The organism is Cupriavidus sp. F041 (genome assembly GCF_057814235.1).
Window position 1 is genome coordinate 3286888 of record NZ_JBVASY010000001.1, and the last position, 56574, is coordinate 3343461.

The following is a 56574-nucleotide window of genomic DNA, read 5'->3' on the forward strand; positions in this document are numbered from 1 at the left end:
CCGTCACCCGTACGGTTGCGGAGAAGCTCTCCATCAGCCTTGGCCAGCAGGTCCTGGTGGACAACCGGCCCGGCGCCACCGGCAATATCGGCGCGGGCATGGGCGCAAAGGCGGCGCCGGATGGCTATACGCTGCTGGTGGCAAGCGCGCCGATGACGATCAACCCGAGCCTCTACAGCAACCTGCCCTTCGACACGAGCAAGGATTTTGCACCGCTCAGCCTGCTGGCCAGTTCACCCTATGTGCTGGTGGTGAATCCGGCGGTGGCGAAATCGGTGACGGAACTGGTGGCCCGCGCCAGATCGGAGCCGGGGCGGATGAGCTATGCATCGCCAGGGCCGGGGACCCAACAGCACCTGATCGGAGAGTCATTCAAGGAAGCCGCCCACATCAACGTCATCCACGCCCCTTACAAGGGGGGGCCGCAGGCGCTGACCGACATGGTCGGCGGCCATATCCAGATGATGTTTCACGGCCTTCCCGCGGTGCTGCCGTTCATGAAATCCGGCCAGCTCAGAGCCATCGCAGTCGCCAGCAAGCAGCGCCTGGCCTTGCTGCCGGATGTGCCGACCATGGCGGAAGCGGGGTTTCCCGGTATCGAGGCGAGCGAATGGTATGGCCTGGTGGCGCCTGCCGGGACGCCGAAGGAGATCGTGGTTCGTCTCAGCACGGAGATCGGGAAAGCCCTGAACATGACAAGTGTCCGCGATCAGTTGATCGGCAGAGGCTATGAACCGGCCAGCAACACCCCCGAGCAGTTCAGCACGTTCATCGCAGCGGAGCAGAAGAAGTGGGCCATCGTGGTCAAGCAATCTGGGGTGCGTCTGGATTAGCGGATACCTGCGCGGATGCGCAGAGCCATTGTCTTCAGGGTTGCTACCTCATGGAAACTACATACAGGGAATCCATATGAGATTCGTACCGCGTCTCGCGCAGCGTGCTCTGTGTGCCATCACGCTAGCGGCAAGCCTGTCCCCTGCCTGGGCGCAGGACGGCTTTCCCAGCCGCCCGATCCGGATGATCGTACCCTGGCCGGCCGGAGGCAGTGTCGATGTCGCCACGCGGATTGTTGCGGAGAAACTGACACTCAGCCTCGGGCAGCAGGTCATAGTCGACAACCGGCCCGGGGCAGGCGGGAATATTGGCGCGGCAGCCGGCGCCAAGGCCGCGCCCGATGGCTATACGCTGCTGGTGGCGACCACCCCGATGCTCATCAACCAGAGCCTCTACGGCGGCCTGCCTTTTGACACGGTCAAGAGCTTCGCGCCGGTGAGCTTGCTGGTCACGCTGAACTATGTGCTGGTGGTGAACCCGGCCGTGGCCAACTCGGCCAAGGAGTTGGTCGTGCAAGCCAAGGCCCGCCCGGGGCAGCTCAGCTACGCGTCGTCCGGGCCTGGAACCCAGTTGCACCTGCTCGGCGAAGCATTCAGGCAGAAGGCCGGCATCGATATCGTGCACGTGCCGTACAAGGGTGCGCCGCCGGCGCTGACGGACATGATCGGCGGCCATATCCAGATGATGTTCCCTGGCCTCCCGGTGGTTCAGCCACTGCTCAAGTCCGGGCAACTCAAGGCCCTCGCGGTGGTCGGCAAGCGGCGCCTGGCGCTGCTGCCGGACGTGCCAACCATGGCGGAAGCGGGATTTCCGGGCGTCGATTCGACCGAATGGTATGGCGTGGTCGCGCCAGCGGGGACGCCCAAGGACATCGTGGCACGGCTCAATGGCGAGATCGTGAAAGCCCTGAATATGCCGGATGTGCATGCGTTCCTCGCCAACAAGGGTTTTGAACCCGCTGGCGGCACGGCCGAGCAGTTCTCCGCGCTGATCGGGGCGGAGCAGGCGAGTTGGGCAAGCATGGTCAGGCAACTGAATCTTCGACTCTGAGATTGCCATCCGCTCAGCAACGACTACCGACGGCGAGCCATGTACACGCTGATCCACCGCCGCAAGGCAGGAGACACCAATGCCCTCTGATCCAACCGCGATGGGAGCCACATCCCGATGCGCCACGCCTAACGCGACGGCACCCAAGCCGCTATCCAAGGTTTCGGCCGTTTCGGCCATTACCATTGGTGGCGCCCTGGAGTTGTATGACTCGGGTGTCTACAACTTTTTCGCGCTACTGATCGTTCCCCTGTATTTTCCCGTCGGCAATCCGCTCGGCCAGTTGCTGTTGTCCTTCGGCACGTTCGGGGCCGGCTACCTGATGCGGCCACTGGGCGGACTGGTGATCGGTGCGTATGCCGACCGCGTCGGCCGCAAGCCGGCGGTGGTGCTCTCGATGTGGCTGATGGCCTTCAGCGCGCTGATTCTGGTGCTGACGCCACCCTATGCCCAGCTTGGCGTGCTTGCCCCCGTGCTGATGATTCTCGCCCGCCTGATCCAGGGCTTCGCCATTGGCGGCGAGATGGGCTCCGCCAGCGCGATGCTGCTCGAGTATGCGGATGAGCGCTCGCGCGGCTTCTACACTAGCTGGCAGGCGTCCAGCCAGGGTGTTGCCGCTGTGTTCGCTGCCTTGGTCGCACTGGTGCTGAGTAATACGCTGCCGCCTTCCGCGCTCGAGTCCTGGGGGTGGCGCGTCGCCTTCCTGATTGGCATTCTGGTGATTCCGATTGGTCAGATCATCCGGCGCCGTCTGGAGGAGACGCTGGTGCCGGAGCCGAAGAAGGCGTCGAAGAAGGGCGCCGGCCGCCAGTTGCTGAGGGCGCATTGGCGCGAATTGCTGGCGAGCGTACTGCTGATGATCGGCCTCGCGGCCTCGGTCCACGTCATCGCCTTCTACCTGGCCAACTACGCCACCTTCCAGTTGCACATCTCGCGTGGCGATGCCATCTGGGCAGGCTTCGTCGCCTCGCTGGTGCTGGCGGTGTTCGCACCGCTGTCCGGCTGGCTCTGCGATCGCGTCGGGCGCCGGAAAGTCGTGTGGTGGTCCCGGGTGGCGCTGCTCGTCATGATCTATCCGGCCTTCGCGCTCCTTAACAGCATTCCATCCCTGACATGCCTGCTGATCGTGGTTGGGCTACTGGCCGTACCGATGGCGATGACGTCTCCTGCCACGATGGTGCTGGTCAGCGAGGTGCTGCCGCAGCGGCTGCGCGCAACCGGCATGTCGGTGACCTATTACGTGGCGATCGCGCTGTTCGGCGGCTTCGCGCAGTTGTTCTCGACCATGCTGATGCAGGTCACGGGCAACCCCAATGCGCCAGCTCTCTATGTCATTGGCTGCGGGGTTGTCTCGCTGATCGGACTCGCCATGGTGCCTGAGACGCTGGGGCGGCGTTTGTCATGAAGACGCCAGATTGAGTCGATAGCGGGCGCCGGGACCGTGATCGCCACGAATATTTCGTCGGTCCCGATTACCGCACCCGGTGCCGCGCTGTCCGATGTACGCGCTGGATCGGCATGCATTTCTCAGAGCCGGCAGAGGTGTCCACCGACTTATGTATGCAAGCGCACTGGCGCAGCCTTCTGGAGAACGACATCATCGTCGATCGCTTCATTGAATGAACCGACACGACGCCGTCCGCTATGAAGCCCGCGCTATTGTCTTTTTTGATGGTTCCCCAGCGTAGAACTGCCGATTTATGCGGGTACCGTCGACCCTGACGCAATCGATATCTGCAAGCGGGACAAACCGGCAAGTTCACCCATGACCCCGGTTTCATGTCGACGGCTTCGTGCAATTCGAAGATCACCCGGATCGGCCAGCCATACATCTATCCGCGGAACGACCTGTGCTGCTCGGGCAACTTCATGCAGATGATGTTCTCCACACTGCGCGCCCAGCACAAGGCGAACCCGATGCACGAGCGCGCTCGATGCGATCCGATCCTGGTGCCGCGGCACCTGCTACCGAGCCCCAAAAAAAATGCCGCCGAAGCGGCACAAAGAGCATGGGTGGGGCTGGATGCACGCGAGCGTCCCGGCGGGGCTGCCCGCATCACTGCGCAAACAAGGCCTTGTCACATACCGTTGAGCTATCGTTAGAACTTGTGGCGAATACCTACGGCGACACCGAGCATGTTGCTTTGGCCGCTGGCAAGCGCGTAGCTGTTGCCAAGGGAAAGGCTGTTGGCGTAGCCGATCATCGCGGAATCCAGTCCCAGGCCCGCGTTCTTTGCGTATGCCGTGGTCAGGTAGACATCAGTTCGCTTGGAGAGCGTGTAGTCGGCGATGAAAGCGACTTGCCACGGGTTCGGGATCGACGTGCTGTTAAGGAAGCTCTTGACGTGGTCGTAGTCGTATTCGAGCGTCAGGCTAAGCGCCGGCGTCACCTGGTAGTTGGCGCCGATCCAGTAGAAGTCGTCGCGCTCGATCAGGCTGCCATTCTGGTTCTTGTTCTGACCCCAGCGGTAGCCGCCCATGATCTTTGCCGCGCCGAACGCATAGCTTCCCGCGATTGTCGCCTTCTTGAAGCTGCCGCTGCCGAGGGCAGCCGCAGTCGCCGGGTTTGAAATGGTCGGGTTGAACTGGTCGTAGGCAACGGCCACACCGACAGGGCCGGAAATGTAGGTCAGAGCCGCGCCATAGGCGGTGTCGCGGCGGAACTGGCCCGGCACTTCGCCGTTACCGCCGAGGAGCGGGCCGTTGGCTACCGTCGTCGGCAACGCCAGGCCGGTACCGAAGGACCAGTGCGCCAGTGCGGACACCGGACCGAACTGGCCGGAGTACTTGACGGTGTTGTCCTCGCGGAAGTTCGCGCCGGTCAGCATCACGATCGGTTCATACTGTGTGGCAAAGGCTGCCGGCACGAAGTTCGCGATGCCCTCGAACATCGAGGTGTACTGACGGCCGAAGGTCACCTGGCCAAACTGCGCACTCTGCAGGCCTACGTATGCCTGGCGACCAAACAGGCGGCCGCTTTGCTGCGATGTACCGGTATCCAGGTTAAAGCCGCTTTCCAGAACGAAAACGGACTTCAGGCCACTGCCGAGATCTTCCGCGCCGCGCAAGCCCCAACGCGAGCCCGACAGGCCGCCGGAGTTCATGCGGTAAACATCGTTGGACGGTCCCGCATTGAACTTGTTGGCTGCGGTGGGAACAACGCCGACGTGGTTGGCGTACTCAACGTTCATATCCGCCACGCCATACAGCGTCACGCTGCCCTGTGCGTGTGCGCTGCCGGCGCAGATTGCGCCCGAAGCAATAAGTGCAAGATTAAGCTTGCTCAGTTTCCTAGATGATTTCACTACCTGTCCTCCTCATATCCATTTTTACGTCTGTTACTGACGCCGTCATCATGCAAAGAATTGGAAGCCGTGCGCCCCCCAATGGCAGGGGGGCGGGATTCTCCGGATAGCACGAGATTTTCTGCACATGGGTGCAAATGGACGCCGGGGGTTCGGTAGCGGGTCAGGGCTTATCAAAGGGAAGCAAAGGAAGCTGAAGGTGACGGGAAAGGCGGCCCGCGCGATGCGTATTGGTAACGCAGGGCTGGTGGGGTCAGGGAGTTTCCGGATCGAAGTCGCCTGCCCCGCACTGCCGCTGACAGCACGAGGTCGATATCCGTTTGGCGGCAAATCGCCGCTTTGTCAGGAACTGACCGGGAAGCGGGTAGGGAGGGTGTGACAGTGAAGTACGCGATCCTCGCGGCGGCAGGCCGCATGCCTGGCCACATGAACGTGCTACTGGCCGAGGCGAGGTGGCTTACGACCAGGTCTTCGATATGGAAGACATCAACGGCGAGTTCAGCCAGGCGTCGCGGTGCTTCCTGCCATGACCTGAGGGGGCGTTGGACTTTCAAGCCGTCCGCTGCTTATCCTGGCCAATCAGTTCGGTCATTTCGGAGAGTTCCTGAATGAGCGACTCGGCGCGGGACCATTCGCCATAGCCGGCGGCGGGGTTTAGGTGGCCGACGTTGCCGAGGTCGACCAGGCGGCTGCCCCAGGCGCTGGCCAGCGCGGCGACTTCCTCGAAACGGGCAAGCGGATCGTTGCGGCTGGCCGCGACGATGCTTGGGAAGCGCAAGGCCGCGCGCGGTGCGGGTGTCCAGCCGTTCAGGCGCAGCGCATCTTCGTCCGGATAGCCTTCAGGCAACGGATGATCGAAATCGGGCGGCGCGGCCAGCAGCGCGCCGCGCACGGCGCGCGCGGAACGGCGCGCCCAGTGCACCGTAATCATGACGCCGGCGCTGTGGGCCACCAGCAAGGCCGGCTCACGCAGGCTCGCCAGCGTGCGTTCCAGCGCAGCGACGCGCACGGCGCAGTCAAGCTTGTCGTGCTCCAGCGGGGGCACGATGCTGACCTGGCGCCCGTCGGCGCGCAACTTGTCGGCCAGCAAGGTTTGCCAGTGATCCGCGACATGTTCGCGCAGGCCGGGGACGATGACGATCGGGGGTAATTCAGTGTGATGCATCTTGTTGTTTACTCGGCTGGTGAAAGAAGAGTCAGGCGCCGGTGCGCTCTGCCTCATTGCGCGCCTCGGCAAGCCGCAGGTCGCGCAGGTAGCGCGGCCTGGCGATGAAGAACACGGCCGCTGCGACCAGGGAGATCAGCGGAACCATCTGCAGGGCCCCGAGCAATCCGATCCTGTCGGCCAGCAGGCCCGTCAGGTAAGGCGCCGGCGCGGCGCCAAGGATGTTGTTGGCCAGCGTCAGCATCGCCAGCGCGGTGGCATGGGTCGAGGGGCGGGAGAGATTGACCACCATGGCGCCGGCGGGGCCCCAGGTACCCATTGCCACCAGCATGCCGAAACCGATCAGCAGCAACTGCGCGGTACCCGGCGGCAGCCGGAAGCCCGCCAGCAACAGCACGCACGACACGAGACAGAAGAGGATCGCGAGCGTCAGCTTGCGGGCCGGCGCGTTGCGGCTTACCCGGTCCGTCAGCATCCCGCACAAGGTCATGCCGACGCCGCCGACGATCAGCAGCGCCGCGGCGAGCAGCGCAGCCTTGTCGGGCGGCATGCCGTAGTACCGGTTCAGGTAGCTCGGCATCCAGGCCATGATCGCGTAGGCGATGAAAAGCTGCAGGCCGCTGCCGACATAGGCGCAGACCAGGGACGGTGCCCAGAAGAGCCCGCGCAGCAGCGCCGGCAAGGGGATGCGGGCTCGGGCTGGCGCCGCGCCGCCGTGGGTGGCGCGTGCCCCTGCCGTGCGCCGCGCCAGCCTGGCTTCGGTCACGGTGACGCAATAGATCAGCACCACGATCAGTCCGAATACCGCCATGGCCATGAAAGCCGCGCGCCAGCCGAAGCGGGCCGCCACGACACCGCCCAGCCCCATGCCCAGCACCGCGCCGAACATGCCGCCGGAGGTGAAGGCACCGGTCAGGGTGGCACGCAGGGAAGGCGGGAAGATGCTCAGGATCACGGCCAGCCCGACGCTGCCATAGGCCGCCTCGCCAATGCCGACGAAGAAGCGGGCCGCCAGCATATGCCCGTAGCTGGCGGAGAGCGCGCACGCCAGCGTGCCGCAGCTCCAGAGCAGCGCCATCAGGGCCAGGCTCTTGACGCGGCCCCAGCGATCGGCGACGAGCGAGAACGGCACCGTGAACAGACCGACCATCAGCGCGACGATGCCGCTGAGCGAGCCGAGCTTGGCGTCGGACAGGCCCCACTCAAGCCGCAGTTGGGGAAAGACGGCGTTCAGCACCTGCCGCGACATATAGTCGGAAAGCAGGAGCGCAAAAATGAGGGCGAATACCAGCCACGCGTAGGCATGCGAGCGTGCCGGCTTGGCGGTGAGATCCGTGTCCGCGCGAGCGGTCCCGGAGAGGGACTGTCCCATGAAAGTCTCCTGCGGTCTGGTGCCGCTGTTGCGCCGCGAATTCGGCGCGGATAATGCGATCTATGGCGAGCGGACGGGCATCGTGGCCCGTCCGCTTGCCCGGGGCTGGCGTCAGGCTGCGCGCAAGGGCAGGTTTGCCTGCCGCGGCTTGCGGTTGGGCGCCATGCCATGCATTGCCAGGGTTTCCTCGGCATCCTTGTACTGCACGCCGATCTTGTAGATCTTGCGCGCTTCCTTGCCGCTGGCCACTTCACGGCCGAGTTCGCGGGCGACGCGCACGCACTGCTCGATCTGCTGCACCGAGGTCATGCGGTTGCCGTGCTGGTCGATGATGGTGTCCTCGATGCCGCAGCGGGGGTGCAGGCCCATCGACATGGCCATCATGTTGAAGGGCAGGACGTTCTTCAACAACGATTCGGCGGTCAGCGTGCAGCCATCCGGCGCGCGATGGATGAAGTTGAAGAAATTGAACGGATTCGGACCATCGAAGCCGCCGCCGATGCCGATCCAGGTCAGGTTCAGCGGTCCCGTGTACACGCCCTTGCGCACCAGGCGATCGAGCGTTTCCAGCGCATGGATGCCGGTCAGCTGGAAATGCGGCTGGATGCCGGAGGCCTGCAGGCGCTTCAGGTGCTCCTCGACCCAGGCGGGGCCGGCGGGCACGGTCATTTCGCTGTAGGCAGCCTGGAAAGCCGGGTTGGCCAGCGAGGTGCCTTCCAGGTATTCCGGGTAGAGCAGCTCCATGATGTTCATCTGCGTCGTATTGATGGCTACCGTCACCTGGTCCGGCTTGGGGTCCAGGTCGGCCAGCATGTGCCGGGTATCGTCCGACAGCCACTTGGCGGCCTGGCCGTCGTCTTCCGGGGCAAACGAGATCGAGCCGCCGACCTGGATGATCATGTCGGGCACCGCGGCGCGCACGCCGGCGATCAGTTCGTTGAACTTGGACAAGCGCTTGGAGCCCTTGCCATCGAGTTCACGCACGTGGAGGTGCAGCACCGTGGCACCGGCGTTGTAGCAGTCAACCGCCTTTTGCACCTGTTCATCCATCGTCACCGGAATGTCTTCGGGGAAATCCGCCGGCATCCACTCGGGGCCGTAAGGCGCCACGGTGATGACCACTTTGTCCTGGTTCTCGGGGTGCAGGGAATCGTCGAGGAATTGCATGTTTAGTCCTTATCTGGTTGGGGTCAATTGCGTCAGCAGCTCTGCAAAGCTGGCGTCGGAGCGTATCCCGACGTGGTGAGTGACTGCCGGGGTCAGCGCTGAATGCACATCCTTCCAATCGCCCTCGGTCAAGTGGCGGCGCGCCGCCGGGAGCACAACGCCTTCTTCGCGGCCCCTGTATTCCCATACCAGGCGGGCATACTGCTCGACGGCCTGGGCTAGTGCCGCAAAGGCGGAGTCGCTGCCGTCGGCTTGCTCCACTTGCGTGGCAAGGTCATCCAGCAGGCTCTGTAGACGCAAGTGCTGGCGGGACAACTCGTCCAGTTCCGCGCGCATGGCCTCGCTGCGCCGGCCCAGGCGGCGGAATAACGTGACCTCCTTGCGCTGCAGCAGCGGATGGACCACCAGGCGAACGTACTCGATGGCCGCCAGCAGCGGAGCCGAGGGAATTGGCGCGCCCGGCGGGGGCGGCGTTTCGACGAGGCGCAGCCAGGCATGCAGCAGCGCGGTCAGGCGCTTGTACTCGTTGTGCAGCAGATCGATTGTCGCAATGGGCGCGGGTACGCAGTTGGCCCCGATTGACAGCACCGGAATGCGGGCATGCACCAGCATGTGGCGGGCAGTGGAGGACAGCTCCGCGAGTTGCCCCGTGCCATGGGCGAGGACAATCGCGTCGCAGCCCGCCTGGTCCGCCGCGGCCAGTAACGCGCGCTCTGGCTGCTCGGCAACGATGCTGGCCACCGTGCTTGTTAAGCCTTGCGCACGCGCTGCCGCGTCGGCCCGGACGAGCGCCTCGCGGGCCAGCGACTGGCCATGTGTGCCCGCCGCCTGCGCGTACCGGAAGCTGATGCGCGCGCCGTGGCTGCGGGCCAGTGCGATGGCTTGCGCCGTTGCATTGGCGCCGTGATCGCTAGGATCGACAGGAACAAACAGATGGCGGAACATGTTTCGAGGCCGGTTTCGGGTCAGAGCGAGATGGATGCATTGGCGGGCACCTGGGCCTGCCGGCGCATGGCGTGCATAGCCGTGCATAACCTTGTGGTCGCTGCAGGCCCGGGATTGGCGCCCGGCGTCATCGCGATTGCGTAGTTGGTTGCCGGCATTGCATCACTTTCGTAGTTGTACTGCATGGATTGGATAGTAGGAGCGTACCGGTGGGAGGCTCCCCCCAGCGGCGGGGGGGAACGGCACAGGGATATCCCTGGGAGCGGCCTTCGACGCGCCTGGCCTGTCTATAATCGCCGGCACTGGGCATCCGCCACATCCCATCTGGCTCTTCTGCCCATCCACTCGAACGGCATAGCCTGCCGGGCTTATTCGATGACAAATTCCACCAGTGGCACTGGCGTCACAGCATCGGCGTTCCTGCTCAAGACCAGTCCACCGCGCGGACCGCGCCACCTCCTTGCGCGCCGACGCCTGCGCTCGGACTGCGAGCACTTTGTCGACAGGCCCGTGACGATCGCGCAAGCGCCTGCCGGCTTCGGCAAGACATCCCTGCTGATCCAGTGGCACCGCGAGTACATCATGCGCGGCAGCGCGGTTGCCTGGGTGTCGCTGGACGAGCACGACGATCCGGGGCGCTTGTTGCTGGGGCTCACGAGCGCGATTCGCTCAGGCTGCGGGCGGCCAGCATTCGGCAGACGGCTGCCGGACGGGGAAGGATCGTCCCGCGGGCCGCTGGAAGGCTTCACCGCGTGGCTGGCGGAGATTGCCCACGTTGCGCTCGATATCGTCCTGATACTCGATGAAGCCGAGCGGCTGCCGGAGTCCAGCCGCGATGCGTTGATCTACCTGCTCAACAACCTGCCACCCAACCTGCGCATCGTGGTGGCGGCCCGGGGCGGGTTCGACACGGTCATCGAGCGGCTGGGCCCCTATGACCAGTGCGTGAAGGTCGATGCCGGGATGCTGCGCTTCCGCCTGGACGAGACGATCGCGCTGATCGGCAGCCACTTCGACGCCAGTGTCGAAGCCGACGCGTGCGCCAGGTTGCATGACGCGACCGAAGGCTGGCCGCTCGGCCTGCAACTCGCGCTGGCCGCAATCACCCATGCTCCCGATCCCGTTGCCGCTATCGATGCCTTCGCCAACAGCACCGGAGGCATGCGCGAGCACTTCGTTACCGCGCTGCTTGCCCGGCTCTCCGATGCGGATACCGGATTCCTTACGCGTATCTCGATTGTGGAGTTGTTGCATGCCGATCTTTGCCGCGCCGTGACGGGGTTGCAGGATGCGCAGGAGCGCCTGCAGCGTCTTATGCATGACACGCCGATGTTTGTCGTTGCGGACCAGCATGGCGAGTGGTTCCGCCTGCATGCGTTGGCACGCGATGCGCTGCGCGCCCGGCTGACGGACCTCCCGGCGCAGGAACTCGAAGGGATGCATGATCGCGCCATGCACTGGCTTGCCGATCATGGCATGACCGAAGCTGCCGCGCGCCACGCGCTTGCCAGCGGCCAGCGCGAGACCGCCTACGGCCTGGCGCAGCGCTGCCTGCACGAGGCCGCGACCCGCGGTCAATTGTCAGCCGTGCTCGAATGGCTCAAGTGGCTGCCCGAGTCCGAGTTGGACAAGCATCCACGCCTGCGCCTCGCGGTGGCATGGGCGCTGGCGCTGAGCGAGCGTCATCAGCAGGCCGAGGCGCAAGTGCGGAAAATCCTCCACCACGCGACACCGGACGACGCCATGCGCTACGAGATCGATCTGATCCTGAGCGCCGCCGCCTATTACGCGGACGAGCCAGATTGCATGGCCGCCCTGTTCGATCGCTGGGGGGAGGTGCCGCCCGTGAGCGATGCGTGGCTGGTGCAGGCGCATGCCAATCGCCTGGCTGCCCGCGCGTTGATGGCGGGGGAATATGCCAAGGCGCGTCGCTACGAGCAGAACGTACCACTTGGCGAGGCTGGTCTTGCCTACCGCTATGTCGTCCGCTGGCGCGATTACATCATCGGACTGGCGTACATCTTCGAGGGCCAGGTGCTGTCGGCGGAGCGCACGCTGCGGCCGGCGCTGGCCCGCGCCGACGAAGAGCTGGGTCGGCGCCACCCGTTTTCCTGCATGCTTGCCGCACTGCTAGCCACCGCCATTTATGCACGGGACCAGATTGACGAAGCAGCAGCGCTGCTGGCCAACCGGCTCGATATCCTGGAGCGCGGCGGCACGCCAGACACGGTGCTGCTCGCTTACCGCACGGCGGCCCGCATTGCAGCGGCCACGGGTGCTGAACATCGCGCCCTTGACTTGCTCGAGACCATGCATGCGGTTGGCATTGCCCGCAACCTGCCCAGGCTGTGCGTGGCGAGCCTGACCGAGCAGTTGCGGCTGCATAGCGGGCGCTTTCGCTCCGAGACATGCCGGACCCTGCAGCGGCACATTGACGAGATCGTCGAGGGCAATGCCTCGTCCGATTCTCCGATCAAGCAGCGCAGCCTGATCTTGCTCCAGGAGCTGGCACATGCCTATGCCCGCATCGCCGAGCAGGACTGGCGAGCGGCGCAGCAACAACTGGCGCGGGCCGAGGCGGGGGCGGCGGCGATGAAACTCGGGAGCCTGCGCGTTGAGATCATGGCGCTGCGGGCGCTGGCGCAGGACCGCTGCGGCGAGAAGGGGCTAGCCTTGCTGCGCGAAGCCATGAATCTTCTACAGGCGTACGGGATGACGCGCGGCCTGCTCGACGTCAATCCCGCGCTGGCGGACTGGGCGCGCAATAGCGAGATGGAATCGATCGGTGCGCAGCGTCTTGATCCTGCCAGGCCGGCGCGGGAGGCGGTGCCCCTCACTGCCGAGGCCGGCGGAGACAGGCCGCGTGTGGCGCCCAGCATGGTGCTGACACCGAAAGAGCGCAATGTCCTGGAGTTGCTGGCCCGGCATCTCGCCAACAAGGAAATCGCGCTTGCCATGGGCATCGGGCAGGAGACGGTCAAGTGGCATCTGAAGAACCTGTCGGCCAAGCTGGACGCCGGCACCCGCAAGCAGATCGTGCACCGGGCGCAGTTGCTGGGCTTGTTGCGCGACGCATAGCGGAAGTGCCGTCGGTCCCGGCCGGCAGCGTGACGTTACTCAGTTAAGACACAGCCTCCCCCCCGCTGCTGGGGGGAGGCTCTTGTCCGAGACATGTTTGAATCGGTCAGATGCTCAGTCCACCGGTCGAAACCGCAGCCACAGCGCATTCATTCGGCCAGAGCATCACTCCGATGCATTATTTTGTCTCTGAAGGACGACCATGGCCTACTCTCTGACTCGAGCCGACTTGAACGGCATCACTGACGCTGAACTGGCGCGTAGCACCGAAAAGCTCCTGCCGAAGTGGGACGAGATCCCTGAGGAGTTCCGGAACGGCAATCTTTACACCCAGGTCGCGGACGCTCGCCTTTATGATTACCCGCTGCCGGGCGTCTCCATCTCGTTCCTGCCCGGCTTTGAAAACGAAGGCGCCGGCGAGGCCCTGGACCGCTGCATCACTGCGCACCTGAATGCCTTTGCCGTCAAGCACGAACACAAGATGGCCGCCGTGGGCTACATGATTTCCAAGATCTGCAAGGTGACAGTCGTTTAACTGCCAGCAAGACTCCACCGGCCCGTCCTCGTCCTCCGCCGCGAGTGGGGAAGGGACCGGTCTCGACGCGAATCAACCGCACGCCGCCCGGCAACCCGTCCACGCCGGGAGCGATGCTGAGCGGCAGGCATTGCGGCTGATCGCACGCGACATGCCGCTGCTGGAGTTGCCTGGAGTGAAGTATGCCGCGGTGCTGAACGTCATCGCCAACGTATCGGATGACGAAGGCGCGTCGACGCAGGCCTGGAACCGGCCAGGCCTGCGCGTATTCGCCCGCTACGGCGCGCCAGGCGCCAGGAATCCGAGGCTGCTACTGTGTCAGCACCCAGTTAGCCAGGGTTTTCAGTTCCGCTTCGCTTAGTTGCGGGAACCCGGGCATGGGAACGGCGCCCCACTTTCCGCTGCCGCCGGCCCGAATGCTCTGCATCAGTTGCGTGGTCGCATCCGGTTTTCCGGCGTATTTCGCCGCGACATCATGCAGCGCTGGCCCGACCACTTTCTTGTCGACAGCGTGACAGGCGGTGCAGTTGTTCGCACTTAGCAGGCTCCTGGCATCCTGCGGCGCCGTGGATGCCTGCACGGCAGGGTGCGCGCCAGCGGTTCCCTGGCTGTCCTTGCCCCGTTCGGCGCCGTAGGTCTTGACCAGATAGTCGACCATGGCCGGCATATCCTCATCCTTCAGCGGCGCCCCGAATGGCTTCTTCATCTTCTTTACCGTGGCTTCCCAATAGGCGCGTGTAGATGAAGGCGGCTGGGTCTGCACGTATTGCGCTGAGTGGCAGGTCATACAGTTCTGCTGCACTAGGCGGTATCCGGGGAGTTCGCTAGCCTTATAGCTGGCGGTTTCCGCGGGGAGCGTGACTTCCAGTGCAAAGGCAGCGGGAATGCCGCTCAAGACCGCCATCGTGGCGATAAGGCCGGCACGCACCAGCTTATGCGGATTCTTCATTGTGTCCCTCATACGGCGCTGACGCGGGTGGTTTCCACCACGTTGCGCATATAGCCAGCCGGATTCCAGAGTGCATTGAGCGGCTGGCTTTGCCCGATTCGATTGGTGGCGCGTACGCGCAGGTCGTAGCTTCCCTTGCGCGACGGGCGGAAGGCCACGCTCCACTCCCGGAAGGAGTAGCGGCCAAGATCCTTGCCCAGACGCGCCGCGCTCCAGGTCTGCCCGCCATCGGCGGAGAAGGCGACGTCGGAAACACCGTACCCACCGTCGAATGCGATGCCGCGCACGACTGTCTCATGGCCGGCCGAGACCTTGCTGCCGGTCTGCAGGCTGGTGATGAAAGAGCGAACGTTGAAGCGGCCAATCGGCGTCGTGCGCGCGGGCGCCTTGCCCGGTTCGACGCATGCGCAGTCGTTGTCGGGAATGCGATACGCTGTGCTCATCCAGAAGCCATCGAAGACGCCGTCAAGCACCTGGATATTCGAAAGGTGTTTCACCCAGTAGGTGCCATAGTGACCCGGTACCACCAGGCGGAGCGGATAGCCATTGAGCAAGGGCAAGTCCGCCCCGTTCATGCCCCATGCCAGCATCACCTCGCCATCCAGCGCGTGATCGATATGCAGTGCTTTCATGAAGTCCGGACTGCCATCCAGCGGCGGACGGTCCAGTCCATCAAAGCTGACCTGCACGGCACCCGGCTGCACGCCAGCCTTTTCCAGTACTTTCTTCAGCGGAACCCCCATCCATCTGGCATTGCCCATGGCACCGTTTGCCAGTTGCCCGCCATTGACGCGCGGCTCGAGAAAGCCGCGGCTATTCCCGGAGCACTGGTTGACCGCCACCAACTCCACGGGGTCAGCCATGCGTTTCAGGTCCGCCAGCGACAATGCCAGCGGGTTCGCAACCTTGCCGCCCACTTGCAGCCGGTAGCTGTCGGGATCGATGGACGTGGGAATGCCACTCCAGTGGTATCGCACAAAGAATGCGTCGTTCGGCGTGAGGACGCCTTCGTTGAAGACGCTGAATGGTGTCTCGAGCTGCGGGGGGCGGCTGGTAAGGAGGATCAGCGGGCGTTTCTGGGGGAATGCCACCAGTTCACGCGTGCCGTTGTCGAACGGCAAGTCCACGGTGCCTGCGCTCGCGGTCGCCATTGCATCGAACGCGATGCCGCCCAGCGCCGCATGCGCCCCGAGTGCGGCAGCACCGCGCAGGAAGGTGCGCCGCGCGGGCAGCATCTGATCAGGGTTCTTACGGTTCTCCACTATTTCTCCTCTTCGGTTGGTCTTCTTATCGCTTCTTATCCGCCGTCGCTCAGGCCGTGAGCCAGCACAGGGCCGCGCCACCTGTGATCAGGAACACGAACAAAATGCCCGCCAGGATCATCGGCGCGCGTCCGGTCCGGACCAGGTCAATCAAGCGCGTCTGCAGGCCGATCGCAAGCATGGCGGTGGCAAGCAGCCAGTTGTCCAGCGCGATCAGTCCGGGCTTCCAGTCAGGCGGGACCATGCCGGCGGAGTTGATGGCCATCACGGCAACAAAACCAAGGGCAAACCACGGCACCGAGCGCAGGAGACCGGACCAGCCAGCACCGCCCGTATCGAGACCTTGCTTGCGGTCGCTTGCGCGGGTCCACAGTGCCATGATCAGCAGCAGGGGGCCGAGCGCCAGCACGCGTACCATCTTGGCTACGACGGCGGCATCGGCGGTCGCGTCGCTGACCATCTTGCCGGAGGCAATGACCTGTGCTACCTCATGCAAGGTCGCGCCGGTGAAGATGCCGAATGTGCGCTCGCTGATCGCCAGGTGCATGTGGCCCACGGCGAGGTCGAAAAGGTAAGGGTAGAGCACCATGCCCACAGTCCCGAACAGCACGACCGTAGCCACGGCAACGGCAGTCTGGCGATTGTCGGTCTTGACCACTGAAGCCATGGCAATCGCGGCGGCAGCCCCGCAAACAGCGCTCCCCGCGCTGACCACAAGCGCTTCGCGCCGTTCGAGGCCCAGCAGCCTGACGCCGATCCAGGTGCCCAGCAGCAAGGTCGAGACCAGCATGGCCAGGGGAATCAGGACACCTGCGAGGCCCAGCGCAACGATCGCGTCGAACGTCAGGCGCAGGCCATACAGCCCCACACCCAGACGCAGCATGTGATGCCGCGCGACTTGCATGCCCGGCGCCAGCGGCGTGAGCCAGTCGCGCGGCAACGTGTTCCCGGCGAACATGCCTGCGAACATGGCGAGTGTGAGGGCGCTCAGGCCCATCTTGGCGATGGCCGGATGCTCTGAAAGCTGAAGCGCCAGCCAGGCGGTAAATCCCAGAGGCAGAAGCGTAAGCAGGCGATTCCGCCAGTTCAGGGCGGCGGAGACGGGGGGGCTGCTGGCTTGTGCGATTGAAGACATGGGGGAGCTTTTCTATGTTGATATGCGAGCGTAGAGCGATCGGCTAAATCGGAAAAACGCGAAATTTGGATATCCCTTACCGGTTTTGTCGATAGATGGTCAAAACGCGCTTCCCGCCGATGCGCCGCAGCGCCGGTTTCCGCATCGGCACATCTCGTCGCCTGACTGGAGCCGGGGCTTGAATGGGCAGGGCGCGTTCCGGCGACAGTGAGCAATGGCGAAAAAAAGCTCGCATCTGGATTCCCGGATGCGAGCCTGAATGCCAAGAACCCGATGCCCAGTCTAGTCCTCGCAATGTAGGTGATTGCCCCCTGTCGCGGGGGGGGGGCAGCGACGCGATCGCCGGGCTCCCGTGTAACAAATCGCGCATTCGCACACGGCACCGTTCTCCCGCACCGCGTCGGCTTTGAGCGGCTTCAGCCGCGAACCGAGCGCAACATCGCTTCGAACAGCGTGTCCGGCGGATGGGCGCCGGAAAGCGCGTGTGTGCCGTTGAACACAAAGCAGGGGACACCGCTGATGGCATAACCGGCAGGCGGTAGTTGACGTACCGACCCGCGATGCCTGTCAGGGGATGCATCGAGATGCTCGGCCAGCCCTTGTCGGTCCAGTCCGCGGTCCAGTCCCAAGCGTTCCAGGACGGATAAGTCACCGATATCCTCTCCGTCCATGAAATAGGCGCAAAACAGGCGTTCTATCAATGCCGCCACTTGCACTTTGTCGCCATGCCCAGCGGCATAGGCGACCAGATCATGTGCTGCCGCCGTGTTAGGCAGGAGGGCGATCCGCTCGAAGTTGAAATCGACGCCGGCGGCGCTGCCGGCTTGCCGCACCTGGGCACGACGCCTGGCGATCGCGTCAAGACTGCCAAGACGTGCAAGGTAGAAGGCTTGGTAGTCGAAGCCGCCAACCGGTGTGTCCGGCAACAGCTGATGCGAGCGCCACAGCAGCTTCAGACCCACGTCGGGCCGTGCTTCGGCCAGACGGCTCGTGGCAGCCTGCAGATTGCGCTTGCCAATCAGGCACCAGGGACAGACAAAGTCGAAGAAGGCTTCGATCGTCAATGTGTGACGCATGCCATCGGGTTCGGTTTTCGCGGGCGCGGCGCTGAGGTTCATGTCGATAGCGTCTGGCATCTGTTATTCGGGCTTGAAGTCAATCGCCTTCAGTAGCGCGCCCTGGCGGTCGTGGGCAGCGTGAAGCGAGGCGCTTAGCTCAGCCTGGCTCTTGGGGAGCCCTGCATCCAGGCCCAGTTCGGCAATGCGATCCCGCACGGCGGGCGTTTCGAGTACCTTGCGGGTTGCGGCGCGCAGGCGTTCCTGAATCGCTTCCGGCACGTCCGGCGTTGCCCAGAGTCCTATCCACGCTACCTGATTGAGCCCCGGATATCCGAGTTCCGTGAATGTGGGTACTTGCGGCAGCACGGCGAGACGCTTCGGCGAGCTGACGGCGAAGGCATGGAGCTTGCCGGCCTTGATCAGCGGTAGCGACGTTGCGGTGCCGTCGAACATCAGCGGGACATGCCCCCCCATGACATCCTGTAGCGCTGGCGGAGAGCCCTTGTACCCGACATGGCTCATGTCGATACCGGCAAGCCGATTCAGTTGCAGGCCCATGGTGTGCCCAAGCATGCCGCTGCTGTAGGACGCGTAGTTGACGCTGGCCGGGTGGGCCTTGATGTATCGAATCAGTTCGGGAAGGTCCCTGGCGGGCAACTTCGGGTTGCCGACAAGCACCAGGCCGCCACGCGCCAGTTCCGCCAGTGGCTTGATGTCGTTGAAGGGATCAAAGCGGAGCTTTGACAGAAAAGGGATTTCGGAAGCAATGCCGTCCTGGATGACAAGGAGTGTATAGCCGTCATGCGGTGCCGCCAGAACGTCTTGTACCGCGATCGCGCCGAAACCTCCCGGCTTGGAATCAACGATAAAGCTCTGGCCAAGCTGCTTGCTCAGGCCGTCGGCAAGGCTGCGGGCAAGCATATCGGCAGTGCCTCCCGGGGGCGCGGCGGTGACGATACGCACGGGCTTCGCGGGCCATGCCTGGGCAATGGCTTGTTGAGAAGCGAAGCAGAGGGCCATTGCCCCGCCAGCCACTAGCGCGCGACCGTTCCTGGTGAACCAACCAATGCATTTCATGTGAGTCTCCTGGTTATTCTTGCGGCTCCGTGGCGCGGGCGACATGCCACGCTACCAGCGAGCAGTCTCGCCCCGCCGCGAAGGTTTCTACCCCGCACTTTGGTGAAGTGTTCTTGGGCACCTGTCGCCAGTATTCTGATGCTGGCGCGTGCGGCGTCCCCCCCCAGCAGTGGGGGGGAGCCGCAGCGATAGTCCGGCAGAATTCAGGGCAGCAGGCTTACTTCATGCCACCCTCAGACCCAGGCTCCGGCCGGACAAGCTGAAGTAGGCTGCCAGCCTTTGCGCCCGAACAGGCATCCGCCGGCGCAGGTAACGACGATCGCCAGCCTGGCATGTCCCACGCGCGCATCAAACGCGCGGCGGGCGCCGTACTCAGCGAACCATGGGGCGTTGTGCCAACGCACGGTTCGTACGCTGCATGGCCTGGCAAAGATACATACCCACCAAAACTACCAGGAGACCCTCCATGCAAGCCTTTGACCCAGCCTCGAGCCAGATTGCGGCAACCCCGTCGGCCTATGATTACCCGTTGCTTGTCGGACAGTTGCTTCTGAACTCTGTCAGCCTCCATGGCGACCAGGAAATTACCTACTGCGGCGAGCAGCGCTTTACCTTCGGGCAGTTCCGCCAGCGCATCGGACGGCTTGCATCCGCGCTTGCCGCGCAAGGCGTGGCGCATGGGGGCACGGTTGCCGTCATGGATTGGGACAGCCACCGGTATCTTGAGAGCTATTTCGCCATCCCGATGATGGGCGCCCGACTATTTACCGTCAATGTGCGCATCTCGCCCAAGCAGATTGCTTACACGCTGAATGACTCCGGCGCCGAAGTGATCCTGGCACACGCCGACTTCCTTCCGCTGCTGGAGGAAATCCGCTCCGAATTGCGCCATGTCCGCAAGATCATCACGATTGCCGACGGTCAGCCGCTGCCCGGGACCAGCCTGCCGGTCGCAGGAGAATACGAGGCGCTGCTCGGCCAGGCATCGCCCGACTTTGCATTCCAGGACTTTGACGAGAAGACTACGGCGGCCATCTTCTATACGACGGGCACCACCGGCGATCCGAAGGGCGTGAGCTACAGTCACCGTCAGATCGTCCTGCATACGCTCGCGACAGCCACCACTCTGTGCGCGCCGCGAGAGGGCCAGAGACTGCATCGCGAAGACGTCTACATGCCCATCACGCCCATGTTCCATGTGCTGGCGTGGGGCATGCCCTATGTAGCCGTCATGCTCGGTCTCAAGATCGTGCTTCCCGGCAGGTATTTGCCGGAAAACCTGCTACGGCTGCGCAAGACAGAAAACGTAACGTTCTCCCATTGCGTGCCTACCATCCTGCAGATGCTGCTGCAACAGGCTCGCGGGCAGGAGACGGATCTTCGCGGATGGAAGATGATCATCGGTGGCTCCGCGCTGTCGGCATCGCTCTGCAAGGCCGCGGTCACGGAAGGCATCGATGTCTTCGCCGGCTATGGCATGTCGGAGACGGGGCCGATCGTCGCGCTGTCGCAGTTCCCGCCGGGCGTGGATCCTGACGACATCGATGAAAGCGTGCGCCTGCGCTGCATGACCGGCAGGCCGGTTCCCCTGACCGATTTTCGTGTTGTCGATAGCGAGATGCGGGATGTGCCGCGCGACGGCAAGACGCAGGGAGAGATCGTGTTGCGCTCGCCTTACCTGACCCTGGGATACCTTGGCAAGCCCGAGGCCTCGGAGGCCCTCTGGGCGAGGGGCTACCTGCATACCCAGGACGTGGCAGTCATGATGCCGGATGGATACATACAAGTCGTTGATCGTCTCAAGGACGTCATCAAGACAGGTGGCGAGTGGGTGTCTTCCATCGAAGTCGAGCATTTGATCTGCGGGATTCCCGGTGTGCGTGAAAGCGCGGTAATCGGCGTGCCGGACGAAAAATGGGGCGAACGCCCTATGGCCGTGGTGTGCGTCAGCGATGAGGGCCTGACTGTCGAGGATATTCGCCGCCACTTGCAGCATTACGTCGACGCAAAGCGGATCAGCCGATACGCCGTGCCGGATTCGCAGCGAATCGTATTCGTCGCCGAGATCCCGAAGACCAGCGTAGGGAAAATCGATAAGAAGCAACTCCGAAAGAATCTGCTATAGCTGACCAATAGCTGACGAAGGGCGCAGCGGAGTTTTCTTCGATCTGGAAACGCTGAAGAAAATCAAATCATCCCGGGGGAAATAGCCATGCTTTACCAGCTCCATGAATTCCAGCGCTCGATGCTGCACCCGCTTACCGCGTGGGCGCAGGCTACAGCCAAGACCTTCACCAATCCCCTGAGTCCGCTTTCCCTGGTGCCCGGCGCCACGCGCCTGGCCGCCGGCTACGAACTGCTATACCGGCTCGGCAAGGAATACGAGAAGCCGGCTTTCGATATCAGGTCGGTACGCTCCAACGGCAGGGACATCCCGATCGTCGAACAGACCATCATCGAGAAACCCTTCTGCAAACTGGTGCGCTTCAAGCGCTACGCGGACGACCCCGATACCATCAGGCTGCTCAAGGATGAGCCGATCGTACTGGTGTGCGCGCCCTTGTCGGGCCACCATTCCACGCTGCTGCGCGACACGGTGAAAACCTTGCTGCGGGATCACAAGGTCTACGTGACCGACTGGATCGATGCCCGCATGGTGCCGGTCGAGGACGGCAGTTTCGGCCTGGCCGACTACATCCATTACATCCAGGAATTCATCCGCCACATCGGCGCGGAACACCTGCATGTGATCTCGGTGTGCCAGCCTACGGTGCCGGTGCTCGCGGCCATCTCCCTGCTGGCCTCGGACGGCGAGAAGACGCCCAAGACCATGACCATGATGGGCGGCCCGATCGATGCGCGGCGCAGTCCGACCGCGGTGAATTCGCTGGCGACCAACAAGTCGTTCAAGTGGTTCGAGAATAATGTGATTCACACGGTGCCGGCGAATTACCCTGGGCATGGCCGCAAGGTGTATCCGGGCTTTTTGCAGCATGCCGGCTTCGTCGCCATGAACCCCGACCGTCACCTGACTTCGCACTACGACTATTACCTGAACCTGGTCGAAGGCGATGCCGACGACGCGGAAGCCCATGTGCGCTTCTACGACGAATATAACGCGGTGCTGGACATCGATGCCGAGTTCTATCTCGACACCATCCGCGAGGTATTCCAGGAATTTCGCCTCGCCAACGGCACTTGGGAAGTCGACGGCAAGCCGGTGCGGCCGCAGGACATCAAGGGCACTCTGCTGTTGACCATCGAAGGCGAACTGGACGACATCTCGGGCGCCGGCCAGACGGCGGCGGCGCACGAGTTGTGCGCTGGCATCGCGCAAGAGAGCAAGAAGCACATTACCGCCGCCGGGTGCGGCCACTATGGCATCTTCTCTGGCCGCCGCTGGCGCGAGGACATTTACCCGGAAGTCCGGGCCTTCATTCGTAACGCCTAGCGTCCGCCCGGGTGCGGCGCGGGTCAGTCGTCGGGTGCCGCAACCGTAACCATCCCGCCGGAAACGGTTACCGGGTAGCGCTTGACCGCCAGGGCCGCGTTACCCGCCATGTGGCCGGTTGCCAGGTTGAACCGCAGGCCATGCGCCCGGCACTGGACGGTGGTGCCGTCGACTTTGCCCCCCGCCAGCGACGCGCCGGCGTGGGGACAACTGTCGGCCAGTGCGTGGACATGTCCATTGACATGGAACACCGCGACTTCATGCGTGCCAATCCTGAGCAGCCGGCAGCGGCCGTCCGGGATGTCGGTCAAGGCAAGGGTGACTTCGGTCATCTCACGTCCTGGGAAGAGGTTTAGTGGCGCTGGCGCTGGCGCCCGCAGAAGAGCCTTGATGATAGGCGTCTGCCATGGCGGTATCCCCCCCACGACGGGTAGGGGGCAGGGGCCGATCGGCGCCGGATCATGTTTCTTCCCTGGGACGCCTTGCGGCTACCGCTTCGCGTTCAGGCCATTCAGGTGCCTGACCAGCTTGCCCAGCGTGGTGGCCTGGATCAGCAGGCTGAACACCACCACCAGGTAGGTCACGCCGATCAGCATCTCGCGGCCCGGGAACTCCGGCAGCGATAGCGCCAGCGCGATCGAGATGCCGCCGCGCAGGCCGCCCCAGGTCATGATGGTGGCCGAGTGCGGATTGAGCCGGCGGAAGTTCTGCAGCGCCAGCAGTGGGATGGCCACGCTGATGCCGCGCGCCAGCAGCACCACGGGAATCGCCGCCAACCCCAGCCAGACGATATGCAACTGCAGGGACAGCGCGATGATCTCCAGCCCGATCAGGCCGAACAGCACCAGGTTGAGCAACTCGTCGAGCAGGCCCCAGAAGTTGAACAAATGCTCGCGCGTCTTTTCCGACATCGACTTGGTGGCGCTGTGATTGCCGATCACCAGTCCCATGATGACTACCGACAGCGGCGCCGACACGTGTACCACTTCGGCCAGGCTGTAGCCGCCGGTGGCCAGCGCCAGCGTGATCAGGATCTCGACGGGATAGCTGTCGATACCCCGCAGCAGCAGCGATGCCACGTAGCCCACCACGATGCCCAGCGCCACGGCGCCAAGCACTTCGCGCACAAGCGCCACCGCCACATGGGAAGGAGAAAAATCGGTGGCGCCGGTGGCCAGGCCCACCAGCGTCAGGAACGCCACCACCGCGGTGCCGTCGTTGAATAGGGACTCGCCGGCAATCTTGGTTTCCAGGCTTTCCGGCGCGCCCGCGCTCTTGAGCACGCTCAGCACGGCGATCGGGTCGGTGGGAGAAATCAGGGCGCCGAATACCAGGCACCACAGCAGGCTGATCGGGTGGCCGAGCCATTGCGCCACATAGTAGAAGCCGGCACCGACCGCGGCGGTGGAGATCACCACGCCCACGGTGGCCAGCATGATCACGGCCCGGCGCTGACGGCGCATGCGTGAGAGGTCGACGTGGAGGGCGCCGGCAAACAGCAGCAGGCTGAGCAGGCCGTGAAACACGACATCGGAGAAATCGATCTGGGCCACCAGCTTGCGGGCCTGCGCGACCATTTCAGGATGGTTGAAGCCGAGGACGGAGACGCTCAGGCAGGCCACCAGGCCGACGGCGGTGATGCCCAATGTATCGGGCAGCTTGATAAAGCGGTGGTTGATGACGCCAAAAATGGCGATGAGGGTGAAAAGGGCGCCGGTCCCTTGGAACACAGTCATGCGAGGGGGGTCTCCTGCCTTTCAGGCATTGCGAGGTGGATGAGGCCGCGTTCAGATCGTGCCTGGACGCGGCGAAGTGTATTTTATGCCACATGCAAGATACCAGTATTTGGGATATTTCTTCAAATGCGGGTGGAAAGTATGGAAAGGATTGAAGGGATGCTCCTTTCAGGACAGCTTTGCTGCCCACCACGGCGTATGTCCTCCAAAAGGAAAGAGGGTTCAGCCGAAGCGGTACCCTCTTTTCCCCAACCCTCTTCCGCTGGGAGGAGAGGGCGTGAAGCCGCCGTCATCGCAGGCGGCTTTGGCGCATGCAGCCTCCTGCCCGACGCTTCAGGCTACCGCCCTGGTGCCGCCATGGGCCCTGGCCAGCCGGAACTGGCTCACCGCATCGGCAAGCTTGTTGGCTTGCTCATGCAGGAAGCCGGCGGCGGCCGACGCTTGCTCGACCAGCGCCGCATTCTGTTGCGTCGTGTTGTCGAGCTGCCCCACGGCCTGGTTGACCTGCATGATGCCGACGCTTTGTTCGCTGCCGGCGGCCGAGATTTCCCGAAGCACCTGCTCGACCTGTTTCACGCTGGCGACGATGCTGTTCATGGTTTCCCCGGCTTCCTGCACCAGGTCCGCGCCCGAATCCACCTTCGCCACCGACTTGCTGATCAAGGCCTTGATTTCCTTGGCGGCCTGCGCGCTGCGTTGCGCAAGGGTGCGGACTTCGCCGGCCACCACGGCGAACCCGCGCCCTTGTTCACCGGCGCGGGCGGCTTCCACGGCGGCGTTCAGCGCCAGGATGTTAGTCTGGAATGCGATGCCGTCGATGACACCGATGATGTCGTGGATCTTGGCCGATGCCGTGGAAATCTCCTGCATCGTGGTCACTACGCGCGCAACGGCTTCGCCCCCCCGGTTGGCGACCTGCGAGGCCGAGGCGGCCAGTGCGCCGGCGCGCACGGCGGCTTCGGCCGAGTTCTGCACGGTGCCGGTGAGCTGGTCCATGGACGCGGCCGTCTGTTCCAGGCTGGCGGCAGCCTGCTCGGTGCGCGATGAAAGATCGATATTGCCCTGGGAGATTTCCGCGGCCGCGGTCCTGACGGATTCGCTGCTGTCGCGGATATCGATCAGGACGGTAGACAGCTTGTCGGCAAACTGATTGAACGAGCGGGCGATCTGGGCGACTTCGTCTTCTCCGTCAGCGGGCAGCCGCTTGGTCAGGTCGCCGTGCCCGGAGCCGATCTCATCCATCGCTTCGTGCACCTGGGACAGCCGCCGGAACGCCGAGGCAGTCATCACGGAGCCCACACCGGCCGCGAGACAAGCCACAACCACCAGCGTCATGAACATGGCCCGCAGCACACTATGCAGACCGGCCAGGGCCTCGCCCTCATCCATGGCGACAACCAGTTCCCAGTCCGAATTCTTCACCGGCTCCGCATGGAGCAGCTTGGCGGCGCCGGCAATCTTAACCGCGAGTGGCTTCTCGGGATCGGCCAGGTTGCCCAGCGCGTTCGTTGTCAACTCGGCGGACAGGTCGGTGGCCGGCTTGAGGTTGAGCTTCGCATCCGGATGCGCAACGATGCGGCCGTTGTTGTCGGCCAGGAAGGCGAAGCTGGCAGGGGTGGGGTGGATGCCTGTCACGATGGAAGTGACGGCATCCAGGTTCACGTCGGCGGCCACGACGGCCTTCAACTCGCCATTGGCCAACACCGGCAGGGCCAGCGTCACCACGAGTTTCTTCGAGGCAATGTCCTCATAGGGTTGCGTGATCACCAGCTTGCCGGTCTTGACGGCAGCCTGGTACCACGGGCGGCCCGTGGGGTCGTAGCCGGCGGGGATGCCAAGGTCGCGGGAGAATACGGCGCGCTTGTCGGGAAAGCCTGCGTAAGCCACGACAAAGCCGCCGGATTTCTCCAGTTGCGTGACTGCGGACATGGGGTCGCTGGCGAGGCTCTCAGGGGAAACGGCTTCCACCATGGCGGCTCTCGCGGTCAGCCACTCAGTGATGGCCTGGGCGTTGCCTTGGGTGATCGTGGCGAGGTTTTGCCTCAGGGCGCGTTCGTCGCTGTGCTTCGTGACAACGTAGGTTATGCCGGTGGATGCCGACAGGGCGGTGACAACAATGGCGACACAGGTCGCCGTAATGCGTGTACGTAGCGAGAGAAGCATGCGCGGTGGGTAGGGGGCGGTTGTGAAAAAAGGCCTCCGACAATTTTGTTGTCGGCCAGCATGCCCTGGCTAACGGAAGGCTGTTGGAGAACTGTAGGGCTGGAGCGGAAATGTGCGGACATTTTGCTGCGCGACGGAATCCTGAGGGCAGGCGCGTGATGAGTTCGTCGCTATTGCGCGTTGAAAACGCTTCCCCTGCCTGTCTGGTGTCCCGGACATTCAGACGTTGGGAAGCCTTGTTCATTTTTTGCGGTCTACGCCCCGGCCGCGCGCTTCTGATATAAAGCCACGCACAGGAATCCAGGCCTCGGATCACGCCGGCGCGGTGTGGCCGGCATGGATGGCATCGGGAAGGAGTCAGATGGAACTGCGCCAGCTTCAGTATTTTGTCCGGGTGGTGGAACTCGGCAGCATGAGCCGCGCTGCGCTCGATCTCGATATGGTGCAGTCCGCCATGAGCCAGCAGATCAGCCGGCTGGAGAGCGAACTCTCGACCCGGCTGCTGCGCCGGACCACGCGCGGCGTCACGCCCACCGAAGCCGGCCTGGCCTTCTTTCGCGAAGCCCAGCTGGCGCTGCGCCATGCGGAGCAGGCCAAGCGCGCCGCCCACCACGCACGGCTGTCCGGCACGGTCAGCGTCGGCCTGGCACCCACCACCGCGTCGGTGATCGGCGTGCCGCTGATGCGCGCCATGCGCGAGCGCTATCCGGATGTGCGCCTGCATATGGTGGAGAGTCTGTCCGGCCACCTCAGTGCCATGCTCAATGCCCGCCAGCTTGACCTCGCCGTCCTGTTCGATACCCATGTGGCGCGGCGGTGGAGCGTGATGCCGCTGCTGGAAGAAACCCTGTTCCTGATCCGCTCGCGCAAGGTGCTGCCTCCCGGCGTCGATGCCGATGCGCCCGCGCGGCTGCGCATGGCGCAGTTGCAGGACGTGCCGCTGATCATGCCCACCGGCCTGCACGGCCTGCGCAGCACCCTCGATGCGGCCTTCTCCCGCGTGAAGATCGTGCCGCAGGTGGTGCAGGAGGTGGATTCTCTCGCCATGCTGATGGACGCGGTCGACCTTGGCTTCGGTGGCACCCTGCAGCCCTGGGCCGCGGTGGGGCGCTATGCCGATGCCCGGCAGCGCTTCCACCTGGCCGAGATCGCCGATCCCAAGGTGCGGCGCCAGAACGTGCTGTGCAGCCTCTCTGACGATGAGCTGGCGCCCGCCGCGCTGGCCTCGCGCGTGGTGCTGGCCGATTGCGCCCGCGAGCTGGTGCGCTCGGGCGCCTGGCGGGGCGCGCGGCTGCGGGGCCGGAGGGCTGAGACGCGGCGGGGCAGGGCCGGGGTATCACGATTCGTGATGCCCCCATGCGATAAGAGGACTTAGCAGCGCGCCGGCGGGCCGCTACATTGCGGGCATCCCCACCGGAACCCCTATCGTGCTTTCCAATATTCGAATCCGGGAGCAGTCCCCGCCAACTTCCTTCAGTCTTGCCGGAGGCATTCGCCCATGATCGATGTCCTGGTCATTGGCGGTGGCAACGCTGCCCTGTGCGCCGCGCTGATGGCGCGCGAAGCGGGCGCCAGCGTGCTGTTGCTCGAGGCGGCCCCGCGCGAATGGCGCGGCGGCAACTCCCAGCACACCCGCAACCTGCGCTGCATGCACAATGCGCCCCAAGACGTGCTGATCGATGCCTATCCCGAAGAGGAGTACTGGCAGGATCTGCTCAAGGTCACCGGCGGCCTCACCGACGAGCGCCTTGCCCGGCTGGCGATCCGCGCCTCCTCCACCTGCCGCGACTGGATGCGCAGCCACGGCGTGCATTTCCAGCCGCCGCTGTCGGGCGCGCTGCATGTGGCGCGCACCAATGCCTTCTTCATGGGCGGAGGCAAGGCGCTGGTCAATGCGTACTTCCGCAGTGCCGAGGCGCTTGGCGTGCAGGTGCGCTACAACGCGGCGGTGGACGCCATCGAACTGGACGGCGGCCGCTTCGTCGCCGCCCGCATTGGCAGCGAGCGCATCGAGGCGCGCAGCTGCGTGCTGGCCGCCGGCGGCTTCGAGTCCAACCGCGAGTGGCTGCGCGAGGCCTGGGGCCAGAACGCCGACGGCGACTGGCCGGCCGACAACTTCCTGATCCGCGGCACGCGTTTCAATATGGGCGTGCTGCTGAAGCACATGATCGCGGCCGGCGCCGACGCCATCGGCGATCCGTCGCAATCGCACTGCGTGGCCATCGACGCGCGCGCGCCGTTGTACGACGGCGGCATCTGCACCAGGGTGGACTGCGTCTCGCTGGGCGTGATGCTCAACCGTAACGCCGAACGCTTCTACGACGAGGGCGAGGATTTCTGGCCGAAGCGCTACGCCATCTGGGGGCGGCTGGTGGCGCAGCAGCCAGGGCAGATCGGCTATTCGATCATCGACGCCAAGGCCGTGGGCCGTTTCATGCCACCGGTGTTCCCGGGCGCGCGCGCCAATACGCTGCCGGAACTGGCGCGCCAGCTCGGGCTGGACGAGGCCACCTTCGTGCGCACCATCGAGGCGTACAACGCGGCCTGCCGCGTCGGCACCTTCGACCACACGGTGCTGGACGACTGCCACACCGAGGGCATCGCACCGGCCAAGACCCACTGGGCGCGGCCCATCGATACCGCGCCGTTCTTCGGCTATGCGCTGCGTCCCGGCATCACCTTCACCTACCTCGGGCTCAGGGTGAACGAGCACGCCGCCGTGCACTTCGGCGGCAAGCCCAGCGCCAACCTGTTCGTGGCCGGCGAGATGATGGCTGGCAACGTGCTCGGCAAGGGCTATACGGCAGGCGTCGGCATGGCCATCGGCACCGCCTTCGGCCGCATCGCCGGCACCCAGGCCGCAGCAGCCGCTCTCGGGCGGCCCGCTCAGAACGCACTACAGGAAGAGCAGCATGCAACATCTTGAAGCGCTGACGCGCGAAGCGGCGGCGCTGGCCCAGGGCGTGCTGCCGCTCACCGGGGACGAGGCCGAGGTTGGCCGCGTCATGCAGATCTGCAATGCCTGCCGCTATTGCGAAGGCTTCTGCGCCGTGTTTCCGGCCATGACGCGCCGGCTGGAATTCGGCAAGGCCGACATCCATTACCTGTCCAACCTGTGCCACAACTGCGGCGCCTGCTACCACGCGTGCCAGTACGCGCCACCGCACGAGTTCGCGGTCAATGTGCCGCAGGCCATGGCCAGGGTGCGTGCGCAGACGTATTCCGACTACGCCTGGCCCGCCGCCTTCGGTGGCCTGTACCGCCGCGCCGGCCTGGCCACTGCGCTGGCGCTGGCGGCCGGGCTGGCGCTGTTCCTGGTGATGGTGCTGGCGATGCGCGGCAGCCTGCTGCACGCGCCGCTGGCCGGCAACTTCTATGCCATCTTCCCGCACAACCTGCTCGCGGCGATGTTCGGCGTGGTGTTCGCCTTCGCCGTGGCGGCGCTGGGCGTGGGGGTGGCGCGCTTCTGGCGCAAGGTGTCGCCCGGCGAGGTCGAGGGCGAGAAACGCGGTCCGGCCATCGGCGGCGCGGCGCACGACGCGCTGCGGCTGCGCTACCTCGATGGCGGCCACGGGCAGGGCTGCAACAACGCGGACGACGCGTTCACCCTGTGGCGCAGGCGCTTCCACCATTTCACCTTCTATGGCTTCATGCTGTGCTTTGCCGCCACGGCGGTGGCCACGCTGTACCACTACCTGCTGGACCTGCACGCGCCGTATGCGCCGGGCAGCTTGCCGGTGCTGCTCGGCACGGCAGGCGGTATCGGCCTGCTGGTTGGTCCCGCCGGTTTGCTCTGGCTCAACCTGAGGCGCGATCCGCGCACAGGCGACGCGGCCCAGAAGCCGATGGACCGGGGCTTTATCGCGCTGCTGTTTTTCACCAGCCTGACCGGTCTGGCGCTGCTGGCGTGGCGCGATACATCGGCCATGGCGTTGCTGCTGGCAGTGCACCTGGGCGTGGTGATGGCACTGTTCCTGACCCTGCCTTACGGCAAGTTCGCGCACGGCATCTATCGCAGCGCGGCGCTGCTGAAATGGAATATCGAGAAACGCCGGCCGGGCAACCTGTCGCTCGGCTCGGACTGAAATCTGCGGCCGCGCTCCTCGCCCCAGGCAACGTATTGCCCGGCCCGCGGCGCATTGCGTGCCGGCGGCGTTGCCTGCACAGGAAGCAGCAGCGTCGCCGGCCACCCCCATTGCCGCAGCGACTGCCACCTCATTCCTCCCCCCGATACCCGTTCGAATACACGATATACACAGGAGACATCCATGAAGCGAATCCGCACCTTTGGCATCTCGGCGTGCGCGCTGGCAGCGGCCATGCTTGCCCTGCCAGCCGGCGCCCAGGAGTATCCGGCCAGGCCAATCACCCTGGTCGTGCCGCACCCCGCAGGCGGGACATCCGACATCCTTGCCCGCACCGTTGCCGCGGAGATCGGCAAGACCCTCGGGCAGACCGTGCTGGTGGACAACCGGGGCGGGGCCAACGGCACAATTGCCGCCAAGCAGGTTGCGCAGGCCGCGCCAGACGGCTACACCTTGTTGCTGGCCACCGCCAGCACGCACGGCATCAATCCCACGCTGTACCGGAAGATTTCCTATGATGCGGCGAAGGACTTCGCGCCCGTCGCGCTGCTGGCCACCGTGCCGAACGTGCTGGTGGTGGGCAAGCGCGTTCCGGTCCGGAACCTGTCTGAGTTGACCCGCTACATCAGAGCGAAGGCGGGAGGGGCCAATATGGGTTCGGCCGGCGCCGGCACGCCGGGGCATCTGGCGGGCGAGATGTACAAGAATGAGGCGGCGCTGTCATTCCTGCATGTACCGTACAAGGGCGGCGCGCCAGCCATTACGGATCTGGTTGGCGGGCAGATCGATTTCATGTTCACCACGTTGCCGGCCGTGCTGCCGCATATCAAGGCGGGTGCGGTGCGGGCACTGGCCGTGACCTCGCCGGCGCGCAGTGCGGCGCTGCCCGCCGTGCCCACCATGGCGGAATCGGGGCTGCCGGGTTTCCAGGCCGTTTCCTGGCATGGCGTGGTGGCGCCTGCCGGTACCCCGCCGGCGGTGCTGGACAAGTTGAGCAAGGCGATTGCCGCAACGCTGGTTGTGCCAGAGGTAAGGAAGCGGCTGGCGCAGGAGGGCGCCGAAGCCGGCACGCTTAGCCGGGCGGACTTCGGCAAGTTCATCGTCACGCAGATCGGCACCTGGGGCAACGCCGTCAGGTCGTCCGGAGCCGGCGTGGACTGATGCCCGTGTGACCGGCGCCGCGGCCTGGCCGCGGGCCTTCTTGCGCTGACTCCGCTTAGCGCGGCGTGAAGGTGGGCATGGGCGGCCCATCCTCCGTCGGCGTGAACACGAGTTTCACTTCCTGCCCGATACGCACGGTATCCAGGTCGCAATCCACGATGTTGGTCATCATGGTCACGCCCTCTTCCAGCGCCACATAGGCGATGCAGAAGGGCGTGGGACCCGCGCGGCGCGTGACGCTGAACGAATAGATGGTGCCGCGGCCGGAAGCCTGTTTCCATTCGGTCTCGCCCATGCAGAACGGGCACAGCGTGCGCGGGTACCAGTGCGGCTTGCCGCAGGACTTGCAGTGCTTGACCAGCAGGCGGCCCTCACGTGCGGCTTCCCAGAACTCGGTATTGTCCGGCGCGACTTGCGGCGACTTGAGGGGAGTGGCTGTGTAAGGTGTGCTCATCTTGTTACTCCCGTTCCATGATCAAGGTGGCGCTGCCATGGCGCGAGCCGAGATAGCCGCCGGTGCCCTGGGCCAGCGCCAGGTCGCAGTTCCTGACCTGCACGGCCGGGTGCGCTTCGCCGCGCAACTGGCGCACGGCCTCGATCACCTTGGTGATGCCGCCGCGGTTGGCGGGATGGTTGTTGCACAGGCCGCCGCCGTCCGTATTGAAGGGCAGCTTGCCCACGCCGGAAATCAGGTTGCCGTCGGCCACGAACTTGCCGCCTTCGCCCTTCTTGCAGAAGCCCAGGTCTTCCAGCTGCATCAGCACCGTGATGGTGAAGCTGTCGTAGATCGAGGCGTATTTGATATCGGACGGCCGGATGCCGGCTTCTTCAAAGGCGACCGGGCCCGAGATGGCGGCGCCCGACCAGCTCAGGTCGACCATGCCGCAGAGCTGGCCCTTGACGGCCTCGCCGGCGCCGAGGATCTTGACCTTGGGGCGCTTGAGCCTGGCGGCGATTTCCGGACGCGCCACGATGAGCGCGCCGCCGCCGTCGGACACCACGCAGCAGTCGAGCTTGCGGAGCGGATCGGAGATCATTGCCGAGTTCAGCACGTCGTCCACCGTCACCACATCGCGCAGCATGGCGTGGGGATTGTGCTGGGCATGATGCGACGCTGCGACCTTGATCCACGCCAGCTGCTCGCTGGTGGTGCCGTACTGATACATATGGCGCATTGCCACCATCGCGTACAGATTCACCGTAACCGGGTTGAACGGCGCCTCGAACGGCTGGTCGGGCAGGTTGGCGCCCCAGTTGCGCGCCTGCGTGCCGCTCGACCCTTCCGAGCGCGGCCGCCCCGCCAGCGTGATCAGCGCCACATTGCACTTGCCGGCGGCGATGGCCTGCGCGGCGTGCGACACGTGGACGAGGTACGCCGAGCCGCCGGTGTCGGTGGAGTCGACGTGGCGCACCTTCAGGCCGAGGTAGTCGACCATGTTGAGCGCGCCGAGGCCGGGCGCGTCGCCCGCGCAGAAATAGCCGTCCACGTCCTGCAGGCTGAGTCCGGCGTCTTCCAGCGCGCCCTTGGCGCACTCGGCGTGCAGTTGCGCGACGGTCTTGTCCGGTGCCTTGCGGGTCGGGTGCTCGTAGGCCCCGACGATATATGCCTTGCCGTTGATGCTCATGGGTCTCCCTGGTTGTTCGGGGTACTTTGTTGTCCTGCAATCGTCGAATCAATGAATCATGGAATCATCGAATCGGCGAAATGATTAAAACAGATGCTTCGCGTTCTCGCTTGTTGCCGCAAGCTTCGTGCTCAGGGCGCGCGCCCGTACTGTTCGCGCAAGTCACGCTTGAGCACTTTACCAATGGCGTTGCGCGGCAGTTCGTCCGTCAACACCAGTGCGGCAAGCCGCTGCATTTTTTCAAGCCGTCCGTTGACCCAGTCCAGCAGTCCGGCTGTATCGGCCGTGGCGCCCGGCTGCAGCACCACGAAGGCCACTGGCGTTTCGCCCCAGCGTTCCGAGGGCACGCCGACCACGGCCGCGTCGGCGATGTCCGCATGCTCCAGCAGTACCGCCTCGATATCGCTCGGATAGATATTGAAGCCACCGGAGATGACCATGTCCTTCTTGCGGTCCATCAGGACGAGGAAGCCGTCGGCATCGAAGTAGCCGACATCGCCCGTGCGGATGAAGCGCTTGCCGGTGGCATCGAACCACTCGGCCTCAGCGGTCTTCTCCGGATGATTGTGGTAGCCGGACATCATCGCGGGCGAGTGCCCGACGATCTCGCCCGGCGTGCCGGCCGGCGCATCGGCCGGTAACTCCCGGCCATTGTCGTCCAGCAGCCGCATATCGGTATCCGCGGAGGGGCGCCCGACCGTGTGCAACTTGTCCGGATGTTCATGCGCGCGCAGCTCGCACCGCCCGCCGCCCTCGGTCATGCCGTAGTACTCGATCAGCGCGCCGGGCCAGCGTGCCAGCACTTCAGCCTTCAGTGCGGCGGCGAAGGGCGCGCTGGTGCAAAATTTGTAGCGGAACGACGACAAGTCGGTGCGGGCGAAATCCGGATGCGCCAGGATGCGCTGGTACTGCACCGGCACCAGCATGGTGTGGGTGACACGGTGCCTGGCCGCCAGTTCGAGATACTGGCCGGCGTCGAACTTGCGCATCAGCACCACGGTGCCGCCCAGCGACAAGGTGGGAAACAGGCTGACCAGCGTGGTGTTGGAGTACAGCGGGGTAGATAGCAGCGCCACGCTGTCGGGCCCGTAGCCGCCCTGGGTGGCGCGCTGCACGTGCGACGAGCGCATGCCGAAGGGCTGGATGATGCCCTTGGGCACGCCGGTGGTGCCGGACGAGTAGATCAGGTTGAAGGCCCAGTCGGGCTGCACGTCGACGCTCGCCGGGCGCGCGCCCGGGGGTGCCAGCCACTCCGTGAAGGCCAGGCCCGCGCCGCTGTCGTCCAGCGCGATGCAAGGAATCCCGAGTTCGGCTTCCAGCCCTTGCAAGGCGCAGCGCGTGCCGGCGTCGATAAACAGCCGGAGCGCCCCCGAATCCTGCACCATGCCGCGCAGCGTCTCCGGGTTCAGGGCCGGGGACAGCGGCGCCACCGCCACGCCGGCGCGCAGGCTGCCGAGGAAGGCGGCGACGTATTCGATCGAGGTTGCCGCGCAGATGGCCACTGCCCCCTGCGCCGGTACGCCATCGCGCTGCAGCGCGGCGGCGACGTGGTCAGCGAGCCGGTTCAGGCCGGCGAAGTCGATGGTGCGCTGGTCCAGCACCACGGCCGGGTGCCGCGGCCGTAGCGTGGCCTGAGCGTCGACCAGGGCGGCGAGCGGGGTGAAGTCAGTGCTTGTCAGTGACATAGGGCTGCCGTTGTGGCTCTCGGGGTGATCCTGCTTATCGCGTGGCTGGCATGCTGCCTTGTTCTCGTGCCAGGCTGGCGGGCGCAATGCCGGGCGGGCGATGGCTTGCCCGCCGCGCCCGTGGCGCCCGCTGCAGGTACGGAGTGTCGCGCCTTGTGCCGGCTTCGACAATTTGGCTTTTTGGAAGAGGGGCTTGCCGGGAATGGTTGGTGCGGTGCACAAACGGTGCGGAAACGGTGCGCAAGGGGCCGGCGCTGCCTCTCGCATCCCCGCCAAATCACGCTGTTTGCGGCGCTTGCTTAAGCCATCAACCGGTGCCTGATTGTCGTCAAAATGCCCTGGCCACGGGGCGCGCCTTGCGATACAGGATGATGGTGGCCAGCAACCCGCACGCGGCGGCAAAGGACATCCAGTAACCCGGCGCGGCCTTGTCGCCGGTGGCCTCGATCAGGTAGGTCGACACTGCCGGCGTAAACCCGCCGAACACGGCCGTGGCCAGGCTGTAGGCCAGCGAGAAACCCGCCACCCGCACCTCGACCGGCATCACCTCGGTCAGCGCCACCACCATGGCGCCGTTGTACATGCCGAAGAGGCAGGAGAGGCACAGCAGCACCAGCAGCATGCGTTCGAAGCTGGGTGCGCCGGCCAGCCACGATAGCGCGGGATAGGCTGTGGCCAGGGCGATGCCGGAAATCGCCAGCAGGATAGGACGGCGGCCGATGCGGTCGGAGAGCGCGCCGCCAACAGGCAGCCAGATAAAGTTGGAGATGCCCACGCACAGCGTCACCGCCAGGCTGTCGGCGGTGCTGAGCTTGAGCACCGTCTTGCCAAAGGTCGGGGTATAGACGGTGATCAGGTAAAAGGTGGTGGTGGTCATTGCCACCAGCAGCATGCCGGCCAGCACCGTGCGCCAGTTGCGCAGCATGGAATCGAATACCTCGCGCGTGCTGGGATGGTGGCGGCGGGCGCGGAACTCCACGGTTTCCTGCAACGAACGGCGCAGCACGAAAAGGAAAGGCACGATCAGGCAGCCGATAAAGAACGGGATGCGCCAGCCCCAGGTACCCAGTTCCTCGGCGGTCAGCCAGTGGTTCAGGCCAAAGCCGAGCCCGGCCGCCACGATGATGGCGATCTGCTGGCTGGCCGACTGCCAGGCGGTATAGAAGCCCTTGTGGCCCGGCGTTGCCATTTCAGCCAGGTAGACCGAAACCCCGCCCAGTTCGGCGCCCGCGGAGAAGCCCTGCAACAGGCGGCCGGTGAGCACCAGCAGCGGCGCCAGCAGGCCGATGGTGGCATAGCCTGGCACGAGGGCGATCAGGATGGTGCCGCTCGCCATAAGCGACAGCGTCACGATCAGTCCCTTGCGGCGCCCCACCTTGTCGAAATAGGCACCCAGCATGATGGCACCCAGCGGGCGCATCAGGAACCCCGCGCCAAACACGGCGAAGGTCAGCATCAGCGAGGCGAACTCGCTATTGGCCGGAAAGAAAGCGTGAGAGATATAGGTGGCGTAAAAGCCGAACAGGAAGAAATCGAACTGTTCGAGGAAGTTGCCGCTGGTGACGCGCAGCACCGCGCCCAGTCTGGAGGAGTCGAGTGCGGCCGTGCCTGCCATCTCCGCTTGCATCGCCAGTCTCCTTTGGCACGCTGTCCCGGCCATCCGCCGCCAGAGGCGGATGGCCGGCCAGTTGGCCGCGCTTGTGCTGGTCAATATATGCGCTGCAAGCGGCCATTGCCAGCCCGGCGCGTGCCAGCGCCAGTGCTTCGCCACGGCTGGTACGCCCGCTCACGCCCCGCGAAACGCCGCCGGCCGCTTTTCGACGAAGGCGCGGCTGCCTTCGCGCGCATCGAGCGAACCTGCGGCGATCATGAACTGCATGGCTTCCACCGCCAGGCCTTCGTCGATCGGCAGGTTGATGCCTCGCGTGACCGCGCGCAGCGAGGCGGTGACGGCAATCGATGAATGCCGCGCAATCCGGTCGGCTAGCCGCAGGCAGGCGGGCAGCAGGTCAGCGGCATCCACTACCTGATTGACCAGGCCGAACCGCAGCGCGGTGTCCGCGTCGATGGGCTCGCCTGTCAGGATCATTTCATTGGCGCGCTTGCGGCCCACATGGCGCGGCAGGCGCTGGGTGCCGCCGAAGGTGGGCGGGAAGCCCAGCTTGATCTCGGGTTTGGCAAAGGTAGCGTGCCCGGCCGCGATGGCCAGGCTGCAGGCTTCCACGGTCTCGCAGCCGCCGCCGAAAGCCAGGCCGTTGACCGCCGCGATGACCGGCTTGGGGAAGGCTTCGATGCGCCGCGTCATGGCCTGTCCCCGCTGCAGGAAGCTGCGCAGCGCCTGTTCCGGCGAAGCCGCGATGTCCGGCGCGAAGCCTGCAATGTCGGCGCCCGCGCTGAAGGCGCGCGTACCGCTGCCGGTAAGGATGACGCAACGCACGGCGGGGTCGGCCTCAAGAGCATCGAGCCTGTCCATCAGCGCATCGATGAGCGGATAGCTCAGGGCGTTAAGCTTGCCGGGGCGGTTCAGTGTCAACAATGCATGCTGGCCGAGTTGTTCGTATTGCACCAGGTCTTTTGCGTTGGCCATGTCGGTAATATCGGTCATGTTGGCATCCCTTGCTTGTCCTCATTGTCTTGGCTGGATGGATCCGTGCTGGCGCAGGCTATGCGAAATGGTCAGGCCGTTGCGCGAACGGCGATGCGTGCCGGGCGGCCGCGAAAGCTGGAAACAAAGACCACCGCCTCCCGCCCGGCGCAAAAGCATTCGCCGCATGCCAGTATCGTGTCGCGGCCAGCCGCTTCCAGCGCGGCAGACTGCTGCGTGAGCCACACCATGCCCTCCGTGCAGATCAGGTAAGATCCCATTCCGAGCGGGATCCGCAGCGGGTCCGGGCCGAGGATCCAGTTGCCTTGCGTAGTACTCACGATAGCCTCCTGGCGAGCGCGCCAATTTCTGGAGCGGTGCTTGCATTCTTGCCGGGAACCGCCAGGGCCGCCCGGAAGCTTTTTCATCAAGGGTATGCCTGGCCGTCATGTCAATCCTGAGCCGAGCCTCGACCAATGCGTTGCGCGCCATGTCGCTCGAAGCCCTGCGCGGCTTCGAATCCGCGGCGCGCCACCTGAGTTTCACCGCCGCCGCCGAAGAGCTTTGCATCACCCAGTCGGCGGTCAGCAAACAGGTCAAGAGCCTGGAGGACGTGCTTGGCGCGGCGCTGTTCCTGCGCGGCGGCAAGGGCCTGAGCCTGACACCGGAAGGCCGCCAGCTCTTTGAAGCGGCGAGTTTGTCGATCGGCCAGCTAGGCGCCGCCATCGACCGCCTGCTTGCCGTCGACCGCATCTCCATCGCCGTCACCACCACGCCGTCCTTCGCCTCGCTCTGGCTGGTGCCCAAACTGGCGCGATTCCAGGCGGCCGAGCCCGGCATCGACGTTCGCATCGATGCCTCGGAAGCGATGCTTAACCTCGAACGCGAAGGCTTCGACCTCGCCATCCGGCTCAACGCGCATCCCCTTGGCCGGGACGATCCCCGCCCACTGCTGCAAGAGCGCCTGCTGCTGGTGGCCGCGCCGGCCGTGGCGGCACGCATTACCGAGGCGCGGCAGATCCTCGATACGCCTTTGCTGGTGTTCCATGACCCCGGCGCCCGCTTTGACTGGATGTCGTGGACACAGTGGTATCAGCGCCTGGGCCTGATGCGCTCGTCCAAGCAGGCTTGCCTGTATTTTTCGCAGTATGCGCATGTGCTGAATGCCGCCGCCCAGCAGGCGGGGATTGCGATAGGGCGTACGCCGATGGTATTGCCGATGCTCAAGAGCGGGCAGTTGCAGGTGGTCCTGCCCGAGCATGTGGCAGAGGGGCCGACCTACCAGATTGTGGCATCGAGCGTGGTGCGGCCTGGGGTGGACCGGTTTCGGGCCTGGCTTGAGATGGAGTTGGCGGGAGAGGTGATTGGGTGAGGGGGGCGGTCAGCGGCAAAAGTGAGACCGCGCGTTGGCGCGGCCGATTTTCGCAAGCGACGAAGCGCACTGGTTTCCCGCGCGCGACTGGCGTCTTTCGAAAATGGATTGTTGAAGATCGGAAATCTCCGCAAATCCAATTAAGAATATTCCTCCTATAGCCAGAGCTATTTCGCTAGACCTGTCCGAATCGCAGCGCGAATAAATGGCTTCCCCGGGCTTCCTCCCCCAGATTCCTCCAGCTTGGCCGCGAGTTCCGGCGGATGGCGGTTCAAGGCGTCAAGCCAGACTTCAGTGGGGTACAGGACGCCCACTTCGAAGCCGATACCAACGAGGCGTTGGTGATGCGCCTGTGTCTCGCCCCGATCCGGGGCTGCGGGCGCCAGGGGCGTGAAAGGCGATGTCGGTAATGGCGCCGCCATGACACGTAGCTTGATTGACGTCCCCTTCCATCTGCGGGCACGGGAGCGCCACCGGCAAAAAAGAGAATGCACGACGTGATGAGGCAAGCCTGGCTAAGCGGGAATTGGCCGAGGGTTGCCGCCAGCGCTGCGTTCGATGACGTAAATCAACAAGGAAAATCATGGGTCGTATCCGTCTTGCCGGGCTGTTCCTGGCGCTAAGTTTGCTGGCTGGTTGTGCTGTCGTGCAAAAGCCGATCCCCGCCTCCACGAAGCTCTTCGATGACCGGACGAGCACGGTGGCCGTGGCCGTGCAAAAGCTGCCGGAGCCCAACCACAGCATGATCGGGGCGCAGGGGATTCTTGACTACGCGATCAACAAGGCCAACGCGCAGGCAATCGTGGAGCGTTTGCAGCGCCAGGATTTCTCCATGGTGAAGGCGCTGCCGCAGGAATTTGCGAAGGGCCTGGAGTCGCGGCAGATCAAGGTCGTATTGGTGCCTGAACCCCTGGATAGGGAGCAATTCAAGAAATTCACGGAAGGCTCCGGAGACGGCATCGCCGAGATGGACTACCGGCCGCTGGCAAAACAATACGGTGCGGACCGGTTGCTGCTGGTGGTGCCGCGCTGGCTTGGCACGAGGCGCCAGTACTACGGCTTCATGCCGCTTGGCGCACCAGAGGGCTATGTGTCGCTCGTGGGCCAGTTGATCGATCTGCACACCAACCGTCTGCAATGGTATGAGCCGGTACAGGTCGGCACGCCGGTAACCGGCGCGTGGGACGAGGCGCCGGAATATGGCAACCTGATGAAGTCGGTGGACCAGAGCACGCAAGCTGCTGTCTCAAGGCTGCGCGCGGCGTTCTTCATGGAGCAGGCGACGAAGGCCACGACTGCCGGCGTTTCGGCAGGCTCGGTAGCGCAGTAATCATCGGCATATTGGTCGGCGCGCCCCTGGCAGGATGGCAGGGGCGTTTTGGCGGATGGGGCGCGGTGCAGGGCGGCTGGGCTGGAGGCTGTGATGTGCGGTGCGTCAAGGCAGATTTTGGTGGGGTGTAGAGCGCAGCGCGGATCTTCGGCGCCGCCAAGCAAGCCGCCACCACCGCTCGATTGTGCGTTGGGGGCGTGTGCTGCGAGGCATTCGACGGACCCGGAAGCTTGGCCTAGCCGACGTGTGCGATGTGGTTTTCAGGTCCGAACTATGGTCTGGCCAGTTTCTGGACCGAGTCCCAGCTAATACAGCTCATCCAATGGTGTGGAGACGCCCGACACCAGCCCTCAATTCGGCTGCACGTTTGCCCGCTTCATCACATCCAGCCATTTCACACTCTCCGCAGCCGAGAAGCGAGCAAACTCAGCAGCGCTGAGCTTGCTACCAATCACCCCATTAACCTGCAACCGCTCCCGCACCGCTGGCATCCCCGAAGCTTCCCGCATCGCCTTGTTCAACCGCGCCACCACCTCAGTCGGCGTCCCCTTGGGCGCCCACATCGCATACCAGGACGTCACATCAAAATCCGCCAGTCCCGACTCCGCAATCGTTGGCACGTTAGGCAACGAATCAATCCGCGCAGCGGAAGTCACCGCCAACGCTCGCAACTTCCCACTCTTGATCAAGGGCACGGCACTGGCCACCGACGCATAGAGGATGTCGACATGTCCACCCATCACATCGGTCAATGCCTGCCCAGTTCCGTTGTAGGCCACATGGGCGATGTTGGTGTGGCTACGCAGGTTGACCAGTTCACCAACCAGGTGCGGCAGCGACCCGAGGCCGCCGGAGGCAAAGGTGAGTTTGCCGGGGTTGGCTCGGGCGGTGTCGAGCATGTTCGGGAAGCTGGTGAGCCTGGATTGCGCGCCTACCACGACCACCATGGGTGCGAAGCCGAAGACACCTACCGGCGTGAAGTCTTTGAGCGGGTCGAACGGCAGGCTCTTGAACATGCCGGGATACATCACCTGGATGGAGGCGTTGATGAGTACGGTGTAGCCGTCTGGCTTGCTGAGCGCGACCTCGCGTGCGCCGATGGTGCCGGCGGCGCCTGCCTTGGATTCGATGAAGACGGACTGGCCGAGCAGCTCGCTCATTTCGGGGACCAGCAGGCGGCCGAAGAGCTCGGTGGTGGAGCCGGCTTGGTGCGGGGAGATGACGCGGATGGGCTTGGTGGGGAAGTCATCCGCGGCTTGCGCTCGGGCTCCTGTGAGGTAGGCAATGGCGAGGGTGGCCAGCAAGGCAATGTGCTTGAGTTTCACGGCGGTCTCCGGTGGCGATTGGGATGTGGCCGCGTCGTTGCGGCTTGCTGCCTTCTGCCTTCTCCTTCTGTTTCAGGATGAGGCGTCTTCGGCGGGTGTCTCTGCCTCGCTTTTCTGCCCGCTGATGGCGTCGATGGCTTCGAGGTGGTAGGGGCCAGCGAGCACACGTGAGGCATCGATGACGCGCAGGCCGTTCAGGCTTTGCTGTTGCATGGTGGTCTCCTCCACGTGCAAGGGGCGTGATCCGGTTGGCTTTTCCCTGCCTCGTGCTGGCTTTGAACCGGCTCCGGGCACGCTCGCGCATTCCCCGTGGCTCTGTGGGGAAGCGATTGGGTGCGGTGCGCTGGCTCGTGTGAGCGGATGCGTCAGAATTTGCCGGGTTTGCCGCGCGGCACGATCTGCCATTCGAAGGCCTCATCGCCTTCGTCCAGGCGGCGCGTCACCTTTAGCGCCAGATGCCGGTTGTGCGCGCTGAGCGCGCCATCGAGCAGGCAGTTCCACGCATCGAAGGCGCCGCCGTGCAGGTCGGCAATGCCGGACATCAGCTTCCAGCTTGCCTGGCGCACGCAGGGATGTGGGCCGCTGGAAACCAGTTCGGCCTCGTCGCCCTGGGCGCGGGCCAGCGTCACCATGAAGCGGGCGAAGTCCGTCGCGTCGCCGTGGTTGGGCAGGCCCATGGCGGTGGCGGTCTCGCTGTAGAACTGCATGCCGATCAGCTGGCCGGTGATGCCGCCCAGGTACGCGGCGTCGAACGGGCCGTACAAGCCGACCAGTTCGGGCAGCGCGGTGCGCACGTATTCCATCGCGTAGTTGCGGCGTGCTTTCTGCAGCCGTTCCTCCGGCCAGCTTGCGGTAGGCAGCACCGGCGCCCGCGCGGGATCAAAATCCGGCGCCGCTTCGCCGCGCGCGAAGCGCAGGCGCTCGTCGGGCGAGATGTCGTGGTCGTACTCGTAGTAGTAGCCTTCCAGCCCTGGCTGCCCGTCCATGGTCTGCTTGGTGCAGACAAAGCCCAGGCGCTGCGTGCCGAGCGACACGCCGTTGTGCGCATGCCAACCGCGCAGCACCGCGCGCGAGACCTCGCCGGGAATGGCGCAGACGGCGGTCCCTTGCCACGCCCAGCGCGGCGGTGCGTAGCGTACCCATGCCTTGCGCGGCGACTCCTCCATGTACTCGACCTTGACCCCGCCGATGGCGTTGGAGAGGTAGTGGTAGCGCGCGGCGGCAATGGCGGGCGGCAGGCCTTGCAGGCCGAGCTTTTCCAGTCCGGGGAGAAAGCGCTCCAGGTGCTGGCGGCGGAAAATGTGGAACACCAGCTCCGACGCCTCGCGCGCGCTGCGGCGGGTGACCATGGTCATGACTAGGCCGGTGAAGTAAGCGTGGTACCACTCGGCTACGGCGGACCATTTGGCGGCGTCGGCAGTGGGCGTGGCTTGGGTGCGCGTTTGGCTGGTCTGCATGCGTGTCTCCATAGTTGTGTTTTTGCTGGCGCGGTGCGGGTGGCCCAGGGCTTCAGCTTGCTTCGCGCACGGCCTGCGGCCCAGGCTCAGCCACAGGCTGATAGGTCTGCATCAGTCCCGACACCACAAAGCCCGCCAGCTGCGCGGCGATCCGGTCGCGGTCCGCCGCGGTCTCGCCCGCGCGCGGCTGGTACCACATGGTGGTGCCGTTGATCGCGCCGAACAGTGGCTTCACGGCCAGGCGCGGGCTTTGCTGCGGGAGGTCGCCGGCCTCGATGGCCTGCGTGATGACTTTGACGAACAGCTTCTCGTAGTGATCGCGCAGGCCGATCACCTCCTTGAGCTGCGCGCGCTGTTCATCCGTCACGCGGTCCATCAGTTGCGCCTCCAGCCCCTGCACGGCCAGGCGCTGGTAGGAAAGGTGCTTCATCACCTGCAGCGAATGCGCATAGGCCATACGGTAGAGGCGATCGATAGCGCGAGCACCCTCTTGCTGCGCGATCGGCGTGATCGTCTCGATGTTCATTTCCATGGCGCGGCGGTACACCGCCACGAACAGGTCCGCCTTGCTGCGGTAGTGGTAGTAGATGCTGCCCTTGGTGACGCCGATCACGTCGCCGATGTAGTCCAGCGTGGTGGCGTCATAGCTTTGCTGGGTGAAGGCGTTTGCTGCGGCATCGAGGATCTCGGTGACGCGGCCGGGCGTTTCGCTGGTGCGTGCCGTGGATGCGGGCGTGGGCATGGATGGATTCTTGCGCATGGCGCGCGTGCCTCCTTTTCTGGTGTGCGATGACGGGGCGATGGCGCCGGCCAGGAGTGCCGTCTGTGCCCGCAAGATGTTGGCGGCGGCGACTGCCTGCTGTATGCGCCGCGCACGCAGCAGCGCCTGCATGCGGGCGGCATCGGCGGCGGGATGGCCGCCCGCGATCTGCAAGCTGGCAGCCATGACGCGGTCCGCGCATTCGTTGGCGGACAGCATCGCCATGGCACTTGGCAGCGCGATGCTCTCGCCCTTGTCGGCGGCGCGTGCGGCTTCGTACAGCATCATGCGTGTGGCGGAGATGGCGGTGGCGCAGGCGGCTAGTTCCAGCGCCGCGCGCGAAGGTGCCGCGCCGTGACCCTCCGCGCGGACAACCCGGTACGCTTCGTTGTAAGCCGCCAGGCAGAGGCCCGTAGCCTGTGCGGCGGCGGCAATGCGGTGGGCGGCGGCCGCGGATTCCATCGCGGCTTGCGCACTGCCTGCGGGGCCGAGTAGCAGCGAGGGCGGCAGGCGGACATCCAGCGTTAGTGTTCCGCCGGAGGCGTCGTAGGCATCGTTCTCCTCCAGGGCGATGCCGGATGTATCGGGCGGGACGATGAACGCGGACAACGGATTCGCACCGGAATCCCGTGAGCTGGCAGCAAGCACGACAAACGCGCCAGCCATCTCGGCTGAACCGGCGTAGCGCCCTGTTCCGCGCAGGGCCCAGGTTTGCGCATCGTGCGTCGCGTTGAAGCCCGATTCGTCTGCCGCGGCGGCGTCATGATCTTGATCAACCAGCAAGGGCGGCAAGGTGTCGTCGTCGCCAAGCTGGCCCAGCCACATTTTCTTCTGCTGGTTCGTGCCGAGTTGCAGGATGGGGCCCGCACCGGCCAGCGTCGCACCCAATAGCGTGGATAGCTGTGGGCTGCACGCGGCTAAGGCCTCAACAACGGAAATCACGGCGCTGGTGGATGCGGCAAAGCCTGCTTGTGGCCGTGGCCGGAACATCTTCAGCAAGCCGGATTCGCGCAAGCTGGCTGGCGTGACTGCCGCGGTGGCATCCGATTGCAGCGCGCCCGCCTGGCTTCGCCAGCGAGCGGCGGCGGGGTCCAGCGAAGGGTTCCAGATCAGCGTCATCGATGGGTTTCCAGGATGGCTTCAGCGAACATACTGACGAGTATGCTAGATGGTGAATTGTCATAAGGCAACCGGGAAATCCCTATCAGATAGTGCCCGCGTAAAAGATCCTCACGGGTTTACATACTAAACGGTATGTACTACGCTGAATTGCATTACTCACGCAGGGACGCGATATGAGCCGAGATCCGCAGCGCGACGCAAGCCGTCGATCCTTCCCGCCGATGCACCAGCGCGACTACCTCGCGTGGCCCTTCTTCGATCCCGGTCATCGTGCCTTTGTGCAAAGCGTCGACGAGTTTGCCGACAGCGGCGCCCTCGACAATGTCGATCATCACCAAGTTGACGCAAGCTGCCGCCGGCTGGTCGCACAACTGGGCAAGGCCGGCCTGCTGCGCGCATGCGTACCGGCAGCCTACGGCGGCCTCGCCCCGGAAATCGAATCCCGCCGCCTGGCACTAGCCCGCGAAGCACTGGCCTACCGCGACGGCCTCGCCGACTTCTCATTCGCCATGCAAGGCCTGGGCAGCGGCCCGATTAGCCTCGCCGGCTCCGAAGCGCTCAAGGCCGACGTCCTGCCCAAGGTGCTGCGCGGCGAACTGATCCCCGCCTTCGCGCTCTCCGAAAAAGACGCCGGCTCCGACGTCGGCGCGATGTCATGCAGCGCACGTCGCGACGGCGCGCACTATGTGGTCACCGGCGAGAAGACGTGGATCTCCAACGGCGGCATCGCTGATCTCTACGTGCTGTTCGCCCGCACCGGCGAAGCGCCCGGCACGCGCGGCATTTCTGCGTTCGTCGTCTATCCCGACGATCCGGGCTTCTCCATTGCTGAGCGCATCGATGTGATGGCGCCGCACCCGCTGGCAACGCTGCGCTTCGATGAGATGCGGATTCCTGCTGAGCGATTGCTTGGTGTGCCTGGTGAGGGATTCAAGCTCGCCATGCGTACGCTTGATATTTTTCGGGTCTCGGTGGCGGGTGCTGCGCTGGGGTTCGCGCGGCGGGCGTTCGACGAGGCGGTGGCACATGCTGGATCGCGGCAGATCTTCGGTGCGGCTTTAGGGGAGATGCAGCTCACACAAGCCAAGCTTGGTGAGATGGCTGCGATGATCGATTCGGCCGCCCTGCTGACCTACCGCGCTGCATGGCGACGCGATGTGCAGAAGCTCTCCACCACGCGCGAAGCGGCCATGGCCAAGATGACAGCCACCGAGAATGCACAGGCGGTGGTGGACGGTGCACTGCAGCTGTTCGGTGCGCGCGGCGTGCAGGTTGGCGGGATCATGGAGAGCCTGTATCGGGAGATACGGGCTCTTCGTATTTACGAGGGCGCGACGGAGGTGCAGAAGTTGATTGTGGCGCGGGAGGTGATGCGGCAGGGGTAACCCGGTGGTTGGCGACGTTGGAGGTGAGCCGGCCATGTCTTGGCGGTCGCTCACCACGCCCTCCTCGATGGCGCCCCGGTCTCGCGACCGTGGCTCCAGTCAATCAGCCGAAGGCCAACCTCGGGCTGAGCTACACCGAAGGCGCGGCAGCCGACGACATCCACGCACGCTTCAATCCGAACTCAGGCTCGACATCGTGTGTCACGGCTCGCCGGGCGCCCCCGCCTCCGTGATCGCGCTGTAGACCAGCGTGCGCAGTTGGCGGCGCACCGGGTAGGCGGAGGAGGGCAGGAGCTGGGTCAGGAACAGTCCGATCAGGTCCTCCTGCGGATCGACCCAGAAGAAGGTGCTGGCCGCGCCGCCCCAGAAGAAGTCGCCGGCGCTGCCGGGGATCAGGGTGGCCGCCGGCGCCACCGTGGTGGCGAAGCCGAGTCCGAAGCCGACGCCATCGTAGTTGGCCTCGCTGAACATCGAGCGCGACATGCGTGGCAGGTCCACCCCGCCGGGTAGATGGTTGGATGTCATCAGCGTCAGCGTCTTCGTCCCCAGCAGGCGCACTCCGTCCAGTTCGCCGCCTTGCAGCAACATGCGTGCGAAGCGCATGTAGTCGGCGGCGGTGGACACCAGGCCGCCGCCGCCGGAGACGAAGCCGGGCGGCTTCAGGTAGGGGCTGGTGAGGGGATCGTCCTGCAGTACCGGCTCGCGCGTGGATACCACCTTCGAACCGAGCGTGCCGACGGCGTAGCAGGCGCAAAAGCGCGAGGCCTTCTCTTCCGGCACGTGGAAGGCGGTATCTATCATGCCCAGCGGATCGAATATCCGTTCTTTCAGGAAGGTCTCGAAAGGGATTCCGCTGACCTTGCCGACGAGGTAGCCAAGCACGTCGGTGGAGACCGAGTAGTTCCAGGCCTCGCCCGGCGAGAACTCGAGCGGCAGCTTGGCCAGCTTTTCGATCATGTCGTCGAGCGTGCCGTCGGTGGCGAGTTCGCCCAGCTTCAGCTTGCGGTAGGCCGCGTCGACGTTGGTGTTTTGCTGGAAGCCATAGGTCAGGCCGGAGGTGTGGCGCAGCAGGTCGACCACCAGCATCGGGCGCGCAGCCTGGCGCGTCTGGAAGCTCTCCATGAAGCCGCCGTTGTAGACACCGAGGTCTTCCCATGCCGGGATGTACTTGCTGACCGGATCGTCCAGGGCGATCTTGCATTCCTCGACCAGCATCATGACCGCCACCGAGGTGACGGGCTTGCTCATCGAGTAGATGCGGAAGATCGAATCCTCGGCCAACGGAACCTGCCGCTCGCGGTCGGCCAGGCCCAGCACCGAGTTCAGGACCAGCTCGCCGCGCCGCCACACCTGGATGAGGGCGCCGGGCAGCTTGCCGGTCGCGACATAGGCTTCGTCGACGAATCGTTCGACCCGGCCGAGCCGCTCCCGGGACATCCCCTGCGTTTTCCTGCCTTGCATATCCATGTCTCCTCCTGGTTATTGCCTTCATGTCCTTGAGCTACACCGGCGATGTGACGAAGTCCCAGGCCAGGTTGGCGTCATTGTCCACGGCGGCCCAGCCCGCTTACCGACCTACCGACCCGGCGCCGATGGCCACATGATCTCCACGTGGACATTATTGAAATCCGGGTCGTCTTCATCGCCGCCATGTACGCAGATCATGCCTTCCGGCAGCGTTCGCATGTGGATTTCCTGGCCTTCGGCAATCACGCCACCATATGCATGGAGGTCGATAAAACGATTGAACAGGTCCACCACGGCCTCCCGGTAACCGGCTGGCACGCTGCGCAGGCTCAGGTCGGGCCGGCCGAACTTGCGCATGCCGCGTGTGTGGAACCACTGAGTTCCATCGTCCTCGTCGGAAACCAGAATGACGACATGCTCGCCCGGCTGCGGTAGCCCCGGCTCGAAGACCTTGGTCTTCCAGTCGGAGCGCGACCACCACGTAAGGCTCTGCGGATCGTAGATTGCCACACCGCCGCAATCCAGCATGCACGTCAGCAGGCCGATGGTGTTGCGGAAATAGTTCAGCGTGGCTTCGTCCGCAAACGTCCCTCGCAGCACCACGCATTCCGTCTGCGCGGCGATGGCTTCGGCCAGCGCGGGCTGCCTGGCCTGCAATGCTTCCCAGAGGTAGCCATCCCGGAACGAGTCGAGCACTTCGGGATGGCGGCCGGAACCGTAGGCTAGCAACTCCAGGCCATCCGGCACGCCGTCGCAGCGATACTGGCTGCGCGACAGGCGAAGGTTCCTGGCGTTGGCGCCGAACACGACATAGAACAGGAAGGCCCTGTTGTCGCACACCTGATGGAAATCACGAGTCCAGTCGGATAGCGCGTTGTTGGTGGTCATCGGCTTGTGTGCGGTGTTATGAGGCGGATGATAGCCGATCCCTCTGGAACGCCGGCGCAGGCTCTTCCTGCACCTAGGCTCCTGCTGCCCCCCCCCTAGGGTAATCCCCAATATGCCGTATCATCTCGCCCTGGCGCCGCGTTGCCAGGGCTTTTTGCCGTCCTCGCCAGCGGGCACGTCCGTCGCACTTTTTCCGGTATTCAGGGACAAAGCCATGTGACGAACCAGCAGCGCCCGAAAGCCAACCGGCTGCGTTCAGGTGCTGAATCATACATATTGAATAAACAGGGGCCATGGATTTGTGGCCTCGGAGACATCCGGACGCTTTGTCGGGGCGCCCGGATTACCAGGTATTGCAGGAGTTGCTTTTGTCCATGATCGAAACCCAGCGCAGAACTGAGGTTGACCTGATTCGCGGCATCGCGCTGATCTTCATTGTGGTGGACCACGTGAACGGCAGCGTGCTGGCCGATTACACCATCCGCAATTTCGCGTTCTTCGACGCGGCGGAGATTTTTGTCTTCCTGGCCGGCTATTCGGCAGGGGCGGCCTACATAGCCATGGAGGCGCGGCATGGCGCATCCGCCGCGCAGAACCGCCTGATCCGCCGCAGCTGGGAGATCTACAAGGCGTTCGTGCTGACCGGCGTGCTGATGCTGGTCTTTGGTTTGCTGTTGGCGCTGGCGCGGGTGCCCGCACCGGCGATCCGCTCCACGGAGGCACCGGTCTTCATGGCGCATCCGTTCAGCACGCTGATCGAGGTGTTCAGCGTGGCGCGGCAGCCCTTTGTCTCCGACGTGCTGCCGATGTACGCGGTCTTCATCCTGTTCGCGCCGCTGGCAATCCGTATGGCGCGGGCCATGCCGCTGACTTTTGTCGGCGCGAGCGCGTTGCTCTGGCTGATGGCGCCGATGCTCACCCCGCTGCTGCCGAGCAGCGATGGCAATGGCTGGAGCTTCAACCCCTTCGCCTGGCAACTGCTGTTCGGCCTGGGCCTGATGGCGCGCCTGCGGCCCGATATCATCCTGCCGCGCCAGGCGCTGGTGCGCTGGGTTGTGACAGGGCTGGCGGTGGCGGTGACCCTGTCCTGCGTGTTGCTGGCCTACCTGTGGATGCGTCCGCATGTGTACGAGCCGTGGCTGCCCGCGTGGCTGCCGACCATGGTGTTTCCGCTGCCCAAGAAGAGCCTGGCGGCGCTGCGTATCGTGAGCTTTCTCGGGCTGGCCTGGCTGTGCTACCTCGCGGTGCGCGCGGGCTGGGTGGCGCGGCTGGCATCGGTGATGGGGCCGGTCGTGCAGATCGGCCGCCACAGCCTGTTCTGCTTTGTCTTTGGCGCAGTGGTGTCGGTGGTGATCGAGGGCTTTACCCACGGCATTGCCGGCGGGCGGCCCTCGCGGCCCATCGCGCTGGGTGGCGACATCGTGGCGGTGGCACTGCTGCTGGTAATCGGCGGCCGGTACGGGCGGCGCAAGGAAGAGAGGAAAGAGGCGCGGAGAGAAGAGAGCAAGGAAGGGCGGAAGGAAGGGCGGAAGGCGCTCGCCTAGGCCGCCTTTGGTCAGGCAGGTCGTGCGGCCTGCACCCGTTAGGATACTTGGCCGCCGCTGCCTGAACGCAGCCGGAGCAGCGCCAGCAACGCTGCCATCGAGAGCGCGCCGGACAAGGAAATGGCGGCGCCCGGCCCGCCCTTATCCAGGACGAATGCGAAGGCGACGGGTGCGAACGCCTGCGCCGTCCTGCCGAATACCGCCAGCCGTCCGGTCACCGCGCCGTAGCCGTTTGGCCCGAACAGCGCCAGAGGAAGAACCCCACGCGCCACCGAGATCATGCCGTTCCCGGCGCCGTGCAGGATGGAGAAGAGCGGCCCCAGCCCTGACGATATTCCGAACAGACCCAGGGAGACGCAAGCCACGGGATGCAGCGCCGTGGCAACACGGGCGGTCATCAGCGGGTGGATCCTCAGGCGCTGTGTCAGGCCGTACTCCACCAGCCGGGCGGCGACCTGCGCGGGTCCAAGCAGGATGCCGGCGAACACCGCCTGCCCGAGCGTCGCTCCCTTGGCTAGCAGCAGTGCCGGGAGATGAACGGCCATCGCCGATGTCACGAAGGCGGTAGCGCCGGAAAACAAGCAGAGCAGCCCGAGTTCGCGCGCATGCTTGCCAGGGGTCTTGATCGCGCTCGCGGCCGGCTGCGCGGCTGGCGTGTGCCGGGGCGCGGTGCGCCCGGCCGGGACCAGGCGCCAATGCACCGGCAGGGCAATCAGCAAATGGGCCGCGGCCCATGCCTGGCAGCACGACCGCCAGCCCCAGTGCTCGATCATCCAGGTGGATGCCGGCCAGCCAACGGTGCTGGCGAAGCCGCCGACCAGGCTGACGCCGACGATCAGGCGGCTGGCTGCCTTCGCGTGCTGTGCAACGAGCGCCGCGAAGACGGCATCGTAAAGGCCCATCGCCATGCCCAGGCCCATCACGCACCAGGCGGCATACAGTCCGGCCGTGCTACCCGCTTGCGACAGCATCAGCAGACCGGCGGCCAGCACGATATTTGACGATAACAGTACCCGTCTGCCGCCATTGCGGTCGATGTACCGGCCGATGGCGGGTCCCGTGCACGCCATTGCCACCAGTGCGACCGAGAAGCCCCCGAAGAAGATCCCCGAAGTCATGCCCAGGTCTTTGCAGGCAGGTGCGGAGATCACTGCGGGGAGATAGGTCGACGACCCCCAGCCGACGATCTGCGCCGTGCCCAGTGCCAGCACGCGAGCGACGCTGCTCTCGCCGCTGGTCTCGGCCCGCTCCATGTCGAGTGATGCACTCATCGCGCGCTCAGAGCGAAAGGGTCCACAGTCTGCGCGCCGCTTCCTGATCGCGGCGCAGCAGTGCGCGCTGGCGCCATTCGAGGTCTTCGTGGCAACTTGCGGCGGCCAGGATGGCCAGCTCGCCGCATTGCCAGTACGCGATGTCCGACGGCCGTTCCCGTTGCAGGTACCGCAGGATGCCGCGCAGGTGCCCGATCAGAGGCCGCGCCGGTATCCGGCCTATGGCGGAGACTGACTTGTTGTTAGAATTTCTGTCGAGCAGTGGCATTGCAATATTGGCCGGGCGCATTGTCATAAAAGAGTCATTAGCGGCAGGATAAGAGCCAGCTCTGGTCAGGAAAAGCGACATTTCCTGTCATACCCATTAGAAAAACTGACATCATGACGGCACGGCTCCCACCCTTGAAGGCGCTGAAGGTCTTTGAAGCTGCGGCCCGCGCCAGGAGCCTGACGCTGGCGGCAGCGGAGCTTCACATCACGCATAGCGCGGTAAGCCAGCAGATCCGCCTGCTGGAAACCCATTTCGGCCGTCCCTTATTTGTGCGCAGCGTGCGCGGGGTCGAGCCGACCGAAGCCGCGCTGCTGTTCTACGCCGAGGTGAAAGCAAGCCTGGATCGCATCGCGCTCGCGGCGGAGCAGTTCGCGCGAGCAGGAGAGCAGCGCATCGTGCGCGTCAACACCACACCGTCAATCGCGATGCGCTGGCTGATCCCGCGCCTGTCGTCGTTCCAGATCGCGAACCCGCGCATTGAAATTCGCGTGACGACTTCCGCCACCGATGGCATTGATGAGCTGAAGGAGCCGTTCGACCTGATCATCCGGCGAGCGCCGATGTCGCGCGCCGGTCATGAATGCGTCCGCTTCCTGGACGATGTTTCGGCACCGCTCGCCTCGCCGCGCTACCTGGCGCAGCATCCGGTATCGGTCCCCGGGGATTGCCTGCGTGCTTCCCTTCTGCATCTGAGCAGCCGGCGCGACGCGTGGGCGCGCTGGCTGGCGGCAGCAGGCGTGGTGCCGGCCGGGCCGCTGGGAGGGCATTTGTACGAGCACTTCTTTCTCAGCCTGCAGGCAGCCACGGCCGATCTCGGGATTGCCATCGGCTCGCTGGCACTCGTGGACGAGGACCTGGCCTCGGGCCGCCTGTGCCAGTTGTTCCCCGACGTGGTACTGCGCGACCAGGGGTTTCATATGCTATTTCGGATGGACCGCGAAGCAGCAAGCGCATTGAGTGTGTTTGCCGGCTGGCTGGCGCGCGAGGGTGCGCGCGCTTCTTCCGGCCTGCGGGCGTTGGGGCCGGGGAAGACGCCTGGTGCGATGGCAGGAGAACAAAAACAGTGATCCTGACGCGCGGCCGGCGCGCCGGGCGGGGCGCTACTCGCCCAGCGCGATGCCGTCCTTGCGTTTGTCCGAGGCGCCGAGCAGCGCGCCCGACGCATCGCGCATGACGATCTGCGCGCCGCCGAAATCGCTGCGCCCGCCGAGTTCGCCCAGGCCGGCGGGGTCCGCGTAGCCAGCTTCGCGCAGGGCCCGCACGATGTCCGGCGGCATGCCGGCTTCGATGGCAAGGGCGGTATCGGATTCGAGGCGCCAGCGCGGCGCGTCGAGCGCGGCCTGCAGCGGCTGTTGCCAGGCGGCCAGCCTGACCAGCAACTGCAGCTGGCCCTGCGGCTGCATCAGCCCGCCCACCACGCCGAAGCCGGCGTGGAAGCGGCCGTCGCGCAGCGCCGCGCCGGGCACCACGGTGTGATAGGGGCGCTTGCCGGGGGCAGGGCTGTTGATATGGCCGGGGCCGGCAAAGCCGAAGCCGCGGTTCTGCAGCACGAAGCCGCAACCGGGCACGGCAATGCCCGAGCCGAAGCGCTTGAAGATGCTGGTCATCAGCGTGACCGCCAGTCCATCGCGATCCACCACCACGGTGCAGACGGTGTTGCCGGCCGGGTCCGCCACGGTTTCGCTGGCGTACCGCATGGCGCGGCCCATGGCCTGCACGGTACGCACCACGGCTGCGGGATCGTCCTGCGCCAGCATGGCGGGATCGAGTTCACCCAGTTCGTCCAGCGCATGCAGGATGGCGACGCCGTGCGTGTTGGGCGGGCATTCGAGGATGGTCAGGCCGCGGAAGCCGGTGGAGACGGGTGTGCAGAAATCGCCCCGGTGGGCCGCGAAGTCGGCCGCTGCCAGCGCGCCGCCGGCATGGCGGCTGGCCGCTTCGGCGGCCTGGGCGGGTTTTCCGAGGTAATAGGCATCGGCGCCTTCGGCGGCAATCGCGGCCAGTGTGGCGGCCAGCTCCGGATTGCTGAAGGTTTCGCCGGCGGCCGGGGGCCGGCCAGCGCGATAAAGCGCGGCGCAGACCGGATCTTGATGCAGCACCTGGTCGAACAAGGCCCATTCCCGCGCCGCCACTGGTGCTACCGCGAAGCCGTTGCGCGCCAGCGCAATGGCGGGGGCGAGCAGCCGTTTCCACTCCAGCCGGCCGTAGCGGCGGTGCAAGTCTTCCCAGCCGCGCACCGCGCCGGGTGTGGTCAGCGACAGGGCGTGGCGTTCGGGGATGCGCTGCCTGGGCAGGGCCGCCAGCGCCTCCATCGGGAACGCGGCGGGCGCGCGGCCGGTGCCGTTGTAGCTCACGGCGTGGCCATCGGGCTCGACGATCATGGCCAGCATGTCGCCACCGATGCCGGTGGCCATCGGCTCCACCACGCCCAGGATGGCATCGGCCGCGAGCGCCGCGTCGATGGCGCTGCCGCCTTCGCGCAGTACCTGTAGCGCGGCCTCGGCGGCGAGCGGGTGGCCGGTGGCGACCATGCAGTGCGCGGCGCGCACGCCTTCGCCGCCGGCGATGGCAGGGCTGGCGGCAGGATTGGCGAAAGCTGTCGTTCTCATGCGTGGCGTTCCAGGGGAGTCAGATTCGGTTCAATCGGGTTTGACGCAGCGGCATGCGTGAGCGGTTCCTCACCGCCACAGCACCACGGCGCACATCGTCGATACGGCAAGACCCGCCAGCACCGGTATCAGCAACGCCCGCACCGCATCGAGCACCGGCACGCGCGCGAAGCCGGTGATGGCCACCAGCGAGGACCATGCAATCAGCGTGCCGCCACCGGTCCAGACCGCGCCCATCTGGCCCACCGCGCACAGCGTGGCTGCGTCGATGCCGACAGTCGGGCCCAGCGCGCCAGCCAGCGTGCCGGTCAGCGGCAGGCCGGCAAAGCCGGAGCCGTCGATGCCTGTGATCATGCCCACCAGCAGCACGCCGAAGGCCACCATGACGTGGTTGTTGGGAATCCATTGCCCGGCGCCCTGGATCAGTTCGAACAGCAGGCTCGGCGCATGGCCGGGGCCGATGTGCAGGATGGCGCCGGCGGTATCGCCCGCGCCGATGAAGAAGAAGCCGGCGATCGGCAGCACGGAGCCCATCGCCTTGAAGGCAAAGACAAAACCATCGGTGATGTGCTCCGCGCTGACATCCAGCATCTTGCGCGGGCCCTCGGCCGCCAGTGTGCACAGGATCATCAGCAGCGCTGCCATGCCGCCCACCATGGCGGCCGCCTCGCCGCCCTTGAGTTCGGCCACGCCCAGGCCCAGCCTGGGCACGACCATCAACGCGATCACGGCGGCGAACGCTACCGGCGTCAGCACGGCAAACACCTTCGACCACTTGATCTGGCGAAGCTCCACCATCGACAGGCTGCGCGCGATATTGGCATTGGTGCCGAGCGGCTCGTCGTGCGCGGTGCCGCGCGCCAGTGCGCTTTTGTCGAAGCTGCCGGCGGTTTCGGCGCTGGCCAGGCCGGCATCGTGCGCGCGGCCTTGCCAGCGGGCCAGGTGGCCGGCATTGGCGGGACGGATCTGGGCGCGGATGGAAAAGTAAGCCATCGTGAGCGCGATGCCGCCGGTGATCAGCGACAGCACCAGCGCGCGGTCCGCCACCATGGCGGCGCTGACCGCGGCCCCGGCTGCCTTTGCGCTGATGCCCGGCGCCACCCCGATCACATAATCGGACGACAGCGCGGTGCCCTGGCCCGCGATGGCGATGGCCATGGCGCCGGCCAGCGGCGGCAGGCCGGCGGCGATCGCGGCGGGCAGCAGGATGGCGGATACCAGGGGAATGGCAGGCGTGGGCCAGAAGAACAGCGAGATGGTGTACGTGATGGCGGCCAGCATGAAGTAGGCGGCGTGGCCGTTCTTCATCACCGCGCGGAAAGGCTCCACCATGCGCACGTCGGAGCGCAGCGCTTTGAGCGAATTGAGCAGCGCCGTCATCAGCGCGATCACCAGGAAGATATTGAACAACTCGCGCGCGGCCACGAAGCTGGCGTTGAAGATGCTTGCCAGTGCGCTGACCGGGCTATGGGTCCAGGCCAGCGTGACGAGGAAGGTCGCGATGATCGCGGGCACGACCACGTTGGCGCGAAACACCATCGTCAGCACGATGGCAAGGACGCCAGCGAGATAGACCCAGTGGGCCGCGCCCAGGGCGATATGTGATTCCATTTGGGGGCTTGTCTCCTGTGCCGGCGTGGCCGGGTGGGGGCCGCCGGTCTGTGCCGAGGGGGCATCGTAGCTGGCCTGGCGCCGGCGCGGCAACCAATTGCGTGGCCGCCCGGAGCGCAAGTGCGCTGCAGTTCCCCTTCATGGAGGCCGTGCGCGCGTTGCGTCACGTTGTGGCCGGGTGCCGTGCTTGCGCCGGGGCGGGCAGGCCACGGCGACTGGCGCGGACTTATCCGGCGACTGCCCCGACGGCCTTCGCCGGGCTCACCTGGACTTCCCAGGACACGCTGATATCGCCGTTGACGAAGGTCTGGCAGGCCATGCGGTAGCCTTCGCCAAACTGCGCCTCCGTCAGATGTTTGCGTTCCTTGGGCTTGATGGCGTCGGTGAACCCCAGTCCGCGTTCGATCTTGCACTTGCAGGTGCCGCACAGACCGCCGCCGCACTTGAAGGGGATGCCGCCTTTCTCGCGCAGGGAAACGCGCAGCAGGTTGCTGTTCTCGGGGGCGCTGACGACCTTGCCGCCGTTACTGACAAAGGTGATTTCAATCATGGAAACGATCCGATTGCATGAGGGGGCTGCCCGGCGCTGTGCCGGCCATACTCGGTTTATTCAGCGCGCGTTATTCACGCCTTACCAGTGAGATGTCCATGCTGCCGAAGGTGGCCAGGCGCTTGAGCTCGTCGCGGGCTTCCTGCAGCGTGTCGAACTTGTCGAGGAATTTCGAGGGCACGTAATTGAT

Annotated in this window: 48 protein-coding genes and 1 pseudogene (2 of these 49 cut by a window edge); 18 read left to right on the forward strand and 31 right to left on the reverse strand. The window is 65.1% G+C overall.

Annotated elements, in window-relative coordinates; genetic code table 11:
- From ACZY0R_RS15115 to ACZY0R_RS15130, 4 genes are all read left to right on the forward strand, one after another.
- Positions 1-833 carry the 3' portion of a tripartite tricarboxylate transporter substrate binding protein gene (locus ACZY0R_RS15115; RefSeq protein WP_488859160.1) on the forward strand. 145 nt of this gene lie to the left of the window's left edge, so 833 of the gene's 978 nt are visible here — the last part of the coding sequence; its start codon lies beyond the left edge, outside the window; it ends in the stop codon at positions 831-833.
- 76 nt (positions 834-909) lie between these two features.
- Positions 910-1884 carry a Bug family tripartite tricarboxylate transporter substrate binding protein gene (locus tag ACZY0R_RS15120; RefSeq protein WP_488859161.1) on the forward strand — a complete coding sequence of 325 codons (975 nt, stop codon included), beginning with the start codon at positions 910-912 and terminating at the stop codon, positions 1882-1884.
- A 79-nt stretch (positions 1885-1963) separates the two neighbouring features.
- Positions 1964-3289: an MFS transporter gene (locus ACZY0R_RS15125; protein ID WP_488859162.1), complete on the forward strand. Its 1326-nt coding sequence runs from the start codon at positions 1964-1966 to the stop codon at positions 3287-3289.
- A 374-nt stretch (positions 3290-3663) separates the two neighbouring features.
- Positions 3664-3987, forward strand: coding sequence for a hypothetical protein (locus ACZY0R_RS15130; RefSeq protein ID WP_488859163.1), 324 nt, complete (start codon positions 3664-3666; stop codon positions 3985-3987).
- On the opposite strand, the gene ACZY0R_RS15135 is transcribed toward ACZY0R_RS15130, so the two are convergent.
- Entirely contained in the window at positions 3984-5171 is a 1188-nt protein-coding gene (locus ACZY0R_RS15135; protein WP_488859711.1) for a porin, read from the reverse strand. The two genes, ACZY0R_RS15130 and ACZY0R_RS15135, sit on opposite strands and share 4 nt — an antisense overlap.
- Positions 5172-5558: 387 nt before the next feature.
- On the opposite strand from ACZY0R_RS15135, the pseudogene ACZY0R_RS15140 reads away from it, so the two are divergent.
- Positions 5559-5698: pseudogene (locus ACZY0R_RS15140) on the forward strand (NAD(P)(+) transhydrogenase (Re/Si-specific) subunit beta); the annotation flags it as partial.
- Between the two features lie 41 nt (positions 5699-5739).
- Here the strand turns inward: ACZY0R_RS15140 and ACZY0R_RS15145 are convergent.
- From ACZY0R_RS15145 to ACZY0R_RS15160, 4 genes are all read right to left on the reverse strand, one after another.
- Complete coding sequence (locus tag ACZY0R_RS15145) at positions 5740-6354, reverse strand: RBBP9/YdeN family alpha/beta hydrolase (protein WP_488859164.1); 615 nt, start codon at positions 6352-6354, stop codon at positions 5740-5742.
- A gap of 31 nt (positions 6355-6385) precedes the next feature.
- Entirely contained in the window at positions 6386-7726 is a 1341-nt protein-coding gene (locus ACZY0R_RS15150; RefSeq protein WP_488859165.1) for an MFS transporter, read from the reverse strand.
- 111 nt (positions 7727-7837) lie between these two features.
- The gene (locus tag ACZY0R_RS15155) at positions 7838-8893 is read right to left on the reverse strand and encodes a beta-keto acid cleavage family enzyme (RefSeq protein WP_488859166.1); all 1056 of its coding nucleotides are present in this window, start codon (positions 8891-8893) and stop codon (positions 7838-7840) included.
- Positions 8894-8902: 9 nt separating this feature from the next.
- Positions 8903-9838 carry a universal stress protein gene (locus tag ACZY0R_RS15160; protein WP_488859167.1) on the reverse strand — a complete coding sequence of 312 codons (936 nt, stop codon included), beginning with the start codon at positions 9836-9838 and terminating at the stop codon, positions 8903-8905.
- A gap of 375 nt (positions 9839-10213) precedes the next feature.
- Here ACZY0R_RS15160 and ACZY0R_RS15165 point away from each other — a divergent pair, with 375 nt between their 5' ends.
- Both ACZY0R_RS15165 and ACZY0R_RS15170 read left to right on the forward strand, forming a co-directional pair.
- Positions 10214-12916 (forward strand): winged helix-turn-helix domain-containing protein, encoded by a 2703-nt coding sequence (locus tag ACZY0R_RS15165; RefSeq protein ID WP_488859168.1) that lies wholly within the window; start codon positions 10214-10216, stop codon positions 12914-12916.
- Between the two features lie 229 nt (positions 12917-13145).
- Positions 13146-13451, forward strand: coding sequence for a hypothetical protein (locus ACZY0R_RS15170; RefSeq protein ID WP_488859169.1), 306 nt, complete (start codon positions 13146-13148; stop codon positions 13449-13451).
- A 310-nt stretch (positions 13452-13761) separates the two neighbouring features.
- On the opposite strand, the gene sorB is transcribed toward ACZY0R_RS15170, so the two are convergent.
- From sorB to ACZY0R_RS15195, 5 genes are all read right to left on the reverse strand, one after another.
- A complete protein-coding gene (gene sorB / locus ACZY0R_RS15175) occupies positions 13762-14400 on the reverse strand; it encodes a SorB family sulfite dehydrogenase c-type cytochrome subunit (protein WP_488859170.1) in 639 nt (212 codons plus the stop codon).
- Positions 14401-14408: 8 nt separating this feature from the next.
- Positions 14409-15635 (reverse strand): SorA family sulfite dehydrogenase catalytic subunit, encoded by a 1227-nt coding sequence (gene sorA, locus ACZY0R_RS15180; protein WP_488859713.1) that lies wholly within the window; start codon positions 15633-15635, stop codon positions 14409-14411.
- Positions 15636-15711: 76 nt separating this feature from the next.
- Positions 15712-16797, reverse strand: coding sequence for a YeiH family protein (locus tag ACZY0R_RS15185; protein WP_488859171.1), 1086 nt, complete (start codon positions 16795-16797; stop codon positions 15712-15714).
- 416 nt (positions 16798-17213) lie between these two features.
- Complete coding sequence (locus tag ACZY0R_RS15190; RefSeq protein ID WP_488859172.1) at positions 17214-17915, reverse strand: DsbA family oxidoreductase; 702 nt, start codon at positions 17913-17915, stop codon at positions 17214-17216.
- A 21-nt stretch (positions 17916-17936) separates the two neighbouring features.
- On the reverse strand, positions 17937-18932 hold the full coding sequence (locus ACZY0R_RS15195; RefSeq protein ID WP_488859173.1) for a Bug family tripartite tricarboxylate transporter substrate binding protein: 996 nt from the start codon (positions 18930-18932) through the stop codon (positions 17937-17939).
- A 466-nt stretch (positions 18933-19398) separates the two neighbouring features.
- Between ACZY0R_RS15195 and ACZY0R_RS15200 the strand changes: the two genes are divergently transcribed.
- Positions 19399-21057 (forward strand): fatty acid--CoA ligase, encoded by a 1659-nt coding sequence (locus ACZY0R_RS15200; protein WP_488859174.1) that lies wholly within the window; start codon positions 19399-19401, stop codon positions 21055-21057.
- A gap of 87 nt (positions 21058-21144) precedes the next feature.
- Positions 21145-22383, forward strand: a complete 1239-nt coding sequence (locus ACZY0R_RS15205) for a polyhydroxyalkanoate depolymerase (RefSeq protein WP_488859175.1) — start codon at positions 21145-21147, stop codon at positions 22381-22383.
- A gap of 23 nt (positions 22384-22406) precedes the next feature.
- Here ACZY0R_RS15205 and ACZY0R_RS15210 read toward each other — a convergent pair whose 3' ends face one another.
- The 3 genes from ACZY0R_RS15210 to ACZY0R_RS15220 form a co-directional block, all read right to left on the reverse strand.
- Positions 22407-22715, reverse strand: a complete 309-nt coding sequence (locus ACZY0R_RS15210) for a Rieske (2Fe-2S) protein (RefSeq protein ID WP_488859176.1) — start codon at positions 22713-22715, stop codon at positions 22407-22409.
- A 156-nt stretch (positions 22716-22871) separates the two neighbouring features.
- Positions 22872-24119: a cation:proton antiporter gene (locus tag ACZY0R_RS15215; RefSeq protein WP_488859177.1), complete on the reverse strand. Its 1248-nt coding sequence runs from the start codon at positions 24117-24119 to the stop codon at positions 22872-22874.
- A 333-nt stretch (positions 24120-24452) separates the two neighbouring features.
- A complete protein-coding gene (locus ACZY0R_RS15220; protein ID WP_488859178.1) occupies positions 24453-26282 on the reverse strand; it encodes a methyl-accepting chemotaxis protein in 1830 nt (609 codons plus the stop codon).
- Positions 26283-26643: 361 nt separating this feature from the next.
- Between ACZY0R_RS15220 and ACZY0R_RS15225 the strand changes: the two genes are divergently transcribed.
- The 4 genes from ACZY0R_RS15225 (at position 26644) to ACZY0R_RS15240 (ending at position 31528) form a co-directional block, all read left to right on the forward strand.
- On the forward strand, positions 26644-27657 hold the full coding sequence (locus ACZY0R_RS15225) for a LysR family transcriptional regulator (RefSeq protein WP_488859179.1): 1014 nt from the start codon (positions 26644-26646) through the stop codon (positions 27655-27657).
- A 123-nt stretch (positions 27658-27780) separates the two neighbouring features.
- Positions 27781-29208, forward strand: coding sequence for an FAD-dependent tricarballylate dehydrogenase TcuA (gene tcuA, locus ACZY0R_RS15230; protein ID WP_488859180.1), 1428 nt, complete (start codon positions 27781-27783; stop codon positions 29206-29208).
- Entirely contained in the window at positions 29195-30367 is a 1173-nt protein-coding gene (gene tcuB, locus ACZY0R_RS15235; protein ID WP_488859181.1) for a tricarballylate utilization 4Fe-4S protein TcuB, read from the forward strand. Before tcuA ends, tcuB begins: the two co-directional genes overlap by 14 nt.
- Before the next feature lie 183 nt (positions 30368-30550).
- Positions 30551-31528 (forward strand): Bug family tripartite tricarboxylate transporter substrate binding protein, encoded by a 978-nt coding sequence (locus ACZY0R_RS15240; RefSeq protein ID WP_488859182.1) that lies wholly within the window; start codon positions 30551-30553, stop codon positions 31526-31528.
- Between the two features lie 55 nt (positions 31529-31583).
- On the opposite strand, the gene ACZY0R_RS15245 is transcribed toward ACZY0R_RS15240, so the two are convergent.
- The 6 genes from ACZY0R_RS15245 to ACZY0R_RS15270 all read right to left on the reverse strand — a co-directional run bounded on the left by ACZY0R_RS15245 (position 31584) and on the right by ACZY0R_RS15270 (position 37763).
- Positions 31584-31982: a Zn-ribbon domain-containing OB-fold protein gene (locus ACZY0R_RS15245; RefSeq protein ID WP_488859183.1), complete on the reverse strand. Its 399-nt coding sequence runs from the start codon at positions 31980-31982 to the stop codon at positions 31584-31586.
- 4 nt (positions 31983-31986) lie between these two features.
- The gene (locus ACZY0R_RS15250) at positions 31987-33153 is read right to left on the reverse strand and encodes a thiolase domain-containing protein (protein ID WP_488859184.1); all 1167 of its coding nucleotides are present in this window, start codon (positions 33151-33153) and stop codon (positions 31987-31989) included.
- 131 nt (positions 33154-33284) lie between these two features.
- The gene (locus ACZY0R_RS15255) at positions 33285-34838 is read right to left on the reverse strand and encodes a class I adenylate-forming enzyme family protein (RefSeq protein WP_488859185.1); all 1554 of its coding nucleotides are present in this window, start codon (positions 34836-34838) and stop codon (positions 33285-33287) included.
- A 328-nt stretch (positions 34839-35166) separates the two neighbouring features.
- Positions 35167-36465 (reverse strand): MFS transporter, encoded by a 1299-nt coding sequence (locus ACZY0R_RS15260; protein WP_488859186.1) that lies wholly within the window; start codon positions 36463-36465, stop codon positions 35167-35169.
- Positions 36466-36624: 159 nt separating this feature from the next.
- Entirely contained in the window at positions 36625-37443 is an 819-nt protein-coding gene (locus ACZY0R_RS15265; RefSeq protein WP_488859187.1) for a crotonase/enoyl-CoA hydratase family protein, read from the reverse strand.
- Between the two features lie 71 nt (positions 37444-37514).
- A complete protein-coding gene (locus ACZY0R_RS15270) occupies positions 37515-37763 on the reverse strand; it encodes a hypothetical protein (RefSeq protein WP_488859188.1) in 249 nt (82 codons plus the stop codon).
- Positions 37764-37870: 107 nt separating this feature from the next.
- Between ACZY0R_RS15270 and ACZY0R_RS15275 the strand changes: the two genes are divergently transcribed.
- Complete coding sequence (locus tag ACZY0R_RS15275; protein ID WP_488859189.1) at positions 37871-38794, forward strand: LysR substrate-binding domain-containing protein; 924 nt, start codon at positions 37871-37873, stop codon at positions 38792-38794.
- A 583-nt stretch (positions 38795-39377) separates the two neighbouring features.
- The gene (locus tag ACZY0R_RS15280; protein WP_488859190.1) at positions 39378-40124 is read left to right on the forward strand and encodes a hypothetical protein; all 747 of its coding nucleotides are present in this window, start codon (positions 39378-39380) and stop codon (positions 40122-40124) included.
- A gap of 350 nt (positions 40125-40474) precedes the next feature.
- On the opposite strand, the gene ACZY0R_RS15285 is transcribed toward ACZY0R_RS15280, so the two are convergent.
- The 4 genes from ACZY0R_RS15285 to ACZY0R_RS15300 all read right to left on the reverse strand — a co-directional run bounded on the left by ACZY0R_RS15285 (position 40475) and on the right by ACZY0R_RS15300 (position 44785).
- Complete coding sequence (locus ACZY0R_RS15285) at positions 40475-41449, reverse strand: Bug family tripartite tricarboxylate transporter substrate binding protein (protein ID WP_488859191.1); 975 nt, start codon at positions 41447-41449, stop codon at positions 40475-40477.
- Between the two features lie 72 nt (positions 41450-41521).
- On the reverse strand, positions 41522-41662 hold the full coding sequence (locus ACZY0R_RS15290) for a hypothetical protein (protein WP_488859192.1): 141 nt from the start codon (positions 41660-41662) through the stop codon (positions 41522-41524).
- Between the two features lie 152 nt (positions 41663-41814).
- The gene (locus ACZY0R_RS15295) at positions 41815-42906 is read right to left on the reverse strand and encodes a hypothetical protein (protein WP_488859193.1); all 1092 of its coding nucleotides are present in this window, start codon (positions 42904-42906) and stop codon (positions 41815-41817) included.
- A gap of 52 nt (positions 42907-42958) precedes the next feature.
- Complete coding sequence (locus ACZY0R_RS15300) at positions 42959-44785, reverse strand: TetR family transcriptional regulator (RefSeq protein ID WP_488859194.1); 1827 nt, start codon at positions 44783-44785, stop codon at positions 42959-42961.
- Positions 44786-45009: 224 nt separating this feature from the next.
- Here ACZY0R_RS15300 and ACZY0R_RS15305 point away from each other — a divergent pair, with 224 nt between their 5' ends.
- Positions 45010-46173 (forward strand): acyl-CoA dehydrogenase family protein, encoded by a 1164-nt coding sequence (locus tag ACZY0R_RS15305; protein WP_488859715.1) that lies wholly within the window; start codon positions 45010-45012, stop codon positions 46171-46173.
- Between the two features lie 201 nt (positions 46174-46374).
- Here ACZY0R_RS15305 and ACZY0R_RS15310 read toward each other — a convergent pair whose 3' ends face one another.
- Positions 46375-47640 (reverse strand): serine hydrolase domain-containing protein, encoded by a 1266-nt coding sequence (locus ACZY0R_RS15310; protein WP_488859195.1) that lies wholly within the window; start codon positions 47638-47640, stop codon positions 46375-46377.
- Positions 47641-47748: 108 nt separating this feature from the next.
- The gene (locus ACZY0R_RS15315; RefSeq protein WP_488859196.1) at positions 47749-48528 is read right to left on the reverse strand and encodes a hypothetical protein; all 780 of its coding nucleotides are present in this window, start codon (positions 48526-48528) and stop codon (positions 47749-47751) included.
- Positions 48529-48902: 374 nt separating this feature from the next.
- On the opposite strand from ACZY0R_RS15315, the gene ACZY0R_RS15320 reads away from it, so the two are divergent.
- Complete coding sequence (locus ACZY0R_RS15320) at positions 48903-50072, forward strand: OpgC domain-containing protein (RefSeq protein ID WP_488859717.1); 1170 nt, start codon at positions 48903-48905, stop codon at positions 50070-50072.
- Between the two features lie 38 nt (positions 50073-50110).
- On the opposite strand, the gene ACZY0R_RS15325 is transcribed toward ACZY0R_RS15320, so the two are convergent.
- Positions 50111-51343, reverse strand: coding sequence for an MFS transporter (locus tag ACZY0R_RS15325; protein ID WP_488859197.1), 1233 nt, complete (start codon positions 51341-51343; stop codon positions 50111-50113).
- A gap of 7 nt (positions 51344-51350) precedes the next feature.
- The gene (locus ACZY0R_RS15330) at positions 51351-51611 is read right to left on the reverse strand and encodes a hypothetical protein (RefSeq protein WP_488859198.1); all 261 of its coding nucleotides are present in this window, start codon (positions 51609-51611) and stop codon (positions 51351-51353) included.
- Between the two features lie 113 nt (positions 51612-51724).
- Here ACZY0R_RS15330 and ACZY0R_RS15335 point away from each other — a divergent pair, with 113 nt between their 5' ends.
- Positions 51725-52681 (forward strand): LysR substrate-binding domain-containing protein, encoded by a 957-nt coding sequence (locus ACZY0R_RS15335; RefSeq protein WP_488859199.1) that lies wholly within the window; start codon positions 51725-51727, stop codon positions 52679-52681.
- A gap of 33 nt (positions 52682-52714) precedes the next feature.
- Here the strand turns inward: ACZY0R_RS15335 and ACZY0R_RS15340 are convergent, their stop codons facing one another.
- From ACZY0R_RS15340 to ACZY0R_RS15355, 4 genes are all read right to left on the reverse strand, one after another.
- On the reverse strand, positions 52715-54223 hold the full coding sequence (locus tag ACZY0R_RS15340) for a gamma-glutamyltransferase family protein (RefSeq protein WP_488859200.1): 1509 nt from the start codon (positions 54221-54223) through the stop codon (positions 52715-52717).
- Positions 54224-54292: 69 nt separating this feature from the next.
- Positions 54293-55834 carry a hypothetical protein gene (locus tag ACZY0R_RS15345; protein ID WP_488859201.1) on the reverse strand — a complete coding sequence of 514 codons (1542 nt, stop codon included), beginning with the start codon at positions 55832-55834 and terminating at the stop codon, positions 54293-54295.
- Between the two features lie 226 nt (positions 55835-56060).
- Positions 56061-56393 carry a 2Fe-2S iron-sulfur cluster-binding protein gene (locus ACZY0R_RS15350; protein ID WP_488859719.1) on the reverse strand — a complete coding sequence of 111 codons (333 nt, stop codon included), beginning with the start codon at positions 56391-56393 and terminating at the stop codon, positions 56061-56063.
- Positions 56394-56454: 61 nt separating this feature from the next.
- On the reverse strand, positions 56455-56574 hold the 3' portion of the coding sequence (locus ACZY0R_RS15355; RefSeq protein ID WP_488859202.1) for a ferredoxin. 204 nt of this gene lie beyond the right edge of the window; only the last 120 of its 324 coding nucleotides appear in the window; its start codon lies off the right edge, out of view — the gene reads right to left on this strand; its stop codon occupies positions 56455-56457.

Bases quoted from the DNA above. Each gene is read 5' to 3' on its own strand.
- ACZY0R_RS15120 (WP_488859161.1), top strand. From the start codon at position 910: ATGAGATTCGTACCGCGTCTCGCGCAGCGTGCTCTGTGTGCCATCACG.
- ACZY0R_RS15125 (WP_488859162.1), top strand. From the start codon at position 1,964: ATGCCCTCTGATCCAACCGCGATGGGAGCCACATCCCGATGCGCCACG.
- ACZY0R_RS15130 (WP_488859163.1), top strand. From the start codon at position 3,664: ATGTCGACGGCTTCGTGCAATTCGAAGATCACCCGGATCGGCCAGCCA.
- ACZY0R_RS15145 (WP_488859164.1), bottom strand. From the start codon at position 6,354: ATGCATCACACTGAATTACCCCCGATCGTCATCGTCCCCGGCCTGCGC.
- ACZY0R_RS15150 (WP_488859165.1), bottom strand. From the start codon at position 7,726: ATGGGACAGTCCCTCTCCGGGACCGCTCGCGCGGACACGGATCTCACC.
- ACZY0R_RS15155 (WP_488859166.1), bottom strand. From the start codon at position 8,893: ATGCAATTCCTCGACGATTCCCTGCACCCCGAGAACCAGGACAAAGTG.
- ACZY0R_RS15160 (WP_488859167.1), bottom strand. From the start codon at position 9,838: ATGTTCCGCCATCTGTTTGTTCCTGTCGATCCTAGCGATCACGGCGCC.
- ACZY0R_RS15165 (WP_488859168.1), top strand. From the start codon at position 10,214: ATGACAAATTCCACCAGTGGCACTGGCGTCACAGCATCGGCGTTCCTG.
- sorB (WP_488859170.1), bottom strand. From the start codon at position 14,400: ATGAAGAATCCGCATAAGCTGGTGCGTGCCGGCCTTATCGCCACGATG.
- sorA (WP_488859713.1), bottom strand. From the start codon at position 15,635: ATGCTGCCCGCGCGGCGCACCTTCCTGCGCGGTGCTGCCGCACTCGGG.
- ACZY0R_RS15185 (WP_488859171.1), bottom strand. From the start codon at position 16,797: ATGTCTTCAATCGCACAAGCCAGCAGCCCCCCCGTCTCCGCCGCCCTG.
- ACZY0R_RS15190 (WP_488859172.1), bottom strand. From the start codon at position 17,915: ATGAACCTCAGCGCCGCGCCCGCGAAAACCGAACCCGATGGCATGCGT.
- ACZY0R_RS15195 (WP_488859173.1), bottom strand. From the start codon at position 18,932: ATGAAATGCATTGGTTGGTTCACCAGGAACGGTCGCGCGCTAGTGGCT.
- ACZY0R_RS15200 (WP_488859174.1), top strand. From the start codon at position 19,399: ATGCAAGCCTTTGACCCAGCCTCGAGCCAGATTGCGGCAACCCCGTCG.
- ACZY0R_RS15205 (WP_488859175.1), top strand. From the start codon at position 21,145: ATGCTTTACCAGCTCCATGAATTCCAGCGCTCGATGCTGCACCCGCTT.
- ACZY0R_RS15210 (WP_488859176.1), bottom strand. From the start codon at position 22,715: ATGACCGAAGTCACCCTTGCCTTGACCGACATCCCGGACGGCCGCTGC.
- ACZY0R_RS15215 (WP_488859177.1), bottom strand. From the start codon at position 24,119: ATGACTGTGTTCCAAGGGACCGGCGCCCTTTTCACCCTCATCGCCATT.
- ACZY0R_RS15220 (WP_488859178.1), bottom strand. From the start codon at position 26,282: ATGCTTCTCTCGCTACGTACACGCATTACGGCGACCTGTGTCGCCATT.
- ACZY0R_RS15225 (WP_488859179.1), top strand. From the start codon at position 26,644: ATGGAACTGCGCCAGCTTCAGTATTTTGTCCGGGTGGTGGAACTCGGC.
- tcuA (WP_488859180.1), top strand. From the start codon at position 27,781: ATGATCGATGTCCTGGTCATTGGCGGTGGCAACGCTGCCCTGTGCGCC.
- tcuB (WP_488859181.1), top strand. From the start codon at position 29,195: ATGCAACATCTTGAAGCGCTGACGCGCGAAGCGGCGGCGCTGGCCCAG.
- ACZY0R_RS15240 (WP_488859182.1), top strand. From the start codon at position 30,551: ATGAAGCGAATCCGCACCTTTGGCATCTCGGCGTGCGCGCTGGCAGCG.
- ACZY0R_RS15245 (WP_488859183.1), bottom strand. From the start codon at position 31,982: ATGAGCACACCTTACACAGCCACTCCCCTCAAGTCGCCGCAAGTCGCG.
- ACZY0R_RS15250 (WP_488859184.1), bottom strand. From the start codon at position 33,153: ATGAGCATCAACGGCAAGGCATATATCGTCGGGGCCTACGAGCACCCG.
- ACZY0R_RS15255 (WP_488859185.1), bottom strand. From the start codon at position 34,838: ATGTCACTGACAAGCACTGACTTCACCCCGCTCGCCGCCCTGGTCGAC.
- ACZY0R_RS15260 (WP_488859186.1), bottom strand. From the start codon at position 36,465: ATGCAAGCGGAGATGGCAGGCACGGCCGCACTCGACTCCTCCAGACTG.
- ACZY0R_RS15265 (WP_488859187.1), bottom strand. From the start codon at position 37,443: ATGACCGATATTACCGACATGGCCAACGCAAAAGACCTGGTGCAATAC.
- ACZY0R_RS15275 (WP_488859189.1), top strand. From the start codon at position 37,871: ATGTCAATCCTGAGCCGAGCCTCGACCAATGCGTTGCGCGCCATGTCG.
- ACZY0R_RS15280 (WP_488859190.1), top strand. From the start codon at position 39,378: ATGGGTCGTATCCGTCTTGCCGGGCTGTTCCTGGCGCTAAGTTTGCTG.
- ACZY0R_RS15290 (WP_488859192.1), bottom strand. From the start codon at position 41,662: ATGCAACAGCAAAGCCTGAACGGCCTGCGCGTCATCGATGCCTCACGT.
- ACZY0R_RS15295 (WP_488859193.1), bottom strand. From the start codon at position 42,906: ATGCAGACCAGCCAAACGCGCACCCAAGCCACGCCCACTGCCGACGCC.
- ACZY0R_RS15300 (WP_488859194.1), bottom strand. From the start codon at position 44,785: ATGACGCTGATCTGGAACCCTTCGCTGGACCCCGCCGCCGCTCGCTGG.
- ACZY0R_RS15305 (WP_488859715.1), top strand. From the start codon at position 45,010: ATGCACCAGCGCGACTACCTCGCGTGGCCCTTCTTCGATCCCGGTCAT.
- ACZY0R_RS15310 (WP_488859195.1), bottom strand. From the start codon at position 47,640: ATGGATATGCAAGGCAGGAAAACGCAGGGGATGTCCCGGGAGCGGCTC.
- ACZY0R_RS15315 (WP_488859196.1), bottom strand. From the start codon at position 48,528: ATGACCACCAACAACGCGCTATCCGACTGGACTCGTGATTTCCATCAG.
- ACZY0R_RS15320 (WP_488859717.1), top strand. From the start codon at position 48,903: ATGATCGAAACCCAGCGCAGAACTGAGGTTGACCTGATTCGCGGCATC.
- ACZY0R_RS15325 (WP_488859197.1), bottom strand. From the start codon at position 51,343: ATGAGTGCATCACTCGACATGGAGCGGGCCGAGACCAGCGGCGAGAGC.
- ACZY0R_RS15330 (WP_488859198.1), bottom strand. From the start codon at position 51,611: ATGCCACTGCTCGACAGAAATTCTAACAACAAGTCAGTCTCCGCCATA.
- ACZY0R_RS15335 (WP_488859199.1), top strand. From the start codon at position 51,725: ATGACGGCACGGCTCCCACCCTTGAAGGCGCTGAAGGTCTTTGAAGCT.
- ACZY0R_RS15340 (WP_488859200.1), bottom strand. From the start codon at position 54,223: ATGAGAACGACAGCTTTCGCCAATCCTGCCGCCAGCCCTGCCATCGCC.
- ACZY0R_RS15345 (WP_488859201.1), bottom strand. From the start codon at position 55,834: ATGGAATCACATATCGCCCTGGGCGCGGCCCACTGGGTCTATCTCGCT.